A 44,816-nucleotide genomic window follows, 5' to 3' on the forward strand; every position below is an offset into this window, starting at 1 on the left:
TACCTTACATCGTTGTATTCTTGAACAAATGCGACCTTGTAGACGACGAAGAGCTTCTTGAGCTGGTTGAAATGGAAGTTCGTGAACTTCTTTCTACTTATGACTTCCCGGGCGATGACACTCCAGTGATCCGCGGTTCTGCACTTGCTGCACTTAACGGTGAAGCTGGTCAGTATGGCGAAGACGCTGTTGTTGCGCTGGTTGAAGCACTTGACTCTTACATTCCAGAGCCAGAGCGTGCAATCGACCTTCCATTCCTTATGCCAATTGAAGATGTATTCTCAATCTCTGGTCGTGGTACAGTAGTAACTGGCCGTGTAGAGACTGGTATTGTTAAAGTAGGCGAATCAGTTGAAATCGTTGGTATCCGTGATACTCAAGTAACTACAGTTACTGGTGTTGAAATGTTCCGTAAATTGCTTGACGAAGGTCGTGCAGGCGAGAACTGTGGTGTTCTTCTACGTGGTACTAAGCGTGAAGACGTACAACGTGGTCAAGTATTGACTAAACCAGGTGCGATCAAGCCACACACTAAATTCGATGCGGAAGTATACGTACTTTCTAAAGAAGAAGGTGGTCGTCACACTCCATTCCTTAACGGTTACCGTCCACAGTTCTACTTCCGTACTACGGACGTAACTGGTGCGATCGCGCTTAAAGAAGGCGTTGAAATGGTTATGCCTGGTGACAACGTTGAGATGTCAGTAGAGCTAATCCACCCAATCGCAATGGACCCAGGTCTACGTTTTGCGATCCGTGAAGGTGGTCGTACAGTGGGTGCTGGTGTAGTTGCTAAAGTAACTGCATAATCACTGATTGTGTAAAAAAAGCGCCTCTTTGAGGCGTTTTTTTTGTCTGGATTTTTGTCAGACAATCACTCATGAGTGTCCTTAACTGATAGTGCGATGACCTAAACTGCACTTATTTATACGATAAAAATCAATAAAACTAGGCTCAATAAAACGAATAATAGATTCAGGCAGCTGTGCTTGAAAGGAGCCTACAATGAACGTAAAAGTAAAAATTTCAGAGCGTGCTGGTGCAAGCTTTCCTGTTCGTCGTATGAATTTTGATTTTGATCATGTCCCGGAATACTGGATGCATGGATCAGCCGGTTTAACGCATTTTATGACCGCCTTATCTGCACTGTTTCCGGCAGGTGAAAAGTTCTTTATCGATAGCGTTCGGGCCGTGCGTCAGCATCCAGCGATCAAAGATAATGCAGAATTGCAAAAAGAAATTTCTGCCTTTATTGGTCAAGAAGCTATGCACACGCATGAACATGTCGGTTTTAATGCCTCCGCACAGCGCTATGGACATGATGTCGAGACACTGGATCATTATACCGATCAGGTGATTCAGACCACGCGTAAAGTCATGGCCAAACTGCTGAAGCCAGTTGGCATTAGCCAAGAAATGGTGGATTTGACTGCAACCACAGCACTGGAACATTTTACCGCGACCATCGCAACGCAGTTGTTAAGTAACGCTCATATCCAGGAACTGATGACTGATAAAACCATGAAAAATATGTGGATGTGGCATGCGATTGAAGAAAATGAACATAAGGCAGTGGCTTATGATGTCTTCGAAGGGGTTTTTGGCAAAGGCCTAAAAGCCTATGCGCTACGGACCTCATCTTTGGTCATTTCGATGGCAACCTTAGCTGTTGTACAAAGCTATTTTCTGGCACGTTTACTCAAGCAGGACAATCAATTGAATTTGGAATCGCTGAAATCGATATATACCTACGCGTATAGCCCATCAAAAGGGGTAATTACGGGCATGGGTCGTGAAATGTTAATGTACTTTAAACCTGGCTTTCATCCAAATGCTCATGATACACATGGCCTGTTAACAGTCTGGAAAGCCAAACTCGGACTTGAATAGGACTGAAAATTAAAGAGCGATTGAAATTGCTCTTTTTTTTACTCGATTTTTTGCATGAAGTTTCTATAATGCGGAAGTTAATTCTATATAAGATGAACGAAGATGATTCGTTTAATGCAAGCAGCGGATGTAGCAGCCGTTGCAAAGATTGAAAAATCTGTTCAATCACATCCCTGGACTTTAAAACAGTTTGAAGATGCGGTGACTGCTTATCAAAGTACCGTGATCGAGCAGCAAGGGCAGGTGCTGGGATTTTGTATTTTACAACCGGTGCTGGATGAAGCCAATTTACTGCTTATGGCAATTGATCCGGCCCAGCAAGGTCAGGGCTTGGGTTATCAATTATTGGATGCCTCAGTCGCCATGCTGAAAAATAATCCGGTGCAGATTTTCCTGGAAGTGCGCGAAACTAATATTGCTGCCATCAAGCTTTATGAGAAGTCAGGCTTTCATCAGATTGATTTACGCAAAAATTATTATCCGGGTTCAAACGGAACACGCGAACATGCCATCATTATGGTCAAGGCATGTACGGATGACTTTGCTAGCCTGTTCAAATAGAAACTGACGACCTTATTTAATAATCTGGTGATTCCATCCGCTGGGTAAGGTCGTCATCAATGAGTTTCCCAGGTGCTGAATCTCCAGCTCACTCAGCGCACGGTTTAAACGTCGCCATTGGCCATCAATCAAGAGTTCTAGCGGCAGATACTGAGATTTATAATTCATCTTGTTGGAGTGTGGCACCCAATAACCGAGGTAGATGAATTGCAAGCCAAGTTTTTGCGCATGTTCAATCTGCTTCAAGATTGCAAATGCACCGAGAGAGCGGCGATTTTCATCTGGATCGAAGAAGGTATATACAGCCGAGATGCCATCATCTAGCAAGTCGCAGGTGGAAACACTGATCAAGCGATCATCCAGCCATAATTCTAAAAAGAAGCTATCCGTACAACTTTGCAATAAAAACTTTTCGAACTGATCGCGACTCGGGGGGAACATGTCCCCATCTGCGTGGCGTTCATTGATATAGCGTTCATACAGCGCATAATGCGTATCACCGGCCTGCTCTGGACTGGTAATTTTCACCCGAAGATCCTGATTGCGTTTCCAGGCTTTTTTTTGTGAACTGTTCATGGAAAATTCAGCCACTGGCACACGTGAAGATAAGCATTGACGACACAGATGACATTCCGGACGATAAACAAAATCGCCACTGCGCCGGAAACCGGTGCGCGACAGTTCTGACAGGGTCAGTACATCAATGCGATGCGCAGGATCCAGAAAAACCATACGTGCCGACTTATTGGGCAAGTAGCTGCAATCGTGCGGCGGCGTAATATAATACTGTAAATCGTTCAGTAGGGACTTTGGCTGATAAGAGTTCATAACAAGTACCCTCTGTTATTTTCATTCACTGAGTCGCGTGTTTTGCGCTATTGTTTTACTTGAAAATACACCCTCTTGATACTTTTTCCAATCGATAGCAGGCTGTTTTACAACATCTTGTAACGAATTAAGATAGTCTTGGCGAGAAAGTGTACAGGCACCCAGGCTTAAAAGATGGTCATTGACCAACTGGCAGTCAATCCAGGGCAGCTTATTTTCCTGCCCAATCAGCATTAAAGTATAAAAAGCCATTTTAGAAACATCGGTCTGCGTACTAAACATGGACTCACCAAAACAACCCTGTCCAATCGTTACACCATAAAGCCCACCTACAATGCGATTTTCATCCCAGATCTCAATACTATAGCCATATCCGGCATCGAACATGTCGCAGTATCCTGCGATAATATCTTCACTGATCCAGGTATCTTCTGCATAAGCACGCGGCAATGAGCAGGAACGAATCACCCTTTCAAAAGCATGATTGACCGTGATTTGATAATCCCATTTTTTCATATTGCGGATCAGGGATTTACTTGGATGATAATCATGGGGCCGAATAATGCAGCGCGGTTCCGGACTCCACCAGCAAATAGGTTCTCCCTCAGAAAACCAGGGAAATAAGCCATGGGTATAGGCTTCAAAAAGTGTGGAAGGGGAGAGGTCAGCACCAATACAAATCAGTCCTTCACCTTCAGGATCAACCTCGACCGGATTGGGAAAAATGTATTCTGAGGGAGGAAGTAAAGACATGGCAGACCCGACATAAATCTATAGATAAATCATAAGCTAATTCTAGCAATAAAAAAGCCGCCCATAATGGACGGCATTTTTATTCTTGCTGCTTAGTCTAGTTTGCCCATCGCATCAAGATATTTTTCTGCATCGAGTGCAGCCATACAGCCTGAACCCGCAGAAGTAATGGCTTGACGGTAAATGCTGTCCGCAATATCACCTGCTGCAAATACACCCGCTACGGAAGTTTGGGTTGCATTACCTGCAGTACCGCTTTGCACCTGGATATAACCGTCACGAAGCTCTAACTGGCCTTCGAACATGGTGCTATTTGGCTTATGACCGATCGCCACGAACATACCCGTCACATCAACGTTTTGAGTAGAGTCATCTTGAGTTGATTTAAGACGAACCGAGGTCACGCCAGATTGCGCATCACCGAGTACTTCATCGACCTGATGGTTCCAGATAATGCTGATCTTGCCTTCTTTTTCTTTGGCAAATAAATGATCTTGCAAGATTTTTTCAGAACGTAATGAATCACGGCGATGAACCAGAGTCACATGCGAAGCGATATTGGATAAGTATAAGGCTTCTTCAACAGCGGTGTTACCACCACCCACAACCATGACTTTCTGGTTTTTGTAGAAGAAACCATCACAAGTGGCGCAAGCGCTGACGCCTTGACCCATAAAGGCAGCTTCAGATTCAAGACCTAAATATTGAGCTGTTGCACCGGTACAGATGATTAAAGCATCACAGGTAAATTCGTCCATATCGCCTTTCAATACGAAAGGGCGCTGGTTTAGATCTACTTCATTGATATGGTCATACACGATTTCAGTGCCAAAGCGCTCTGCATGCGCCTGCATACGCTCCATCAATGCTGGACCGGTTAAGCCTTCAGGATCACCGGGCCAGTTATCCACGTCCGTGGTCGTGGTCAATTGGCCGCCCAGTTGCAAACCGGCAATGAGGGTTGGTTTTAGGTTTGCACGCGCTGCATAGACTGCTGCGCTGTAGCCTGCGGGGCCAGAACCTAAAATAATCAGTCGTGAGTGACGTGCGCTCATCAGCTGTATCCTTTTTTATTTAGAAATTTATTGAATTATACGTGAAACTGTATAACAGTGGGGTGAGATTAAAGTCGATATTATTGATCATTGAAATCGATTTGGGCTATATATAATAAGTACACAGTGTGCTTGCACAATAGTGCATCTTTTTTCACAGAACAGGTGCATAATATGCCTTTTATTGCGTCGCTTTTTTCAAGCATTGAAGCAAAAGAATATTCATGAAGAATTGGTTACAGGACAGTATATGACAGCGGTGTCGAGTGCCTATGCACAGCGCTTAGTAATGACATTATTTTTAGTCTCATTTGGGATTTATCTGTTTCTTGCAACAGTGACCTATACGCCATTTGATCCGGGATGGATGCATATCTCTAGTGATACGCAGACCGTTTCGAATGCCAGTGGGGTTGCGGGTGCCTGGATTGCAGACCTTTTGTTTGGCTTTCTCGGTTGGGCAAGCCTGCTGATTCCTGTCTATCTGTTTATGGAAGCGGTTCAGGTCTGGTGGCCACGTAGCTTCCTGAACCGGCCATTCCGCTATGCTGCGCAATTCTTCCTGTTATTGACCACGTCAGCACTGCTGTTTTTATTCTGGCAAGTGCCTGCCGATACGCTGGATAACTCTTCCGGCGGTATTATTGGCTATGAATTAGGCCAGAGTTTAGAACAGTTGCTGACGGTATATGGTGCTGCATTCTTCCTGTTGGTATTTTGGGTGATGTTATTTACACTGGCCTTTGGGGTGAAGTGGAACAAGACCTGGAGCAGTCTCAAAGCAACACCGGCTTATTTACAGGATCTGTTCTATCGCAATATCCCTGAAGGTATGTCCGATTTTGACCGGACTGCGCCTGTGGTTAAAAAAGAGCCAGTGAATGCTGCGAAGAAAATGGTCGCAGTAACCCCTGCACCTGAGCATGAACTGGTAGACATCGATCCGGTAGTGCGTGATCAGGTTGCTGAACGCTTATTTGATGATTTTGCTGATAAAGAATCGCAGCAGCCACAGTTACATGACGATATTCCTGAGGCTGTACAGCAGGCTCCTGAGCCAGTCGAGACATTGAAGCAAGCACCGCAAGTGCCGCAACAGCCAGACCGCGTCGTGGCAACAGGCGAAGTATGGCGTGCCTTACATTCCAGTGAAGATCAGCGCCATAAACAGGATATTGATGCATTACTTAAAGCTGCCGAAGAAGAGCAGCATAGTGCTCCAGCCTCACACTTGGCGGTTTCTCAAGCTGTGCCGTCTCAACATGTTCAAGCCAGAACAGCGCCTGCTACGCATACTGGGCTGGACTGGGATGATGATGAAATCTTTGATGAACTTCTGGCTGCCGTTCCACAAGGGAAAACGGCGACAGATGTGCATAGTCCATTTAATGCTGCGCCTGCTGCAAACCCCCAGAGCTTTGCCGAAGAAGTTACAAGCGCGGCGCCGGTTCTGGCATCTGTCGCAACAGCACATGCAGTCAAAAATAGTGCATTGCAAGCCGATCTGGATGACTTGGGTGATTTGCTGATTGAAGAAGATGAGCCAAGACCAAGCCAACCGGTACGCAGCTCTAACTATGCGCAATCTTCTGCTTTTGTACAGGCCCCGATTCAGCATCAAGTTATAGCACAACCGGTATCTGATTCTTCTGCAACTCATGCCGCAGTACGCGAGGCTTTATCTAAAGAAGAATTTGTAGAAGCCTGGCAAGAAACGGCTGGAAAACCACAAGATGAAGACGAGTTTGATTTTGATGCACCTTTAACTGATGCTTCAGGCCGTCCGATGTCACGTGCGATGCAGGTGGCTGAGCGCCGTAAAGATTTATCGCCTCTTCCGGGTCTGGACCTGCTGGATGAAGTCGATCCGAATAAAAAAGTGAATTTCACTGAAGAACAATTGTCGCGTTTATCTGAACTGCTTGAAATCAAGCTGCAGGAATTCAATGTCAAAGCCAAGGTGGTTGAAGCACAGCCGGGCCCAGTGGTGACACGTTTTGAACTGGATCTGGCGCCGGGTGTGAAGGCCTCTAAAGTCACTAATATTTCCCGAGATTTGGCACGCTCGATGTCGATGGCATCGGTACGTGTGGTTGAAGTGATTCCCGGTAAACCGTATATCGGGATTGAAGTGCCAAATAGCAGCCGTGAAATGGTACGTTTGATCGAGCTTCTGACCATTCCAGCCTTCACTGATCCGAACAGCATTCTTTCGATGGCAATGGGTAAGGATATTTCCGGTAATCCGGTAATTGCTGACTTGGGCAAGGCACCGCATATGCTGGTGGCGGGTACCACGGGTTCAGGTAAGTCGGTGGCAGTCAACTCGATGATTCTATCGATGTTGCTCAAATACAGCCCTGAACAGTTGCGTTTGATTCTGATCGATCCAAAGCAGCTGGAACTGGCCAACTATAATGATATTCCACATTTATTGACGCCAGTCGTCACCGATATGAAAGATGCAGTCAACGCATTAAATTGGTGTGTCAATGAAATGGAACGTCGCTATAAACTGATGTCTTTCCTGAAAATTCGTAAACTCAGTGACTATAACCGCAAGGTCGAAGAAGCGATTGCCAATGGTGAAGACCTGATCGATCCAACCTGGAAGGCCAGCGATTCAGTGGTGGGTGAGCGTGCACCGCGTTTAACGCCGTTGCCTTCGATTGTGATTGTCGCGGATGAATTTGCTGACATGATCATGCAGGTCGGTAAAAAAGCTGAAGAAATGATTACGCGTCTGGCACAAAAATCCCGTGCGGCCGGTATTCACTTGCTGCTTGCCACTCAGCGTCCATCGGTGGATGTGATCACCGGTTTAATCAAAGCCAATATTCCGACCCGTGTAGCACTGCGTGTCAACTCAAAAATTGACTCACGTACTATTCTGGATGCAGGCGGTGCAGAAGACTTGCTCGGTCATGGTGATATGCTCTTCCTGGGGCCTGGTAAAATTGAGCCTGAGCGTGTGCATGGTGCCTTTATTGCCGATGATGAAGTGAACCGGATTTGTGATGCATGGCGTGAACGTGGTGCGCCCAATTATGTCGATGAAATCCTGACGCCGTATGATGAGGAATCATCAAATCGCGGTTTTGAAGAGGGTGGAGAGGGTGGCCCAGATCGAGATGCACTGTATGATCAGTGCGTAGCATTTGTACTCGAAACCCGTAAGGCTTCAACATCTTCGCTACAGCGTAAATTTAGTCTGGGGTATAACCGTGCTGCGCGGATCATTGACCAGATGGAAGAGAATGGTATTGTCAGTGGCATGGGGGCCAATGGTAAACGCGAGATTCTAGTTTAAGTTTCTTTATACTGAACCATAAAAAAGCCTGCAATTGCAGGCTTTTTTAATACGGTAGCTAAAATCAGGCAAACTTTGCCAATACCGCCAAGAACTCGGCACTTTGACGCGGGAAGGTGGCAATCACGTCATGAATGCGTTGCCCTTCAGGATTGGTTGCATTGACATCACGGCCATCAGCGACAAATTTCGTCAACAGGCGTTCATAATCAAATGGACGCATATGCTTGAAAGCATGATAAAGCACGTGAAAGTCAGCATTTACACCTGCAGGAGGAAGCTGATTCAGGTAGGCAAATACACGTTCATCTGACCATTCTTCGTTAAAGGTCGCTGGTTGAGATAATGCCATCGCAATTTCCTTGATCTAATGTAGTTTTTTCGGCATGAAAAAAGGCAAAATTTGTATGAGCAAGAGACAGTGTCTTTTGAGCTGACTCTGTCTACTAGAAACATTGTTTCTAGTCTTGTGATTGAGTAAATCCTTAAAAGCCGTGCTTTAATTTACTGATCCAGTCCACTCAAAGCTTAGCTTCTCGTCTTGCGGCTGGGCAAAGTAGTATTTTACGACCAGCCCACTCAAAGCTTAGCTTCTCGTCTTGCGGCCGGGTAAAGCAGTATTTACGACCAGCCCACTCGAAGCTTAGCTTCTCGTCTTGCGGCTGGGTAAAGCAGTATTTACGACCAGCCCACTCGAAGCCTAGCTTCTCGTCTTGCGGCCGGGTAAAGCCGTGCTTTACTAATCCGGCCTCATATTTTGCCTTGAATCAATTTGCTTGACCAATCAAAAATCAGATTATCGTTCTTCAGGTAAATTGATATTCATCTCAAGCATTTCAATATTGGCTTCAGAACGTACCGACATTTGAATATGCTGCTCATCGACACCACGTACATAGCGATTGACCACTTGCATGATTTCTGTCTTCATCTGATCAATTTTGTCCTGGCTCAAGCGACGACCCAAGCCTTGTTCGGAAGCAACGATAACCTTCAAACGGTCTTTAGCAGTCCGTGCGCTTGATGGTTTATCCTCGCCACTAAAAAGTTTACTCCAGAATCCTGCCATGTCTACGCTCCAAATAGTCGTGCTAACCAGCCCTTAGGTTTTACCTCGATATGACGGTAAGGACGTTCTTCGCCAAGGAAACGTGCTACGAGGTCATCATAAGCCTGACCTGCTGCAGCCTCAGTAAAAAGAATCACCGGCTTACCTTCGTTCGATGCCTGTAAAACACTTGGACACTCAGGAATAACGCCCAAGGTCGGTACACGTAAAATATCTTTAGAAATATCGTCAATCGTCAGCATTTCCTGTTTATCGGCACGTTCCGGGTTGAAACGGGTAATACACAGATGCTTACGAATGCGACCTTCGTTTTGTTCTACTTTTTTAGTTTTACTGTCAAGCATGCCAATGATACGGTCAGAGTCACGTACTGATGAAATCTCAGGATTGGTGACAATGATGGCTTCATCCGCATGGTACATGGCCAAAATAGCACCACGTTCAATACCGGCAGGTGAATCACAGATAATGTAATCAAATTCCTGCGAAAGTTCATCCATTACACGAGCAACACCTTCATCTGTTAAGGCATCTTTATCACGTGTTTGTGATGCAGGTAAAATATATAAATTTTCAATATCTTTATCGCGAATCAGTGCTTGCTGTAATCGTGCTTCGTTATTTAAAACATTCACAAAATCATAAACTACACGGCGTTCACAGCCCATAATCAAATCAAGGTTACGTAAACCTACATCGAAATCGATCACAACAGTTTTGTGACCGCGTAGGGCTAAACCTGTTGCAAAAGATGCACTTGTTGTAGTTTTACCTACACCACCTTTGCCTGACGTTACGACAACAATTTTCGCCACCGAATCCACTCCTGTTATGGTTCAAATCCCCTGTTTAAAATGGGGTTTTTGGTATTTATTTATACATTAAAATTGTAGAGCTTCAAATACAAGCTCTTGTTGATCATTCAAGTAAATATGCACTGATTTCTTAACGACATGCGGGGGAATATCATCCGCTACGCAATAGGTTCCCGCAATCGAGATCAGTTCTGCTTCAAGGCTGTGACAGAAAATACGAGCTGCCGTATTCCCCCCGACACCTGCAATGACACGACCACGTGCGCTGCCATACACATGGATATTGCCTGAAGCAATCAGTTCTGAACCACTGTTGATGCCGGCATTGATAATAATGTCGCCATTATGCTGCACAATACATTGGCCCGTCCGCAGAATTTCATCATGATATGAGGTCACATGCGCAACGATCGGGGCAGCAGCTGCCTGATCATCACTTGTCGCTGCTTCTGGCTTAACTTCTACCACCTGTTCTTTCGTGGCTTTCACTTCTTCTAACTGGCGATCGGGTGGCAAAACCGGGAACTGAATGGAACGCGCCTGATCACCCAGTAAACCCTCAGTCACGGCCATTGGCTGTACATCTAAGTCGATTAACAGCTGAATCAGGGCAATCAGTTCCTGTTCAACTGAACTTTCAATGACGGCCAAAGTGCCAGATGGGAATGCAGCTTGTAATTTTGGGCTAAGTTGCTGGCGGATGGCATCATGATCATTGGTATCTAAGCTAATGCGTATTGCATTGACCATTCTGCCTTTTATCCGTATATCAGCCATAATTCTTCCTTAAATACTTCTGACTTGCTGGTTTTATGTCGAAGCAATGTTGTAAATAGTGCAAATCCTAGAACAAATTGGCGTAATTCTCTAGCGATCTCAGTTATTTTTTTATGCCAACAGAACCGGATGATTTTATCTGGTTCTGCACTTTAAATGTTATCTATCTATTGAGCGCTGATTTTGCTCATGTTCTTCTAAAATCTGTTGCCACTGTTTGACTTTCACCTGTTTTTGGATCGCTTCAAGTGTTTCAAAAACAGCCGATTCGACCAATTTATCAATATGTGGATTATGTTCAATCTGAATCTGGCTGATTTTATCTGAAATTAGGGTAAAAGTCGGATTTTCTTTTTGGCCGGTATGAGTAAAGGGATCAATCAGACCTTGGGTGATATTTTCCCCTAGACGTTGGCCAATACTTTGAATTTGTTGTTCAATCCGGCTACCGACAAGTGGAATTAATCGCAATAACTGGGTCAGTTCCGGGGTGTCTTCAATGGCTTGATTGACTACTTGCCCGACATTTTTAGCAATCATGGAACGTTGTGCCTGCAACTCTTTACCCAAAGATTCCTGCAAGATGTCTGCCAAGGCAACTGCCAGTAATTTACGATGATGTTCTACCAAATCATCAATCAATTTTTTATGTGATGTACTGGTGCTGAGTTCACGCTTAATACCGTCCAGTACAGTCAGCACCACACGGCTGGAAAGTTCTTCCATGAGCATGTTGTAATAAAAATTGCCTTGACGATACCAGCGCTCGGGAATGACTTTATAACCGTGACTATGCAAGTTATAGCCAATCGCGACCGCACGTAACAGACGCAGAAAGCGCAGTTGTGGAATAATGGAGAGAATTTCATACCAATGTACGAATGGAAAAAACCACCAGCGCCGATGATGGCGCTGAACAATGGCAATGCCCCAACGTGCCAGTAATTCACAGATCAGGAAGGTGGTAAACCAGCCCTCAGTAATGACCACCCAAGGGCGTAAATCACTTTTATAAAACTGCAAGATTTCCGGTAAACGAATGAAGTCAAACAACCATTGACCAAAATCGCTCATTAAAATGGCATTGGCACTGAGACAAAATAGATTAATGATGATTAAGACCATCATAAAAATGTCGTAAATCAGTGCAACTTTCCAGCCCCAGGTGCCTTTACGAATAAACTTAAATGAGCTAGAGGTGATGTCGGGGTTGTCGTTCTTCATAGTTACTCAGGCAAAAAATCAGACAGCGCTTTGGTCAAAGTTCTGCTGCATTTGCGCTATTAGTTGATCTTTTTCAGTCCAGATTTGATCAATCCATTTCTGGAAACGTGCACGGTATTCAGCATCATCTTCATAATTGCCGCCGAGTACCCAGTCAGGAATCTCAATTTTTCTTAAATTTACCGCAATTCGTGGCACTTCACCTAACCAAAATTCACCATAACCCGGAATACCGTCCGGATAAACGATGGTCATATCGACCAGCGCATCAATTTTATCGCCGAGAATACTCAGCGCCAAAGCCAGACCACCGGCCTTAGGTTTAAGTAAGTATTTGTAAGGAGACTGCTGCTGATCATGTTTATCTTGGGTAAAACGCGTGCCTTCCAGATAATTTAACAGGGTAAAGGGCTGACTGATCAGCTGCTCACAGGATTTACGTGCTTCTTCCATATCGCGGTATTTTAGCGCAGGATTTTTAGCAATCTGTTCCTTGCTATGCCGTTTCATCATCGGAAAACCTAAGATTTTAAAGGCTTGACCGACAAAAGGAATAAAAATAAGTTCCCATTTTGTAAAAAAACGCGTCAGCGGCATACGGGTCAAGCCGAAGTACTGATTGACGGTGGTATCGACCCAGCTTTGATGATTACAGGTCATCAAATAACGGCCCTGCATATTTAAATCAAGTGATTCATCTACTGTTATTTGCCATTCGGTATTGTTGAGCACATTGTCAATCAGCCAGTTATTGACGCCTAACCAGCTGTTGGTAATCTTGATATTGGTTTCATCAACTTTTGCAGATTTTTTAAAAAACTTGGTAAAACCCAGCGCCAGAACCGGAGGGCCATGAAAAAAAGTACTGCCTGTCATCACTGAGGTGACAGCCAAGCCACGTGTAAGTTTTTTTAAAGTTGCTTGTTTATTGCTATTCGATGACATATCAAAACAGTCCCCAGAGATTAATCGCTTAAATTTTTTCATATTTTGAATAATATAATGAGAGTGAGGCAAATAAAAAAGCCTAAAGGCCTAACTATGAAGATATTGTGATGAAGTCCATTGTTTTAGTTACATATAAACATTACAAAATATTGCGAAACGATTTATTATTAACAAAAATTCAATGGTTATCCCGTTCAATTTAAATCATTATTTCGCTTATACAACAAAGCATACAATAAGGAGTCATGCGATGCGTGCACTAGTAATTTCAGCAGCTGTAGCAGGGGCCGTAGCACTTACAGGTTGTCAATCAACTGGTAATAACCTCGGTGGTGTGGAATATGATAAAGCTGCTTTAGGTACTTTAATTGGTGCTGCAGCAGGTTACGGTGTTTCTAAGAGTAATGCGAATACCAGCCGTCAAAACAACCGTGCAGCAGCGATTGGTGCTGTTGTTGGTGGTGCAGCAGGTGTTTATCTTGATAACAAAGAGAAAAAATTACGTCAAGCAACAGCCGGAACTGGCGTAGATGTTAACCGTAATGCAGATGGTTCGATTAACCTTGTAATGCCAGGTAGCATTACATTTGATACCAACAAATCGAACATCAAACCAAACTTCTATGGCACTTTGAATAAAGTGGCTCAAGTATTAACCGAAGATAACAACAGCGGTATTTTGGTCACTGGCTATACAGACAGTACCGGTAATGACTCAATCAACATCCCGTTGTCTCAAGCACGTGCTAACTCTGTAGCAACTTATTTATCAGGTCAAGGTGTTTCACGTACACGTATTAATGCTCAAGGTTTAGGTTCAGCGAACCCAATCGCAGACAACACCACTGCAGCGGGTAAAGAACAAAACCGTCGTGTAGAAATCGCGGTATATGCAGTTCAATAATTCTTGAACGCTGAAAAAACCACCTTCGGGTGGTTTTTTTGTCCCTGTAAATTGACCGGTTTAATCGTATTTTAAATTAGGCAACTGGGGCAGAGATGACTATAATCGGAGCCGAATCTAGAAGAGGAAGCCATATGTCACTCGCCAGTCAGTTAAATGACAAGCAACTTGAAGCCATGAAATATACTCAAGGGCCCTTGTTAGTACTTGCAGGAGCGGGTTCAGGCAAGACTTCAGTGATCACGCGAAAAATCGCATATCTTGTCAAGCATTGCGGGATTCCTGCGCATCGTATTACCGCGATGACCTTTACCAATAAAGCGGCACGTGAGATGAAAGAGCGTGTCAGCAAATTGTTGACCCGTGAAGAAAGCAAAGGCGTTTCAGTTTCAACCTTCCATACTTTTGGCCTGAATATGCTGCGCCTGGAGTTGAAACACACCCCCCTTAAAAATAATTTTTCGATTCTGGATGCTGACGACTGCAAACGTATTCTGATGGATTTGATGCATCGCGATAATTTATCCGGTGCAGAAAGCAAAGAACTGATTGCCAAAGCCATGAAAATGATCTCGGACTGGAAAAATGATCTGATTCCACCCGAGCAGGCGCATACCACTTGTGAAACTGCCGAAGATGTCCAGTTTGCGCATTTATATCAGCTCTATGAACGTAATCTGCGTGCCTATAATGCGGTAGATTTTGATGACCTGATTGTGATGCCGACGCGCTTGTTGCAGGAAAATGCAGAAGTCCGTGACAAATGGCAAAACCGGGTGCGTTATTTGCTGGTCGATGAATATCAGGACACCAACACTGCACAGTATATTCTGGTGAAATTGCTGGTTGGCGTGATGGGGCAGTTCACTGCTGTAGGCGACGATGACCAGTCCATCTATGCCTGGCGTGGGGCTAAACCGGAAAATATGGCCTTGCTGCAACAAGATTTCCCGAATTTAAAAGTGATTAAACTGGAACAGAACTATCGTTCGACCAGTCGTATTCTTAAAGCAGCCAACACCGTGATTGGCAATAACCCGCATATTTTTGATAAAAAACTCTGGTCAGACAAAGGCCATGGTGAAGTGATCCGGGTGATTACTTGCCGTAATGATGATGATGAAGCAGAACGCGTGGTCAAAGACCTGATCACGCATAAATTGATGAATGGGAAAAGCTGGAAAGATTATGCGGTATTATATCGCGGCAATTTTCAGGCGCGTATTTTAGAAACCCATCTCCGTCAGATGCAGATTCCGTATAAATTGTCTGGCGGTCAATCCTTCTTCGCGCGTGCCGAAATCAAGGACATGATGAGTTATTTACGCCTGATCATTAACCCTGAAGATGACAGCGCTTTCCTACGGATTATCAATACGCCAAAACGTGCCATTGGGCCGGTGACACTGGAAAAACTGGGTCTCTTTGCTCAGGAAAATAACCTGTCACTGCTGGCTGCGGCAGCGGATCAGCGTTTGACCATGGCGATTCCGAAAAAGGCCACCACACAGTTAGCAGAGTTTGCCGACTTCATTGAGGGCTTTACTCGCAATTTACTTGATGATGATGAACCCGTACCGATCATCCGTCAGATGATGATTGAAGCCGGTTATATCGATTACATCAAGGAAACTGCAGCCACGCCGGCACAGGAAAAAACCAAGCTCGACAATATTGAAGTGCTTTACAGCAGCATCCAAAGCCTGATTAACCGCGCTGAAGATGTCGATGAAAAAAATATTGAAAGCGTGATTCGTAAAATGGTGCTGCTGGATATGCTGGAGCAGCAACAGGAAGAAGAAGATACTGACAAAGTCAACTTGTTAACCTTACATGCTTCTAAAGGGCTTGAGTTCCCTTATGTCTATCTGATTGGGCTGGAAGAAGAAATTCTGCCGCATAAGAACTCGATTGCTGCGGAAACGGTTGAAGAGGAACGTCGCCTGATGTATGTCGGGATTACCCGTGCACGTCAGGGTTTGACCATTACCTTGGCCGAACAGCGTAAGGCCGGCGGACAGATGAAGCAAATGACCCCAAGCCGTTTTCTGGATGAATTACCAGAAGATGAACTGGAATGGTTAGGTCGAAAGAAAAAGCTGGCCGGTAATATCGATCCGAAATTACAGGCGCAGCATTATCTGGATAATTTGCGCAATCTTATCAAACGATAAAGTTCAACGCTTATATATATTTTAATTGCAACAACAGGAATGAACACATGAAAGTTCAGGTGAAAGTCCTTGACTCGCGTCTCGGTCAGGAATGGCCATTACCGACTTATGCCACCACAGGTTCAGCAGGATTGGACTTGCGTGCCTGCGTCCATGAAACGACAGTGATTGAACCGGGTCAAACCGTTTTAGTGAAAACAGGCTTGGCGATTTATATCGAAGATCCTGCTTTTGCAGGTCTGATTTTGCCACGTTCAGGTTTAGGTCATAAGCACGGGATTGTGCTGGGTAATCTGGTAGGTCTCATCGATTCAGATTATCAGGGTGAATTGATGGTATCGGTCTGGAACCGTAGTCAGACTGCTTTCAGTCTGGAGCCGGGTGAACGTTTGGCGCAATATGTGCTGGTGCCGGTAGTACAAGCTGAATTTGATCTGGTCAGTGAATTTGAAGCCACTGAGCGTGGTGCTGGTGGCTTTGGCCATACCGGTAAAAACTAAAGAGAAGATGACCTGCAAACAATGAATGGATGTAGGTCATTTCTTAAATACAACAAAGTAAATCCTAAACATAATATGACGCTTAAAATATAGTTAAAAATAAAAATTTATTTTCTATATAAATAGAGTTATTCAAAATTGAAATTTATATCTTTATTTTAATTTTAGCCGGGGAAATTAAAAATAAATATAATTAAATAAGGACTATTTCATCACAGAAATTTTCTGATTATTCAGTTAACGGTAATATTTTTATAATTGATTGTTACATTGAAATGGTTTAAAAGTAGCGGGTCTTAAAACAAAAACAAATGTTTAAAGTCATGATGATGAAATAAGTCATTTTATACCTCCTTATATTTAGTGAAAAGAATAGTTTTATGGGATCTATGAATCATCTATTCCCCATGCACATTTTTCGAGCCTATGACATACGCGGTAAAGTCAGTGTACTGGGTGCTGGGATTATCGATGCAATTGCTCACGGTTTAGCACAGCAATATCAGGCTGCGGGACAGACACGTATCGCAATTGGCTATGATGCACGGCTTAGCAGTCCGGCTTTTGCAGAAACCATTCGCCGTATTTTTCAAGCTTATTCGATTGAAGCCACCATTGTCGGTTGTTGTTCCAGTCCGATGCTGTATTTCACCGCGCGGCAATTTGATGGCAATGGCATCATGGTCACGGCCAGTCACAATCCCAAAGAAGATAATGGTATTAAATGGATTATCTCTGGTGAGCCGCCTTGCCCAGAGATGATCCAGCAGGTGGCTCATCTGGCCAAACCACATTATAGCAATCAGCAGCTTTGCCTAGACGAACAGACTCATCAAGTTATTCCAGAATTTTGTCTAAAATATCAGCATGGTATATTAAAAGATATCCAGTTGAAGCGCTCATTTAAAGTGGTTCTGGATGGTCTGAATGGTTCAGCCGGGCGCTGTGCCAATCTGGTGCTTCAAAAAATGGGCTGTGCGGTGATGGCTTTGCGTTGTGATGCCAATGGACATTTTCCAGACCATGCACCAGATCCTTCGCAAGACAAACATCTGGAGACTTTACGCCAAAGCGTCATGCAACAGCAGGCTGATCTGGGCATTGCCCTGGATGGCGATGGCGATCGCGTGGTCTTGATTGATGCACAGGGCCAGATTATCACGGCGGATCAGTTGCTGTGCCTGTTTGCGGAAATTTGCTTAAGCGGTTCGCCGTCACGCCAGTTTGTTTATGATGTTAAATGCTCAACCCTGGTGCGAGACACCGTACAACGTTTGGGTGGTGAACCGGTGATGATTCGTACCGGAAGCTCATTTCTGAGAACTTATCTGGCACAATCTCAGCAGCAGGCGATTTTTGGCGGAGAATATGCCGGGCATTATGTCTTTAATGATGGCCGTGGCTGGGGCTATGATGATGGACTCTATGCAGCGCTCAGAGTCATGGAATATCTGGATCAAACTGGTCAAAGTCTTGCACAAGCTTTAGCGGCTTATCCGAAACGGCATGGGACCGAAGATCTTTATATTGCCACGCATCATGTGCATCCGGTTGAACTTTTAGACTTTGTTGAACAGCAATCTGAAAGAATTCGTGCGCAAATCAGTAAAATTGATGGGATACGTCTTGATTTTGAGGATGGTTTTGGCATCATTCGAGCATCCAATACAGGTGAGTATTTCACAGTGCGCTTTGATGCCAATGATGCTCAGGGCCTGAATGAAATTCGTCAGCTGTTTGTAGCCATGTTGCGTGACCGTTATCCACAGATCGCTCAAGATATTTTAGATGCTCAATAAGGAGAGGCGAATGCCAAATCAACAAACAGGCATCGACAAAGCACAGATTTTGACAGAAGCTTTGCCGTATATTCAACGCTTTGCGGGTAAAACCCTGGTAGTAAAATACGGCGGTAATGCGATGACCGATCCTGAGCTGGAAAGTTCATTTGCACGTGATATCGTATTATTAAAAACGGTTGGTATTAATCCGATTGTGGTGCATGGTGGGGGGCCACAAGTCGATTCCATGCTGAAACAGTTGGGCCGTGAATCAGACCGTATCGACGGGATGCGCGTGACTGATCCTGCCACGATGGAAGTCGTGGAAATGGTACTTGGCGGTAGTGTCAATAAATCGATTGTGAACCTGATCAACCAGCATGGTGGTCGTGCCATTGGCTTGACCGGTAAAGACGGCAACCTGATTCGTGCACAAAAACTGCTGATGGAAAAAGTGGCTGAAGATGGTTCGGTTCAGCAAATTGATTTGGGTCTGGTCGGTGAAGTCGTTGGCGTAAAAACCGATGTGCTGGAAATGTTCACCAACAGCGATTTCATTCCCGTGATTGCACCGCTGGGTGTGGATGAAGAAGGCAATACCTATAACATCAATGCAGACTTGGTGGCAGGTAAAGTCGCAGAAGCCCTAGGTGCAGAGAAGCTGATTCTGCTGACCAATATTACAGGTGTTCTGGATGAAAATAAAAACCTGCTGACGGGTTTAAGCACTCAGGAAGTTGACCGTCTGATTGAAACAGGTGTGATCTATGGTGGCATGATTCCTAAAGTCGGCTGTGCACTGGATGCGGTCAAAGGCGGCGTAGTGAGCGCGCATATTGTAGATGGTCGTGTGCCACATGCCAGCTTATTGGAAATTTTTACCGATCATGGCGTTGGTACACTGATTACCAACCGTGCCCATCCACCTCGTCCATAAGTTGTTTTTTTGCGGAAAAGAGCCTCAATTGAGGCTCTTTTTTATCTCTATTTATAACTGATAGCTATTTGAAATGACTCGGGTAGTCATGCACAATAAGCATCTAAGAAAATAGAAAGCTGAAACCAGACCATGTGCCAACTGCTCGGAATGAATTGTGCCACCCCGACGGATATTACCTTTTCATTTCGTGGGTTTTCCCAGCGGGCCGGAATTACCTCGGATCATGCCGACGGTTTTGGAATTGCTTTTTTTGAGGATAAAGCCTGTCGCCTATTTGTCGATAACCAGTCTGCGGTTGAATCTCCGATTGCCGAGCTGGTGCGTAACTATCCGATCAAATCCCGTAATGTGATTGCGCACATCCGTAAAGCCACCCAAGGCAAAATCAATCTGGAAAATTCGCATCCATTTAGCCGCGAACTGTGGGGCCGGCAGTGGATTTTTGCCCATAATGGCGATTTGCATGAGTATTTTCCGGTGCTGAGTGGCCGTTTTACCCCAGTCGGCAATACTGATAGTGAGCGCGCTTTTTGCTATTTGCTCGATCAGCTGGTCAAACGCTTTGGTTATGATGAACCGAGTCTGGATCAGGTCTTTGAACTACTTGCTGAGGTTTCACCTGCGATTGCAGAACACGGCACTTTTAATTTCTGTCTTTCCAATGGGCAGGCGCTGTTTAGCTATGCCATTACCAAATTGCACTGGCTGGTGCGTGAATACCCGTTTAGACCGGCACAGCTGATTGATATTGATGTCGAGGTGGACTTTAGTCAGGTCACTACGCCTAAGGACAGGGTTGCGGTTATTACCACCGAGCCATTGACACAAAATGAGGAATGGACCGCTTTTCAGCCGGGTGAAATGATTCTGTTTAAAGAGGGTGCCAAGTTCCGTTCGCAACTGACTCGGGTAGATCGGTTGGAACGGGAACGTCTAGATCCGTCCTTAAAACGTGTGACCAAAGCAGATTTATATTAAAAATAGATTTTTTTATTTTAAAGATGGGATTTAATTCCTATTTTTTAATATCTTTTTTATTTAAATTAAAGAGAAACCATATTATTAGAAATAGTAGATTGATTAAAAAATATCTGATTCTTATACTCGGGTTTAAAATATATTCCTAATGAAAACAGTTAATTGCAAGGTTTCTCTTAAATTAAGCCGAAAGCCGACTAATTTACTTCATTTTTATTCAAATCAATACGTTATATGATGATTTTTATGTGATAAGTCCTTAATATTTATAGGTGGTCGTAATGAAAATGAAATGGGTTCCAGACTATAATACTGGTATCGATGTGATTGACGATCAGCACAAACGAATTCTCGATTATATCAATGAAATTGATGAGATCAATGTAAATACCGACCGTGCCCGTATTAAACAGATCCTCGAAAATATTATCGATTATACCCAGTCGCATTTTACTTTTGAAGAATCTCTTCAGGAAGAAGCGGGTTATAAATACCGAGTTCCACATAAACGTGTACATGACCTGTTTATCAAGAAAATCGAGTCTTATCGTGATCGTTTTGAACTGGGGCAGTCGATTGAATCAGAACTGCATGAAGTATTATCTAAATGGTTAATCAACCATATTCAGCACGATGACGCTGATTATGTCGGCGCAGTCAAAGAAAATATGATGGGCATTATCAAAGAAAAAGAACAGAAAAAAGGTAAAAACTGGTTCGCTCGTTTCTTCTCATAATAAAAGACGTAACGAGATAACAAGAATTACAATTTAATAATAAATTTTGCGCAGCAAATCACTGTCATGGTGGTTTGCTTTTTGTTTTTGATTTTCACCGCTTCACAAGGCAAAATAGCGCTAGATTTTTATAGGAATGCATCATGCAGGACAATGCTATGTCAAAATGGTTATCACCGCTGATGGCTTTCTGTTTATCGTTTATTATCATCGCGACGCTCGCACCGATAACGGGTATACAGATTGATCGTCAGCTGGATTTCTGGATGCTCTGGTTAGCCACTATGCTGATTCTGGCGCTTCCCATCTGCTACTTGGAAATTGCTTTGGCCAAGCGCTCTAAAACAACGGCATTACAGGCACTGTCAACGCTGACCCGTGAAGCAGATGCCTCACAAAAATGGCGTATAGTCGGCTGGCTCAGTGTGATCTTTATTCCTTTTCTGGCCGGTGCCATGCTGAACAATGCCAGCAATGTTCTGGCGCTTGCTGCTCTTGATCTTGCACCGAATCTTTTGTTTATAGGTCTGGTAATTGCCGCTCTGGTCTTGTCACTGCTGCCGCGTCAAATTTTGTTAGTCATTACGGCCATTGGCGTACTGGCATCTCTGATCTTGGCAAATGTGATGGGAACTGCGCTACCTGCATGGCAAGTCACGCCAGTTGAATTCTCGGAATGGGGCAATGCCACCGTATTGGCACTGGTTGCAAGTGGCCTAGGCATGGGCTTGTACTGGCAGTCTAGCCTGAGTGCTGTACAACAGCAGGATGTCGCCAGCAAGACGGTCTTGCCGATCTGGATCGCACAATTGCTTGCTGTGATTGTATTTGCCTTCTTTGCTGTACAAGCACAAATCCCTGCATTTACGTTGGTGGCCGCGATTGTAGCGACTGCTGCATTCATCCTGCAGATGGCACGAGAGCAGTTACAGCAACGTCAGCTTCACCCTGCGATTCAATGGGCGATTATGGCTGTCGTCACCCTGATCTGGGCCATTCCAAATGTGACACCAATGTTCAACGTAGTCTTACTGCTTTGGGGCTTATTGATTTGTTTGATTTACGCGCTCTTTGCGGGCTGGATCATGAAGATCAGCCATTTACGTAAATCAATGAATTTTAGCTCTGAAGGGTTCTATAACCTGTGGCGTATTGCTGTCCGTGTGGTATTGCCTGTTTCGATTATCGTGGCGATGGTCGCTGTTCTAGGACAACTGTTCTGATGAATAATGCACTGATCTGGGTGGCCTATGCGACTCCGGAGCAACAGTTTCATCTGGCTGTACCATTTCAGCCCGGCATGACAGCATTGGATGCCATCCAGCAAAGTGGCATAGTAGAGCAGGTTACCCTACCTGAACCTTTGTCTTTGGGTATCTTCGGTGTACGCTTGCAAGATCATCAGCAGCCACTGGCAGCAGGTGATCGAGTCGAAATTTACCGAGCACTGACTATCAATCCTAAAGATATCCGACGTAAACGTGCCGAGAAAAATCCGGTGGGTCGTTATGCCAGAGGCAATCTTTTAAGAAAGCTGAAACCATCTTCCGAATAGAAAGCGGCTTGAATGAGCATTAGTTTCAATGATCTGCTCAATCAATCGACTTAATCAAAAAAGCCCCTGATGATTCAGGGGCTTTTTCATGAGAAAGCGACTATAGTGGAGGCGCATTTAAAATTGCTTCTTTTGAACCTGGTAAGCCGGGTTGAGATTCTGGAATGGTTTCCAGACCTTCAACACGTTCCACGATACCAGACTGGTTAAAGTAAATTTTCAAATGCTGGCCTTGGGCTGCCGGGATCTTGGCTTTTTTAGCGTAGGTTCCTGGGGTATAGTTATAGATGTAGTCCCAGCGTAAAGGATTCAGCGGATCGCTTACCGTTGGACTGCCCAGTAAGAAACGCACCTGTTGATGACTCATTCCCACTTGAATTTTAGCGGCTTGAGCTTGGGTTAAAGGGGTTCCTTGTGGAATATCTACTTTATAAACACCTAATGTCGAACAGCCGACGAGCAAGGAAGTGACGAATAACGTCAACATGATTTTTTGCATTTTGCTAAACTATCCCAAATTAATTATGATGCATTTGATCCAAGGATAGATCATACTGCATCTAAAGTTTGTTGCATATTCCAACTTTGATTTTGTTGAGAGACCTTTTTACATGACTATTTCAAACCAAGATTTACGAAAAGCTGGACTGAAAGTTACCCTTCCACGAATTAAAATATTAGAATTACTAGAAAATTCAAGACAACATCATTTAAGTGCGGAAGATATTTACAAGACTTTACTCGATCAGGGTGAAGATGTAGGTTTAGCAACTGTGTATCGTGTGTTAACACAGTTTGAAGCCGCGGGTATTATTGAGCGTCATAATTTTGAAAACAATCATTCCGTTTTCGAGATCATGCAGGAGGATCACCACGATCACCTGGTCTGTTTGAATTGCAGCAAAGTCGTTGAATTCATCAATGATACGATTGAAAAAGAGCAGCATGATGTTGCTGAAAAATTTGGTTTTGAATTAACCGGTCACTCTCTGAATCTGTATGGCTACTGCGATGCGCCGGCCTGTCAGGAAGTGTTTCGTAAAAAATAATTTGCACTCCGGTTGAAACAAAAAAACAGGCTTCTTGAAGCCTGTTTTTTTATGTGCTCAATCTGATCAGGACTGGCCATCAAAGGTGATATTGGAATGTGCACGTAATAAATGACTGCCGCCTTCTTCTGCCAGTTTGATTTGCAGACGTAAGTCATTGGGTGAATCCGCATGTTTCAGCGCATCTTTATAGCTGATCTGCTTGGCCTTATACAGGTCATACAGTGCCTGATCGAAGGTTTGCATGCCCAGTTCACGGGAACGCTTCATCAGGTCCTTGATCTCATGCACATCACCTTTACGGATCAGGTCAGCAATCAGGGGGGAGTTAATCAGAATCTCAATCGCGGCACGACGACCATTGCCATCGATGGTTGGGATCAGTTGCTGTGCCACAATGGCTTTCATGTTCAGTGACAAGTCCATGAACAGCTGGTTATGCCGGTCTGCTTCAAAGAAATGAATGATCCGGTCAATGGCCTGGTTGGCGTTGTTGGCATGCAGGGTCGCAAAGACCAGATGACCAGTTTCGGCAAAGGCAATCGCATAATCCATGGTTTCACGCGAACGAATCTCACCAATCAGAATCACGTCCGGCGCCTGACGTAAGGTGTTTTTCAGGGCAATTTCAAAGGAATCGGTATCAATCCCGACTTCACGCTGGGTAATGATACAGCCTTTATGCTGGTGAATGAATTCAATCGGATCTTCAATGGTAATGATATGACCTTTGGAATTTTCATTGCGATAACCGACCAGCGAGGCCAGTGAGGTTGATTTACCGGTACCGGTTGCCCCGACAAAAATAATGATGCCGCGTTTGGTCATCGCCAGTTCTTTTAGAATCGGCGGTAATTTGAGTTCATCCATGGTCGGAATCACGGTTTCAATCCGACGCAAAACCATACCCGGTTGATCACGCTGCTGAAAAGCACTGACACGGAAGCGGGCACTTTTGTCCGGTGTGCTGATGGCGAAGTTACATTCACGCGTGTCTGCAAATTCTTTACGCTGCTTGTCGCTCATGATGGAATGGAGCAGTTGTCCTACTGCCGCGCCGGGTAATTTTATCGAACCAATCGGTAAAATCTGCCCGTTAATCTTGATTGAAGGTTCGACATCGGCTGTAATGAACAGATCCGATGCTTTTTTCTCCACCATATAATCGAGTAAGCCGTTAAAATCCATGTATAAAAACCCCAATACAATTAATTTTTCTTATAAGAATGCTTCTGGCTGTTTGGCTGCAGTACGTGCCACTTGCGGGCTGATGAGACCTTTAGATACCAGCGTTTTCAGGGTCTGATCCAGTGTGGTCATGCCATAGTTGGCACCGGTCTGAATCGCAGAATACATTTGTGCCACTTTATTTTCACGAATCAGGTTACGGATTGCAGGAATACCAATCATGATCTCATGTGCCGCAACACGTCCGCCGCCATTTTTCTTTAACAGGGCCTGTGAAACCACAGCCTGCAATGATTCCGATAACATGGCACGAACCATATCTTTTTCTTCGGCAGGGAATACGTCAATCACACGGTCAATGGTTTTGGCCGCAGAGGTGGTATGCAGGGTGCCAAACACCAGGTGACCAGTTTCTGCCGCAGTTAAGGCCAGACGGATGGTTTCAAGGTCACGCATCTCACCGACCAGAATAATATCAGGGTCTTCACGCAGTGCCGAACGCAGGGCTTCATTAAAGCCATGCGTATCACGATGTACTTCACGTTGGTTGATCAGACATTTCTTGGATTGATGCACAAATTCGATTGGATCTTCGACGGTCAGAATATGGTCATAGCGATTGTCGTTAATATAATCCAGCATCGCCGCCAAGGTGGTTGATTTACCCGAACCGGTTGGCCCTGTGACCAGTACCAGACCACGCGGATATTCACAGATATCTTTAAAAATCTGTCCCATGCCCAGATCTTCCAGGGTCAGAACTTTGGATGGAATGGTACGGAATACTGCACCGGCACCACGGTTCTGGTTAAATGCGTTGACACGGAAACGGGCCACACCGGGTACTTCAAAAGAAAAGTCAGTTTCCAGATTTTCTTCAAAATCACGGCGCTGTTTATCGTTCATGATGTCATAAACAAGTTTATGTACTTCTTTATGTTCTAATGCTGGCAGGTTGATACGACGAACTTCCCCATCGACACGAATCATTGGCGGTAAGCCTGCAGACAAGTGTAAATCCGACGCACCATTTTTAGCAGAAAATGCCAACAATTCTGTGATATCCATAAGGTCCCCGAGTTCATTAAAATGTTAATTATTTTGATAGAATAATAAGGCTTTCCCACAGCTTAACCAACCCTTAGTTTATGGGCAAGGGAAAAAAAGATGAATGAAATGAGAACCCCATCAATGAATATGTTGCAACAGTCACGAAATCAGGTTTTAGCGCAAATTGAAACAGCCTGTGCTCAGGTCGGTCGTGAGCCAGATTCGGTGCAACTGCTGGCCGTTTCCAAGACCCAGCCGAGTGCAGTACTGGCTGATATGTATCAGGCGGGACAACGTGCCTTTGGCGAAAACTATTTGCAGGAAGCGCTAGAGAAAATTACGGCTCTAAAAGACTTGGAAATTGAATGGCATTTTATTGGCCATGTACAGCGTAACAAGACCAAGCATCTGGCAGAAAATTTTGCCTGGGTGCATGGGGTGGATCGTCTGATTATTGCCGAGCGTTTATCCAATCAGCGTAGAGAAGATCAGCTCGCGCTGAATATCTGTCTTCAGGTCAATATTGATGCTCAGGATACGAAAGATGGTTGCCAACCGGAAGAAGTTACTGATTTAGTTAGACAAATCAGCCAACTGCCAAATGTGCGCTTACGTGGCTTGATGGTGATTCCAGCGCCGGGGAATCCTCAAGCTTTCATCGAGGCTAAAGCTTTATTTGATAGGGTGAAAGCTCAGCATGCGCATCCTGAAGATTGGGATACTTTAAGTATGGGCATGTCGGCCGATATGCAGGCTGCAATTGCTGCCGGTTCCAGCATGGTGCGTGTCGGCACGGCATTATTTGGTGCACGTCCTCAAAAGGATTAACAGGCGTTGTCGGGTTATTTTGAAAAAGTATGATTAAGCGTTATTCGATAACGCTTTTTTTCTTTGTGGCTCCAGCCATTTTGCCATGAGCCAGGCAAAGACAATCAGGCTGCCCATACTGCCGAGCAAGGCTAAAACAGCGCCGCCCAGACCATAAGCCAAGGTTGCCGGAACACAGCCCAGAATAAACAGCAGCAAAGGGAAATGGGTTACATACAAGGTATAGGAAAAATCAGCGGATTGTACCCAGACCGGATTGTAGTGACTGCGCTGCTGCTGGAGTTGTACCAGCCAGCAGCTAAATGCTAGGCCGATACAGAAATTAAAGAGAGTAAAATTTGCAGCGCGATATTGTCGGGCTTGATCGACGATATGAAACTGGTAAGCATCAATGCAGGCGATTAGAAATGCCAAGCCAAATAACCCCAGTTTAAGCACTTGTAACCGGTTTAGAAAATGTCGCTGGATATGACGAAATGAACAGGCAAAGGCCATCAGCCAGACCAGAAAATAAATAAAAAACTGAATATTCAGGATGGATAAAACGATTAAAACACTAAAAAAGCCGATTTTGGCTATTTCTGAATCTTTGAAAAAAGGTAGAAATCCGGCCAAGACATAGAACCAGACTTCATAACTCAGGCTCCAGAGCGGGGCATTGGCTGAAACTGTAGGCGTGATGAAGCCATTCAAAAACAGCAGAGCGCCAATAAAATCACCTGAATCGAGACCATAGTCAGTCCGGATCATCATGCCAAAACTGTTTTGAAAGGCATGGCTTTGAGTGGCAAAGAGTAGTGGTGCCAACAGATACAACAACAGGCTCAGAGCCATGGCAAACAGAAAGGGTGGCAAAATCCTGCGATAACGCTGTTGGGTATAACGGCGCAGATTGAACTGACCATGCTGATGAATATTGTGCTGGATCGAATAGCCAATCAGATAACCACTCAGAACAAAGAAAATCATGACCGCGGCCTGACCAAGCAGGCGCATCCATGAATACAGGCTGAGGTCAAAAGGGGCGATAAAGGCCTGAAAGCAATGCGTGAACAGTACAACAATGGCACTGATGCCCCGTAGGCTCTCGAGCTGTAAGCTGAAATAGGGCGAGAGCTTGTCTGGGGCAGGGTGCATCATTGTCAACCTATAATCTGAATGGTACTGGCGCCAGCACCGACTGGCTTGACCTGAATCTGTACTGGAATCCGTTCATGCATTTCCTGCACATGCGAGATTAAGACCACTTTACGACCCTGACTTTGTAAATGATCCAGTGCATTCATCACCATATGTAATGAGGCTGGATCTAAAGTACCAAAGCCTTCATCAATAAATAGCGATTCCAGTTTCATCGAACCGGAAGCCATATTGGCAATCGCCAGTGCCAAGGCCAGAGAAACCAGAAAGGTTTCTCCGCCAGATAAAGACAAGACCGGACGTACTTCGCTGTTCATGTCCAGATCAATAATCGCCAGACTCAGGCTGTCTGGAATACGGTGCAACTGATAGCGCGGTGCCAGCGGTTGCAGTTGTTGGTTGGCGTATTCCACCAAGATATCCAGATGATGTTCCTGAGCAATTTTCTGGAACTTGGTACCTTCCTTATGTCCGATTAAATCGTAGATACGGCCCCAGCGATATTCTTCGGCTTTGACCTGTTCAATCTGTTGCTGATATTTGGCATAGGTATTTTGATTATTGGCATTCATACGCAGTTTGGTATCAATCTCATTGAAGCTGTTTTGTTGCTCGGTTTTTTCCTGTGCCAAACTATTTAAATGTGCTTCCACTTCCTCAAAAGCAAGTTCAGGCTGTTGCTGGAGATGCTTCTGGTATTGATCTTCCAGCGTTTGCCAGGCAATTTTGGCATTTTCCAGTGCTTGATGTTGTGCCTGTAATTGCTGCCGGATTTGCTGATGTTCACTCAGACCAATGGTCAGACATTGTTGGATCAGTTCCGCATTAAAATGTCGATGCAGATTTTGCCATGTACGGATGGCCTGATCAGATTGTGCCTGCTGTTGAGTTAGCTGTTGCATTTGGGTCAGCAAAGCCTGTTGTTTAAGTAAAGCCTGATGCAAAGCTTGCTCATGCTGTTCATATACCTGGCGTTGTGCTTGAAGCTGGCTATTAAGCGCTTTTAACTGGGTATCCAGTTGCTGTCGCCATTCTGCTGCCAGCTTATAGGTCTGACCGGCATGTTGTTCGGTCAGCTGATTGAGTTGCTGACGTAAGTCTTTGCCTTGTTCAAGCAAATAATGGGTCTCGGCCTGTATTTGCGTATGCCGCTGCTCATGTAGCTGAAGTTGCTGTTGAGCCTGATTCAGTTGCTGCTTGAAACCTTGTAGCTCCTGTTCTGCAGTTTTGACTTGATTGACAAGATGTAATCGCTGCTGCAAATGTTGTTGCAGCTGGGTACAGGCAGCAGGCGCATTCTTGTGCCAAGCAAGTTGCTGTGCTTCGGGCAGTACTGTAAGAGCTGGCTCAATCAGTTGATCCAGTTGCAGCATTTTTTGCAGACTCAGTTGCAAGCTGTCGAGTTGCTGTTGCTGTTGTCGCCAGTTTTGCCAAGTCTGTTGCAGGATTTTGAACTGTTCGTTTGCCTGAATTTGTTGCTGTTGCCATTGGCCAAGCTGTGTTTGCAGGGGATGGAGCAACTGAGCTGAATGATCAGGATTGGCTTGCTCAAGTCCTAACTCTTTTAAGTTTTGTTTTAATGTCTGGTGCTGTTCATTCAGTATCCGTTCAATGTGGATTAAACGCTGTTGTTTTTGCTCAAAAAGCATATTGATTTTGGACTGTTGAATCTGGGTTGATTTTAAATCATCTTTAAGCTGATTCAGTTGTTGCTGTGCCTGTTGCAGCTGTTGATCTTGCAGCTGGTTTAGCGCTGTGTCTAATAATGCTTGATGTTGGACAAACGGATGCTGTTGGCTGCCACAGACCATACAGGCTTCATCAGGTTTGAGCTGCGCGCGCAGTTCCTGCACGCTTTGGGTTTGCAGCAGGCGCTGTTGCTGCAGCATATTTTGTAGTTGTTCAAATTCCTGTTCGGTGTTGCTGACTATTTGCTGCAGTTGAATTTCCGTATGTTCAAGCTGGGTTAATTCTGTCTGTGCATGCGCTACGTCTTGTTTGAGTTGCTGTTGTTCGGCTTCCTGTTCTGCTAGACGTGCCACGTGCTGGATCAAGCCTTCCAGTTTAAGCAGCCGGGTCGAGCTCTGTTGCTGTACAGTCTGCTGCTGCTGAAGTTGTTGTTCCAACTGAGCTTGATTGCCAAATTGTTGCTGCAAACTTTCGATTTGTTGAGCCAGCTGCTGCCGGGAATGTTCCAGTTCAGTACGCGATTGAGAGAGTACTGCCGGCGCCTGTTGCTGCATCTGTTGATACAGCTTTTGATAGTCTTGCAGTCGTTGCAGTGTACTTTGTGGTTCCAGATCAAACATGGCAAGATCAGCCTGCTGTTCAAGTTGCGTCAGGCGTTGCTGTTGCTGCTCGGCAGCAGATGCGAGTTGCTGTTTCGATGATTCAATCTGTTGTTGCAAGGGTTGGATATACTGCTGTGCATAGTCCAATAAATCTGCTGATTTTTTCTTATAGTCATTGCCGACCAGATGCATCTCATGATCCAGTTTTAGACCTTGTTCCAGATGCGGCTGCATGGCATGCATATGTTGAACATGGGCTTGTTGCTGTTGCTGGATCTGAGCAAGTTGCGCAAATTCAGCATCACGTTGCTGTTGCACCTGTTGTAGCTGCTGTTCGAATGATTGTTGTTGTATCGCAAGCTGTTTTTGCTGCGTGAGCATTTGATTCTGCTGGATAAACTGTTCTCGAATGCCCTGAAACTCATCCAAATGAACCAGCAACTGCTTTTGTGCGGTCAGCTTCTGATCGGCATCCAGCTGTACATCGTAAATTTCTTTTTTGGCCTGAATTTCAGTATATAAAGCATGTTTCTGCCGATACCATTTCAGGTCATTTTCTAGTAATTTTTCACTCTGGTTAAAATGCTCAAGTATCTGGTTGAAGGCAGTATGTTGCTGTTGAAGCTGAGTAATATCGTCTTCGGATAATAATTCCAGATGACCGAGCCAGTTTTCCAGTTCATGGCGCTTTTGTCGAACCTGACTATGCTTTTCCGCTGCTTTTTTACTGACCTCACTGAAAATCTGCGAATTGGTCAGATATTCCAGCAAGTCTGCACGTTCATGATCTTTGGCTTTTAAAAATGCGCCAACTTCCGACTGCGCCAGCAGTACCGCGCGGGTAAACTGTTCAAAGCTCAGGCCCAGCAGTTTTTCAATTAAGGGGGTAACTTCAGATATTTTTTGCGTTAGCGTCGTATCATCATCGATGCACTTGATATAACGATCTACTTTTAGATTGCCATCGACTTTCTGACGTGCCCGGCGAATCTCCCAGCGTGCTGTATAGCGTTTGCTATCCAGTGCAATAAACTCCAGCTCGGCAAAACCATGCACGCAGCCACGGCGTAGAATATTCTTGGAGTCTTTAATCGAAACATCCTGACCGCCGGCATCTTTCAGGCTGCCAGTCGCACCTTTTAGACGTGGAATTTCGTTATAGAGCGCCAGACACATGGCATCGAGCAGGGTCGATTTTCCAGCCCCGGTTTTTCCAGTGATCGCAATCAGGCCGGCATGTGTTAAAGGACTGGATTCAAAATCAATATGATGGGTGCCGGTGAGGGAGGCCAGATTGTTGAGACTCAAACGTAAAATTTTCATGGCCGATCCTAGGCTTGTTGTTTTTGTGCAAGTTCGTGTTGGGCTTCAACCAGAAGTTGCTGAAAATCCTGTTGTACAGAATGATCATGTTCATAGCCCATTTTTTTCCAGATATTCAAAAACAGCGATTCCGGCGTCGGTGGTGCCAGATCAATTTTCGAATCTCCTTGCGTATGTTCGGCCTGTTGCTGATAAATCCGGCTGATGCGCAGCAAGCGGTAACGGTTGGCGGGTAAAGCCAGTTCAATTTGCTGGCGTAAATCGACTGGTGGCGGCGCATCGGTGGTGTATTCTATTTCCAGAAAATGTCGTGCCGACAGTTGTTCGATTTCTCCGGCAGGCAAGGCCTGAAGTTTAGCAATTAAATCTTCCAGCTTTTCCCGAATCCGGCACAGCTCGACGGTGCGTGGCACTTTTAGAACATCGTATTGAAAGCGCTGTTCCGGGCTTTGCTCAGGATCAATTCTGACCTCAACCACCTGATGTTGATAGTTGATTTCACTAAATGACAGCGGAATCGGTGAGCCACTATAACGGATATGCGGCTGACCAACTTTTTGTGGTTTATGCAGATGACCGAGTGCGACATAATCAATCACTTCATCAAACAGCGCCGTCGAGAGCGCTTCTTCATTACCGACAATAATTGGCCGTTCCGAGTCGGAAGTTTCGCCACCTTGCATATGTGCATGCGACATTAAAATCAGGGCTTGATGCGGCTGTTTACGGGCCTTGGCTTCGGCAATCAGTTGTTGATGCAGATAGCTAATCGCATTCTGGCTATTGCTGGTATGTTCATTCAGCCCCGTAATTTCGGCACTGCGTAAATAGGGCAGGGTCAGACACCAGGCGATAATATTTTTATCCTGATCATAAATCGGAATCAGCAAGCGATCCAGATTCAGGGTGTTTTCTGCGGTTCGGCCCACAATTCCCACAGCTTTGGCATTGAATTTAGACAGAAAAGGTTCAACCTGCTCAATCCGGTAACCGGAATCATGGTTGCCGGCAATCATCAAAGTCTGCATGTGCGGGGCCAGATTATGTGCATCGGCCAGAAACTGATACAGTTGCTTTTGCGCACTTGAGGCTGGATTGATCACATCAAAAATATCACCGGCAATCAACAAGGCATGCGGCTGTTTTGTTTTAATTTGATCGAGCAACCAAGTCAAAAACTGGGCATGTTCAAATTCACGGTCATGGTTATGGAAAAATTGCCCCAGATGCCAATCGGAAGTGTGAAGAAAATGAACTGCCATGTAGATGAACCCTGAAATGTCTGCCTTGCTACTATAGGAAAAAGCTGAGGGAAAAATCTACTTAAAAAAGATATTTCAGCGAATTGTTGCTGATGTCAGGCTGAATTTATTTTAATCAGTAGGCAAAATGGCAGGATAGTCATGTCTAAATCACCCAGTCTTGAACAGTCATGCAATTCATCAGGCTGAAAAATCGGAATTTTAAAAAATAAAAACCGACGATTCGAGTGATGTGAAATCGTCGGTCAAATTTGTGTTACATGAAGATTTTGGCTGCTATTCAAAATTTCCCTGTACACTGGACTTATTGCTTTAGCTCTAAGGTCAGCAAAAATTCGTGGATGCCAGTCCAAATTTTTGTACCTTGTACCCTATATAACGTCACCTTCTGGCCGATGGTTGACAATAAAATGAAAAAAAACCTGTTTTTTTTTATACTAGCTTGATGAATGTCACTGAGTGATTCTTATGTTGCCTTTAACCCGTTATTTTATCTGGTTTTTTATTATCTGCTTTATTTTTACCTGCATTTGCGGGGTGCTGGCAGCACTGATGCCAACGGGGATGGGCGCCGTACTGACGATTGTTCCTTATCTGGTGGCCATGATCTGGATCTTATTTAAGTTTTTAAAACAGCAAAAACGTGCCCCAACGCAGTCGGAACGTAAAAAATTCACCTTGGGGTTTAGCCTGATCTATTGGGGCTATAACCTGCTATTTCTGTTACTTGGTATTCTGATTGCCACGCGCTCTAATCCAAATGCCTGGCAGGACTTTTTGCTATATCTACAGCAGCCACAATTTATAAGTATTGTGCTGATCATGTTCTTGCTGATCGCGATTCCGTTGTATCTATTGACTTACTGGTTCTATGGCAAGCAGGCACAGCGTATGGCAGATCAAATGTTTGGCAATTCGCCGCAGGCCTGATAGGTAGGTGGCTTTATGACGATTGATCTTGATAGATTGATCGCATCAGGCTGGATACAAATTCACCACGACAAAGAGGGCATTGATTGAAAAATCCCAGAATAAGTTGCGTATAATTTAAATAGAAAAAATAACAGGGCTAAGAATGACTTATGGATAAACCTGTAGTGCTGGTGACCGGAGCGAGGGGTTTTATTGGCAGTCATCTGGTGCGTTTTTTATTGGAACGTGATTATCGGGTGATTGGGCTGACCCGCCGCAAGAATCAATCTGAACCGCATCCAGATTTTCACTGGATTAACCAGCTGGATGAATTAAAACAGCCTCAGATTGATTATGTGATTAATCTGGCTGGCGAAAGCATCGGTCAGGGACGCTGGACGGCAGCGCGTAAAAAGAAATTGCTGGATAGCCGTTTAGACACCACCAAACAGTTATTTGACTATTTAGAAAAATACCAGATCAAACCGAAACGGATTATTTCAACCTCAGCCGTTGGTTATTATGGTATTGACCCGAGCGAGCGCTGGGAGCAGGTCTGTACGGAACAAAGCCCGCCACAAGATATTTTTATGTCTGAGCTCTGTGCGAAGTGGGAACAACTGGCTTTGTCCTATAGCAGTCAGGACACCAAAATTGTTCGCTTTGCTGTGGTCTTCGGCAAAGGTGGTGGAATTCTGCCGCAGATGTTATTGCCGATTAAACTGAATCTGTTCGGGCGGATTGGTCATGGGCGTCAGCCAGTCACTTGGGTGCATTTAGAAGATGTATTGCGTGCGATTGAATTCTTGATGCTTGAAACGACGACCGGGCAGATTTTTAATGTGGTTGCTCCGGAAAAAGTCAGTCAGGCACAGTTTGCCCGGACTGCTGCACAGCTACTGAAACGCAAACCTTTACTGCCACTGCCAGCATGCAGTTTGAAAATGATGCTGGGAGAACAATCGCAACTGGTTTTAAACGGTCAGTATGTACAGCCTCAAGCTTTACAGGATGCGGGCTTTCAGTTTGATTATCCAACCTTGAAAGAAGCGCTGCATAATATCCTAAAGCACTAAGCGACCTGGCTCCAATAGATGGGCCGGAGCATAGGGCTGTGGATCTACAATGGTCGGTGTTTGTGCAAGCATCAATTGAGCCAGTAATTTGCCTGAGGCTGGGGCCATGCATAAGCCATTGCGGAAATGGCCAAAATTGGCCCAGGCATTTTGAAATTCGGGGATTTTGCCAATATAGGGAATACCATCGGGTGAGCTAGGTCTTAATCCGGCCCATTGCTTGACCAGCGGAAAATCCGCCAGTTCCGGTACCATCCCCAGACAAGCCTGTAGAATATCTTGCCGGATTTCAGCAGAAGGCGAGGTGTCAAAACCGACCTGACGCATACTGGAACCACATACAACATGTCCGTCGCGCCGTGGAATCAGATACATGACCTTGTTCATGCACATGCTCGGTAGCCAGTTTTCTGGGGTTTTAAACAGCAGCATTTGTCCTTGCACCGGTTGTACCGGAATTTCACAGCCAAGCTGTTCTGACCAGCCTGCAGACCATGCGCCTGTGGCGATTACAAACTGATCTGCCTGAAAGTGTTGGCCGCTTTCACTGGACACACTCGTTACCCAGCCTTGCTGAATATTGAGCTGAGTGATTTTACAATGTTCTTGCCAGGTGACATGCGGATGCTGTTTTAAATAGCTGATGACCGACTGTAATAGCCGGGGGTTGCGGATATTGGCCAGTTCCGGAAAGTAAATCGCCTGTTGGAACTTGTGTTGATCAATTCGAGGATTGATTTGTTGTAGCTGAGTCTGATCAAGCAATTCGGCCTGTTGCTGAGGGTCCTGATATTTTTCCGCATAGCGCAAGCCAAGCTCAAAATCATCTTCATCAAAAATCAGCATACCACTTTCATGAATCTGGAAATCGATACCGGTCACTGGCTGCAGTTTTTGATTCCAGTCCTGATAGAGCGGTTTGGCATGTCGGGCCAACGTATTGACTGCAGCGGGGTAGCGCCAGGGATACATCGGAGAAAGAATCCCGCCTCCGGCCCAGGACGCAGCCTGCCCGGCAACTTGCTGATCAAAAATCGTGACAGAACATCCCTGTTCAAGCAGTTCCAGCGCCGACATCAACCCGGTGATGCCAGCGCCGATAATGGCGATATGCATTGCGCCGAAATCCTTTTACTTCATGTCTTTCAGTTTAAGCGCAGCTTCTTCGGCAAAGTAAGTCCAGATGCCATCGGCACCGGCGCGGCGGCAGCTCATCAGTGATTCAATAATTACGCTGTCAGATAACCAGCCATTTTGAATGGCAGCGGCCAGCATCGCATATTCACCACTGACCTGATAGACAAAGGTTGGTACACCAAAAGTGTCTTTAACTTCACGGACGATATCCAGATAAGGCATGCCCGGTTTGACAATCACCATGTCTGCGCCTTCCTGAATATCCAGCGCAATTTCATGCAGTGCTTCGGCACGGTTACCGACATCCATCTGGTAATTGTATTTATTGCCGCCTTTTAAATTGCTGGCAGAACCGACTGCATCACGGAATGGGCCATAGAAGCTGGATGCATATTTGGCTGAATAAGCCATGATTGAGGTATAAATATGCCCATTTTGTTCAAAGGCCTGACGAATTGCACCGATCCGGCCATCCATCATGTCACTTGGGGCAAATACATCTGCGCCTGCTTCGGCATGGCTTAAGCCCTGTTTAATCAGACATTCGACCGTTTCATCATTTAAGACATAACCGGTCTCATCAATAATGCCATCCTGACCATGCGTGGTATAGGGGTCGAGTGCACCATCAGTAATCAGCACCATTTCTGGCAGTTCTTTTTTTAATAAACGCAAAGTGCGTTGGACCAGACCATCTTCGCGCCAAGCCGCTTCGGCGGTCAGGCTTTTATCTTCTTGTGGTGTGACTGGAAACAGTGCCAGTTTGTTGACGCCCAGTTCCAGCAGACGCTCTGATTTTTTTAACAGCAAGTCTGCTGACAGGCGCTGGATATTCGGCATACTGGGAATATCTTGGCTCTGGTTTTGTCCCGGCAGTACAAATACTGGATAAATCAGGTGATCTGCACTGAGATGCGTTTCACGTACCATAGAACGTAAATGCTCATTTTTACGAATACGACGCATGCGAGTTGCAGGAAACGCGGGACGATTGAACGTATAGGTCATAAAAATCTCAGCAATCAGTATTAAACTAGGCACCTATTGTAGCCCTAACTGAAATTTTTGGGCATAAATTAGCGGTTTTTTATTGCGGTGGATTTGAGCAGAGTGATGACTAAGACAGAGAAAAGCTGGACAGGTAATATACACTTGGGGGCAAAGGTGGATATTGATGTGGTCTTAAATCAGTTGGTACATGCTTTTAATAGCTCTCCTTTTTTTAAGCATAATGGTATGAGCATGCGGGTGGTGGAAGGCCAGATCGAAGCCTATGTCGAAATGCAGGATTTTATGATTGGTAATGTCGCGTTTCAAATTTTGCATGGCGGTCTTGCGGCCACGGTACTCGATAGTGTCGGTGGAATTGTAGCGATGGGGGAGTTATATAAAAAAGCCGAACCTGAAACCATTGCCGACACCATTAAAAAAGTCTCGCGTTTGGCGACAGTGGATATGCGGGTGGATTATCTGGCACCCGGGCGCGGTAAATATTTTATCGCGCGGGCAGAAACCTTACGTTTGGGGCGTAAGGGCTGCACCATGCGTATGACCATGGTCAATGATGAAGATAAGCCAATTGCTACAGCGATTGCATCTTATGCTTATTGAGGGTAAGAGATAGAAAATAAAAAGCACTGTTTAACAGTGCTTTTTTAGCTTTCGACCTTCAGATTGATACAGGTTATAGATCTGATTTGGCCCGATTTAAGGCCTTCTGCCATTTGGCTAAATGAGCTTCACGCTCATCATTTTGCATTTTTGGTTCAAAGGCACGTTCAAGTTGCCAAGACTGCGAAATTTCCTCCAGACTGGAAAATATTCCGGATTTTAATCCGGCCATGGCAGCTGCCCCCCAAGCGGTAGACTCCAGCATTTTCGGACGCAGCACCGGCACATTGAGAATATCTGCCTGAAACTGCATCAGCATGTCATTGCTACTGGCACCGCCATCGACCCGTAATTCTTTTAAAGGGTGGGCAATATCGGATTGCATTGCACTGAGGACATCCGATACCTGAAAAGCGATTGATTCTAAGGCTGCTCGGGCGATATGCGCTTGAGTCGTACCACGAGACATGCCACAGAGCAGGGCACGCGCTTCACTGTCCCAATGCGGTGCGCCAAGTCCGGTAAAGGCCGGAACCAAAACCACGCCGTCGGTATCCTCAACTTTACAGGCCAGTTTTTCGATATCATTGCTTTTTTGAATAATCCCGAGACCATCACGTAGCCATTGCACTACCGCACCTGCCATAAAGACGCTGCCTTCCAGTGCATAGGTAGTTTGACCCTGCGCTTGCCAGGCAAGGGTAGAAAGCAGTTTATTCTGACTGAGCTGGATGTCTTGACCGGTATTGAACAGCATAAAACAGCCGGTGCCATAGGTATTTTTTGCGCTCCCCACGTCAAAACAGGATTGACCAAACAGTGCAGATTGCTGATCACCTAGAATCCCAGTAATGGGGATATTGGCACCGAGTAAACCTGAAGCGGTGTCAGCGATATAACTATCCGAGGAAATAATTTTTGGTAAGACCAAAGCAGGAATATGAAACAGCTCCAGTAGTTCTTCGTCCCAAGTTTGTTGATGTAGATTCATCAGCATGGTACGGGAAGCATTGCTGGCTTCAATCACATGTTCTGCGCCTTGAGTCAGGTTCCAGATCAGCCAGCTATCGATAGTACCAAAAGCGACATGACCGTGTTCAGCCAGTTCACGTATGCCTTCTACATGCTCCAGAAACCAGACCAATTTTCCTGCACTAAAATAAGGATCAATCCGTAGACCGGTTTTTTGCTGAATTTTGCACATCAAGCCCTGTTCAATCAGCTGGTTACACCAGTCTGAAGTTCGGCGGTCTTGCCAGACGATGGCCGGCGCGAGCGGTTTACCATTTCTTCGATCCCAAACCACCGCGGTTTCGCGCTGATTGGTCAGACCAATGGCTTTAATATCTTTGGCGAGAATACGCGCCGTAGCAAGCGCTTGCTGTACCACCGCAATCTGCGTGCTCCAGATTTCCTGAGCATCCTGTTCGACCCAACCTGAATGTGGCGTCTGAATATGGGTTTCACGTTGAGCCGTTGCCTGAATTTGTCCATGTTCATTAAAAATAATAGCCCGACTCGAGGTGGTTCCTTGATCTAGGGCCAGTAAATAGCTCATAATTTTTCTGTTATTCGGCTTGAAAAGTAAAATATTAGCGCAATAATGTAATTAAGCGCATCAAGTTGTGTAAATGTTTAGAAAATGCATCGTAATTTTTGACATCTATGCTATGATTGCCTTGTACTTTGGGGGTGTTTCTGGCTTCGACGCTGGTGATGAAACTCATAGATGCATGCCGAGAGCGCATTTTCTCTCGTAAATCAAATTTGCATTTTTTAGTCGCAAACGACGAATCATACGCTCTAGCTGCCTAAGGGCAGCTTGTCCGCCTCTCCGAATACTTGTGGTTAGAGAGTCCGACTGAAGCGCACGCACACAAGTCCGTATAAAGCCAAGCCTTGGGGCTTTGTACTAAACTAAGAGGATCGCGATTTGTATCCTGTTCGTCGGGTCACAAAGAGTTAAAACAATAGACGATATCTAAGCATGTAGTATTCTCGAGCGTAATGCTGGCGGACGCGGGTTCAACTCCCGCCACCTCCACCAAAATTCTTTCCGAAGTAATCCGTCGGAATCTAAAAAAGCCTTTAAACTCAATGTTTAAAGGCTTTTTTTTATGCCTGTTTGTCCGATAACGTCTGATCCCATTTGACCCCATATTTGCTCTTTATGGGTAAATATTGGGAAAATTTACCCAGAAATTAATACATCAATTATGGGTAATCGACATGCCACTTACAGATACTGAATGCAGAAAAGCACAGCCGAAAGACAAACAGTATCGTCTTTCGGATTCACATGGTTTATCCCTAATCATTACTACCAAAGGTCAAAAATATTGGAATGTACGCGTCACTGTCCATGGTGAACGTAAGTCTGAATCGCTTGGTCCATATCCAGATTTAAGCTTAAAAAAGGCAAGGGAACTTGCATATGAGCTTAAGCATCGATTCTCACGTTCAGTGCTGCATGAAGAATTAAAGCCATATTTCAAAGAAGTTGCAGAAGATTGGTTCAATAATCAAAAAGAAACCTGGTCATCCAAACATATTAGTAATGTTAGAGCTTCATTGGATGAGCTTTATATTGCTCTTGCTAATAAGCGTATTAACCAGATTCAGGCTCCTGAGATTCTGCAGATCATTAAGAAGATTGAAGCTAGAGGCTCGCTTGAAATTGCAAAACGTACCTTATCTCGTTGCGGCATGGTCATGAAGTATGCCATTGCGCATGGTTATCGTTATGATAATCCGGCAGGTGATCTGGTTTATGCTCTCAAGAACAAAAGAGTCAAAAACTTGGCTTCACTTACTGCCTCTGAAATGCCTGAATTTTTAAGGAAGATAGGAGCCTACCCAAGTGATGCTCAAACACATCATGCCATTATTCTGATTATGCTGACAGGCGTTCGGGTTAGTGAGTTGCTACAAGCACGCTGGGAGGAGTTTGATCTGGAAGGGCGTAAATGGGATATCCCTGAAGAGCGTATGAAGAACCGACTTCCACATCGTGTACCGTTGACAGACATGATGATTGCTGAGCTTCAGGCATTAAGACTTACTCATAATCAGGAACTGCTATTTCCACATCGTTTGAATAACAAAGAATCAATGCGTAGCGAGTCTATTTTGGCTGTGATCAAACGTTCAGGTTATGCGGGTCGAATGACCACACATGGTTTTAGGTCGCTATTCAGTACAGTCTTAAACGAATCGAATCTATTTAATCCAGATGCCATTGAACGCCAGCTTGCTCACGTACCCCAGAATAGAATTCGCTCGGCATATAACCGAGCACAGTATTGGGATGAGCGTGTAAAAATCATGGAGTGGTATGGGGAGAAAGTATCTAGCTGGATGCGCTGATTATCAAACTGTAAATCAATTATAAAATTTAAAACCTAAAGTCCAAAAGGATTTTAGGTTTTTTTTCATCTGAAGAAAGGGAAAGGGGGGGAGTGGGAGTGAGGAGCTAAGAAAGAATTCATTTTTAGTGAATTTTATTTCGCTTAATCTAATCAAAATATTAAAGAATAATAAAAATAATTTTTATGAATATTGGTCTTATCTTGTAGAATAATGATAATTAAACAACTGAATAACATTTCTTTAAAATTAAAGAAGGTGTTGTAAATAGAGGGTTTTAATGGCTATAAATATATATTTGCCTAAAATTTTAAAAGAAGAGATGTTTGATTTACTAACAAGAAGATATAACGCCAGTTATGATGAGATTAGGCAGGAGGATCGGCACCAAAAAATTCTTATTTATCGGGATTCGATAAATCTCATTCAGAACTATGATGAGTGGCTTCTAAGGATCAAGCAGGATGTTAGATCTGCTGAGATAGTTTATGAGAAAATGAACTTGATTGAGAAGGAGAAGTTCTTAGAGGGAATAAGTACTTTGCAATACACCTCTGAATTATTGCCAAATTGGCAAGGGTTGGAGATTCCTACTTGTAGAAAATTTATGAAATATATGTTGGAGTCTGAATTTGGCAGCAGCAGGGATAACCCAAAAAATAGTGTCATGCTATTTAATGGCACTTTTAAGCTAAATAAATTTTGTACAGACAACTCTAAGGATTTTTATTGTTTTCCTAAGGAGGACTTAGCACGGACATATATCCAAATATCTGAAATTATAAAAACAAAAGTAAAAGCTGATGCAACCGTTGGAGATACCTTTAACTTGTCAGATGAAGAGGAGAGCTATTTTCAGTATTTTAACTGTACATTAGATCAATTTGGGCAGTTGTATGTGATGTGCTTGGATATAAAGCTGTATGCAACTTTGCATGATGCTTCAATGAGTTACGACACTTTATTTAAAGTGCTCAAAGATAAAATAAGTACTGTACGTCAGTTGATTGGTCAAATTGAAAATTTACAAAGTTGCTTATTGAGACTAGAACCGATGCAAGAATTAGGCATAAATTTGCATTGCGTATTAATGTTCAATTGTAAGGGCTCTAATTTTTCAGAAGATGGGATTATTGCTCAATTGGATAAAAAGCTGAAAAGCATTCCCGGATTTTCTTCAGCAAATTACGATATTGGAAATTGGGGGAAAATTCTGCGTAAATATCATGATACTAAGGTTGGAGGTCTTATTAAAAAGAATAATGAAGAATCTCGTTATAGTTGTTGGTATTGGATCTACAGTTATTTTTTTACGGTCAATCAAGTTATTGGGTTAAATCTTGAAGAGGGTAAAAGTACTTATGAGATTAAACCACTTTCCAGCCATTCGTTATTACCTCCAAATACTTTGCAGAAAACATTAGGACCTGTTGAAAAAGAACCAATTTCATTTGCTGAAATGCAAGTTAGTACCAAGACTAAAAAAATATTAGATCCCAAGCATCTTACTGAAGCTACACAAGAATATCTTGAGAAAGTTAAATTGATGGATCTCCCGTTAGCTGTTTTCCCAATTAGCCATAATGATAGAATGACATATGATAGTTTGCTTTATTCAATAGAATTTCTTTGTGAAACATTGAAAACCGTTTCCCCCAAATTATTCAATTTTGTTGATATAGCTAGTCTTTCTAATAAGAATCATTCACTCAAGTTTTATAGAGATAATTTGACTCGTTTAGGACGTATTTGGTTTGCACTTTTGGAGAAAATAAAAATTAACAACAATTCTTTTGTGCTTCTAACGAGTGATTATATTTCAGAAAATATGAATGCATTTAGTAGTTTAATTCAAAATTATGAACAGCTAATCTTTGGAATATATGAGCAACCAATAATAGCTAAAACAATCCGAGAACAAGAAGATTTTTTGAAATTCTTTAAATCAATTTTAAGTGAAGATTTTTATAAAAAGCGTCTTAAATCTTTAGATAAAACATTTAATAAATTGTCAAATTATGCTGACTTTCTGCTTGAAGAGGATGTACTTGTTCATCGAGTTCATACTCAATTTTATGGTATGGATATGGATGCTCTAAGTAAAAAGGAGCAATCAGCAATTTTGACAGAATTTCTCCGTGTTGGTCGTTCTACGCAACCATTACGTTGGTTAAAAGGGTATATACTCCGTTGGGATGAAAAAGCATTCGAAATCGGAAAAAACAAAACATTGTATGCAGATCTTACCTTGGTGTTTAATTATAATTCAAAATTACAAGAACTTAATATTCAAGAAGAGCTAACTAATTTTTTGGAAAGATTCGTCCAAAAATATTATCAGAAGGACTGTGATCGTGATAGCTCGTTAGATAGTGTTGATGTCAGTGCTGGAAAGATTACCCATGCAATAGAGCATAGGCAGATTTTCGATGGAATCAGAGAACTTTCCGCAACATCTTTAAAGATAGAAACTACTGATAAATTGACTAGAAAAGCTTTTACCGAAAGCTATTTACCATACATATGTTATAAAAGCCTATTTAGTTCATTAAGTGAGCGGAACATAAACGAGAAAAGATTCACCACAGGACAAAAGCCCAAATCTAAGTACAGAGCTGTTATGAAAAATTAGGATAAGTAGTTATGGCTCAATTAATTTTTTTGTACGTCTTTTCTCTAAAAATTTGATAAAAGCATTGCATAACTTTAGCTTCATCAAAAATGACACATCACCTAGGATTTATTGGGGTTAAATGTTCCCACATCTCTATAAATCCTAAGGGAAGATATTTGTTTATAAAGGTGTAGTAAATAATATATATATGAATTAAATAACTAAATATTAAAAAATACTCACACAGCAATCTGATGAGCATATTAAGGAAATACTCATCATGAACATCAATCAATATAAACTCAATGAACCAAAGCGACTGATTAAAATTGAATCTTTTACTAAAAGGGTCATTGATAATGGCTTGAAAAGAGAAGATCTGCCGGAACTCATTAGTATGCTTGAGCACTTTGAACACATTTATTCCTTTAAGCATGTGTATGCGGATTACGTTGCGTTATTTGATTTTTTATTTGTAAATCAATTTCATAGTTTTAGACAGATGCAAAATGGTTGTTACACTTATGAAAGCCTTCTGAAAATAAATGATTGTTTATTGGAGCACTTTAGTTGGTTATTTAGAGTCAATAGGAAAAAAGTCGATAATGATATCTATCAGTATAAGTATCGCGTTAATAGAAGATTGGAAAAAATGCAAACCGCGGTAGAGAAATTATTCAATCGTTATAGCTGCAATCTCGTAGTCAGAGTAGATTTAAAGTATGACGTACATAAGCAGCATTTGGTTGATATTGAATTGTTTCATGAGCATGTTCGTAAATTATGCAGACGTATGGCAGACAAGGATAAGTGCTTCAAATACCTTAGATTTAACGCATGGTGTTTAGAACAGGCACCCCAAGGTAGTTATCATGTTCACTTGTTCTTGATCTATAATACCTCTAGACGGAAGCACGACTTAAAGCTTGCGAAATGGGTGTGCAATGAGTGGAATGATGAAATCACTGATGGGTTGGGCAGCTCATGGAATTGTAATATCAAGAAGAACCCTAACAAAGATCGTTCTGAAAATTTCAATGAAAAGAGGTGGTCCCACTTGTTTGAACAACTAAAAGCGTATTTATAAGTGATATTCCGCTCTAGTTAAGCCACCTTGTTTTGTTGGGGTAGCTGATCATAGTAAAACTCATTTGGTGTCATTTTGTCTAG

Annotated in this window: 39 protein-coding genes and 1 other RNA gene; 22 read left to right on the top strand and 18 right to left on the bottom strand. The window is 43.9% G+C overall.

Going from position 1 to position 44,816, the window contains the following annotated elements:
• The 3 genes from FTU44_RS13500 to rimI all read left to right on the top strand — a co-directional run.
• The coding region (locus FTU44_RS13500; protein WP_180000122.1) for an elongation factor Tu at window positions 1-809 on the top strand (809 nt) is incomplete at its 5' end.
• 196 nt (window positions 810-1,005) lie between these two features.
• Complete coding sequence (locus FTU44_RS13505; RefSeq protein ID WP_180051113.1) at window positions 1,006-1,890, top strand: metal-dependent hydrolase; 885 nt, start codon at window positions 1,006-1,008, stop codon at window positions 1,888-1,890.
• A gap of 102 nt (window positions 1,891-1,992) precedes the next feature.
• The gene (gene rimI / locus FTU44_RS13510; protein WP_005096020.1) at window positions 1,993-2,451 is read left to right on the top strand and encodes a ribosomal protein S18-alanine N-acetyltransferase; all 459 of its coding nucleotides are present in this window, start codon (window positions 1,993-1,995) and stop codon (window positions 2,449-2,451) included.
• Between the two features lie 12 nt (window positions 2,452-2,463).
• Here the strand turns inward: rimI and FTU44_RS13515 are convergent, their stop codons facing one another.
• The 3 genes from FTU44_RS13515 to trxB all read right to left on the bottom strand — a co-directional run bounded on the left by FTU44_RS13515 (window position 2,464) and on the right by trxB (window position 5,087).
• Window positions 2,464-3,279, bottom strand: a complete 816-nt coding sequence (locus tag FTU44_RS13515; protein ID WP_005096022.1) for an arginyltransferase — start codon at window positions 3,277-3,279, stop codon at window positions 2,464-2,466.
• A 21-nt stretch (window positions 3,280-3,300) separates the two neighbouring features.
• On the bottom strand, window positions 3,301-4,032 hold the full coding sequence (gene aat / locus FTU44_RS13520) for a leucyl/phenylalanyl-tRNA--protein transferase (RefSeq protein ID WP_180051116.1): 732 nt from the start codon (window positions 4,030-4,032) through the stop codon (window positions 3,301-3,303).
• 92 nt (window positions 4,033-4,124) lie between these two features.
• Complete coding sequence (gene trxB / locus FTU44_RS13525; protein WP_180051119.1) at window positions 4,125-5,087, bottom strand: thioredoxin-disulfide reductase; 963 nt, start codon at window positions 5,085-5,087, stop codon at window positions 4,125-4,127.
• Window positions 5,088-5,337: 250 nt separating this feature from the next.
• On the opposite strand from trxB, the gene FTU44_RS13530 reads away from it, so the two are divergent.
• Entirely contained in the window at window positions 5,338-8,397 is a 3,060-nt protein-coding gene (locus FTU44_RS13530; protein ID WP_180051122.1) for a DNA translocase FtsK, read from the top strand.
• 64 nt (window positions 8,398-8,461) lie between these two features.
• On the opposite strand, the gene FTU44_RS13535 is transcribed toward FTU44_RS13530, so the two are convergent.
• The 6 genes from FTU44_RS13535 to FTU44_RS13560 form a co-directional block, all read right to left on the bottom strand.
• Complete coding sequence (locus tag FTU44_RS13535; protein WP_005096030.1) at window positions 8,462-8,749, bottom strand: PA4642 family protein; 288 nt, start codon at window positions 8,747-8,749, stop codon at window positions 8,462-8,464.
• A 444-nt stretch (window positions 8,750-9,193) separates the two neighbouring features.
• Window positions 9,194-9,466: a cell division topological specificity factor MinE gene (gene minE, locus FTU44_RS13540; RefSeq protein ID WP_005096032.1), complete on the bottom strand. Its 273-nt coding sequence runs from the start codon at window positions 9,464-9,466 to the stop codon at window positions 9,194-9,196.
• Between the two features lie 2 nt (window positions 9,467-9,468).
• Entirely contained in the window at window positions 9,469-10,281 is an 813-nt protein-coding gene (gene minD, locus FTU44_RS13545; RefSeq protein WP_005096033.1) for a septum site-determining protein MinD, read from the bottom strand.
• Window positions 10,282-10,347: 66 nt separating this feature from the next.
• Window positions 10,348-11,058, bottom strand: coding sequence for a septum site-determining protein MinC (gene minC / locus FTU44_RS13550; protein ID WP_005096035.1), 711 nt, complete (start codon window positions 11,056-11,058; stop codon window positions 10,348-10,350).
• Window positions 11,059-11,217: 159 nt separating this feature from the next.
• Window positions 11,218-12,282 carry a hypothetical protein gene (locus FTU44_RS13555; RefSeq protein WP_005172337.1) on the bottom strand — a complete coding sequence of 355 codons (1,065 nt, stop codon included), beginning with the start codon at window positions 12,280-12,282 and terminating at the stop codon, window positions 11,218-11,220.
• Window positions 12,283-12,300: 18 nt separating this feature from the next.
• Window positions 12,301-13,227: an acyltransferase gene (locus tag FTU44_RS13560; RefSeq protein WP_005172334.1), complete on the bottom strand. Its 927-nt coding sequence runs from the start codon at window positions 13,225-13,227 to the stop codon at window positions 12,301-12,303.
• 253 nt (window positions 13,228-13,480) lie between these two features.
• On the opposite strand from FTU44_RS13560, the gene FTU44_RS13565 reads away from it, so the two are divergent.
• The 9 genes from FTU44_RS13565 (at window position 13,481) to FTU44_RS13605 (ending at window position 22,799) form a co-directional block, all read left to right on the top strand.
• Window positions 13,481-14,134 carry an OmpA family protein gene (locus FTU44_RS13565; protein ID WP_005096041.1) on the top strand — a complete coding sequence of 218 codons (654 nt, stop codon included), beginning with the start codon at window positions 13,481-13,483 and terminating at the stop codon, window positions 14,132-14,134.
• A 134-nt stretch (window positions 14,135-14,268) separates the two neighbouring features.
• A complete protein-coding gene (locus FTU44_RS13570; RefSeq protein WP_005096042.1) occupies window positions 14,269-16,308 on the top strand; it encodes a UvrD-helicase domain-containing protein in 2,040 nt (679 codons plus the stop codon).
• Window positions 16,309-16,355: 47 nt separating this feature from the next.
• Window positions 16,356-16,808: a dUTP diphosphatase gene (gene dut / locus FTU44_RS13575; RefSeq protein ID WP_005172331.1), complete on the top strand. Its 453-nt coding sequence runs from the start codon at window positions 16,356-16,358 to the stop codon at window positions 16,806-16,808.
• 380 nt (window positions 16,809-17,188) lie between these two features.
• Complete coding sequence (locus FTU44_RS13580; RefSeq protein WP_180051125.1) at window positions 17,189-18,607, top strand: phosphomannomutase/phosphoglucomutase; 1,419 nt, start codon at window positions 17,189-17,191, stop codon at window positions 18,605-18,607.
• 10 nt (window positions 18,608-18,617) lie between these two features.
• A complete protein-coding gene (argB, locus tag FTU44_RS13585) occupies window positions 18,618-19,526 on the top strand; it encodes an acetylglutamate kinase (RefSeq protein ID WP_005096046.1) in 909 nt (302 codons plus the stop codon).
• A gap of 132 nt (window positions 19,527-19,658) precedes the next feature.
• A complete protein-coding gene (locus FTU44_RS13590; protein ID WP_005096047.1) occupies window positions 19,659-20,507 on the top strand; it encodes a class II glutamine amidotransferase in 849 nt (282 codons plus the stop codon).
• A gap of 281 nt (window positions 20,508-20,788) precedes the next feature.
• Entirely contained in the window at window positions 20,789-21,244 is a 456-nt protein-coding gene (locus FTU44_RS13595; RefSeq protein ID WP_005096048.1) for a bacteriohemerythrin, read from the top strand.
• 143 nt (window positions 21,245-21,387) lie between these two features.
• Entirely contained in the window at window positions 21,388-22,467 is a 1,080-nt protein-coding gene (locus FTU44_RS13600; RefSeq protein ID WP_005096049.1) for a hypothetical protein, read from the top strand.
• Window positions 22,467-22,799: an RnfH family protein gene (locus tag FTU44_RS13605; protein ID WP_005096050.1), complete on the top strand. Its 333-nt coding sequence runs from the start codon at window positions 22,467-22,469 to the stop codon at window positions 22,797-22,799. The genes FTU44_RS13600 and FTU44_RS13605 overlap by 1 nt, the downstream gene beginning before the upstream one ends.
• A gap of 100 nt (window positions 22,800-22,899) precedes the next feature.
• Here FTU44_RS13605 and FTU44_RS13610 read toward each other — a convergent pair whose 3' ends face one another.
• Window positions 22,900-23,298: an outer membrane protein assembly factor BamE gene (locus FTU44_RS13610; protein ID WP_004279275.1), complete on the bottom strand. Its 399-nt coding sequence runs from the start codon at window positions 23,296-23,298 to the stop codon at window positions 22,900-22,902.
• Between the two features lie 112 nt (window positions 23,299-23,410).
• Here FTU44_RS13610 and fur point away from each other — a divergent pair, with 112 nt between their 5' ends.
• Complete coding sequence (fur, locus tag FTU44_RS13615) at window positions 23,411-23,848, top strand: ferric iron uptake transcriptional regulator (RefSeq protein WP_005096051.1); 438 nt, start codon at window positions 23,411-23,413, stop codon at window positions 23,846-23,848.
• 66 nt (window positions 23,849-23,914) lie between these two features.
• Here the strand turns inward: fur and FTU44_RS13620 are convergent, their stop codons facing one another.
• Complete coding sequence (locus FTU44_RS13620; protein ID WP_005096052.1) at window positions 23,915-25,036, bottom strand: PilT/PilU family type 4a pilus ATPase; 1,122 nt, start codon at window positions 25,034-25,036, stop codon at window positions 23,915-23,917.
• 30 nt (window positions 25,037-25,066) lie between these two features.
• Window positions 25,067-26,104, bottom strand: coding sequence for a type IV pilus twitching motility protein PilT (locus FTU44_RS13625; protein ID WP_004279279.1), 1,038 nt, complete (start codon window positions 26,102-26,104; stop codon window positions 25,067-25,069).
• A gap of 123 nt (window positions 26,105-26,227) precedes the next feature.
• Here FTU44_RS13625 and FTU44_RS13630 point away from each other — a divergent pair, with 123 nt between their 5' ends.
• Window positions 26,228-26,914: a YggS family pyridoxal phosphate-dependent enzyme gene (locus FTU44_RS13630; protein ID WP_180051147.1), complete on the top strand. Its 687-nt coding sequence runs from the start codon at window positions 26,228-26,230 to the stop codon at window positions 26,912-26,914.
• A gap of 33 nt (window positions 26,915-26,947) precedes the next feature.
• Here the strand turns inward: FTU44_RS13630 and FTU44_RS13635 are convergent, their stop codons facing one another.
• The 3 genes from FTU44_RS13635 to FTU44_RS13645 are packed head-to-tail and all read right to left on the bottom strand — an operon-like array spanning window position 26,948 to window position 32,930.
• Window positions 26,948-28,051 (bottom strand): acyltransferase, encoded by a 1,104-nt coding sequence (locus tag FTU44_RS13635; RefSeq protein WP_180051127.1) that lies wholly within the window; start codon window positions 28,049-28,051, stop codon window positions 26,948-26,950.
• Window positions 28,052-28,056: 5 nt separating this feature from the next.
• On the bottom strand, window positions 28,057-31,668 hold the full coding sequence (locus FTU44_RS13640; RefSeq protein ID WP_180051130.1) for an AAA family ATPase: 3,612 nt from the start codon (window positions 31,666-31,668) through the stop codon (window positions 28,057-28,059).
• Between the two features lie 8 nt (window positions 31,669-31,676).
• On the bottom strand, window positions 31,677-32,930 hold the full coding sequence (locus FTU44_RS13645; protein WP_180051133.1) for an exonuclease SbcCD subunit D C-terminal domain-containing protein: 1,254 nt from the start codon (window positions 32,928-32,930) through the stop codon (window positions 31,677-31,679).
• Between the two features lie 468 nt (window positions 32,931-33,398).
• On the opposite strand from FTU44_RS13645, the gene FTU44_RS13650 reads away from it, so the two are divergent.
• Both FTU44_RS13650 and FTU44_RS13655 read left to right on the top strand, forming a co-directional pair.
• The gene (locus tag FTU44_RS13650; protein ID WP_100357320.1) at window positions 33,399-33,860 is read left to right on the top strand and encodes an ABZJ_00895 family protein; all 462 of its coding nucleotides are present in this window, start codon (window positions 33,399-33,401) and stop codon (window positions 33,858-33,860) included.
• 152 nt (window positions 33,861-34,012) lie between these two features.
• Window positions 34,013-34,918, top strand: coding sequence for a TIGR01777 family oxidoreductase (locus FTU44_RS13655; protein ID WP_100354873.1), 906 nt, complete (start codon window positions 34,013-34,015; stop codon window positions 34,916-34,918).
• Here the strand turns inward: FTU44_RS13655 and thiO are convergent.
• Window positions 34,907-36,034: a glycine oxidase ThiO gene (gene thiO, locus FTU44_RS13660; RefSeq protein WP_074384142.1), complete on the bottom strand. Its 1,128-nt coding sequence runs from the start codon at window positions 36,032-36,034 to the stop codon at window positions 34,907-34,909. The genes FTU44_RS13655 and thiO overlap by 12 nt on opposite strands.
• Before the next feature lie 15 nt (window positions 36,035-36,049).
• Entirely contained in the window at window positions 36,050-37,063 is a 1,014-nt protein-coding gene (gene hemB, locus FTU44_RS13665) for a porphobilinogen synthase (RefSeq protein ID WP_005172298.1), read from the bottom strand.
• A gap of 105 nt (window positions 37,064-37,168) precedes the next feature.
• Here hemB and FTU44_RS13670 point away from each other — a divergent pair, with 105 nt between their 5' ends.
• Window positions 37,169-37,666 (top strand): thioesterase family protein, encoded by a 498-nt coding sequence (locus FTU44_RS13670; protein ID WP_100328911.1) that lies wholly within the window; start codon window positions 37,169-37,171, stop codon window positions 37,664-37,666.
• A 73-nt stretch (window positions 37,667-37,739) separates the two neighbouring features.
• On the opposite strand, the gene glpK is transcribed toward FTU44_RS13670, so the two are convergent.
• The gene (gene glpK / locus FTU44_RS13675) at window positions 37,740-39,224 is read right to left on the bottom strand and encodes a glycerol kinase GlpK (RefSeq protein ID WP_180051136.1); all 1,485 of its coding nucleotides are present in this window, start codon (window positions 39,222-39,224) and stop codon (window positions 37,740-37,742) included.
• A 130-nt stretch (window positions 39,225-39,354) separates the two neighbouring features.
• Between glpK and ssrA the strand changes: the two genes are divergently transcribed.
• The 4 genes from ssrA to FTU44_RS13695 all read left to right on the top strand — a co-directional run bounded on the left by ssrA (window position 39,355) and on the right by FTU44_RS13695 (window position 44,733).
• Window positions 39,355-39,713: a transfer-messenger RNA gene (gene ssrA / locus FTU44_RS13680) on the top strand.
• A 182-nt stretch (window positions 39,714-39,895) separates the two neighbouring features.
• The gene (locus FTU44_RS13685) at window positions 39,896-41,032 is read left to right on the top strand and encodes a tyrosine-type recombinase/integrase (RefSeq protein WP_180051139.1); all 1,137 of its coding nucleotides are present in this window, start codon (window positions 39,896-39,898) and stop codon (window positions 41,030-41,032) included.
• A 280-nt stretch (window positions 41,033-41,312) separates the two neighbouring features.
• Window positions 41,313-43,664: a hypothetical protein gene (locus FTU44_RS13690; protein WP_180051142.1), complete on the top strand. Its 2,352-nt coding sequence runs from the start codon at window positions 41,313-41,315 to the stop codon at window positions 43,662-43,664.
• Between the two features lie 262 nt (window positions 43,665-43,926).
• Window positions 43,927-44,733 (top strand): inovirus-type Gp2 protein, encoded by an 807-nt coding sequence (locus FTU44_RS13695; protein ID WP_180051145.1) that lies wholly within the window; start codon window positions 43,927-43,929, stop codon window positions 44,731-44,733.
• The last annotated feature ends 83 nt before the right edge of the window (window positions 44,734-44,816 follow it).

The organism is Acinetobacter sp. YH12105, from assembly GCF_013419095.1.
Lineage (GTDB): Bacteria > Pseudomonadota > Gammaproteobacteria > Pseudomonadales > Moraxellaceae > Acinetobacter > Acinetobacter pseudolwoffii.

Bases quoted from the DNA above. Each gene is read 5' to 3' on its own strand.
- FTU44_RS13505 (WP_180051113.1), top strand. From the start codon at position 1,006: ATGAACGTAAAAGTAAAAATTTCAGAGCGTGCTGGTGCAAGCTTTCCT.
- rimI (WP_005096020.1), top strand. From the start codon at position 1,993: ATGATTCGTTTAATGCAAGCAGCGGATGTAGCAGCCGTTGCAAAGATT.
- FTU44_RS13515 (WP_005096022.1), bottom strand. From the start codon at position 3,279: ATGAACTCTTATCAGCCAAAGTCCCTACTGAACGATTTACAGTATTAT.
- aat (WP_180051116.1), bottom strand. From the start codon at position 4,032: ATGTCTTTACTTCCTCCCTCAGAATACATTTTTCCCAATCCGGTCGAG.
- trxB (WP_180051119.1), bottom strand. From the start codon at position 5,087: ATGAGCGCACGTCACTCACGACTGATTATTTTAGGTTCTGGCCCCGCA.
- FTU44_RS13530 (WP_180051122.1), top strand. From the start codon at position 5,338: ATGACAGCGGTGTCGAGTGCCTATGCACAGCGCTTAGTAATGACATTA.
- FTU44_RS13535 (WP_005096030.1), bottom strand. From the start codon at position 8,749: ATGGCATTATCTCAACCAGCGACCTTTAACGAAGAATGGTCAGATGAA.
- minE (WP_005096032.1), bottom strand. From the start codon at position 9,466: ATGGCAGGATTCTGGAGTAAACTTTTTAGTGGCGAGGATAAACCATCA.
- minC (WP_005096035.1), bottom strand. From the start codon at position 11,058: ATGGCTGATATACGGATAAAAGGCAGAATGGTCAATGCAATACGCATT.
- FTU44_RS13555 (WP_005172337.1), bottom strand. From the start codon at position 12,282: ATGAAGAACGACAACCCCGACATCACCTCTAGCTCATTTAAGTTTATT.
- FTU44_RS13560 (WP_005172334.1), bottom strand. From the start codon at position 13,227: ATGTCATCGAATAGCAATAAACAAGCAACTTTAAAAAAACTTACACGT.
- FTU44_RS13565 (WP_005096041.1), top strand. From the start codon at position 13,481: ATGCGTGCACTAGTAATTTCAGCAGCTGTAGCAGGGGCCGTAGCACTT.
- FTU44_RS13570 (WP_005096042.1), top strand. From the start codon at position 14,269: ATGTCACTCGCCAGTCAGTTAAATGACAAGCAACTTGAAGCCATGAAA.
- dut (WP_005172331.1), top strand. From the start codon at position 16,356: ATGAAAGTTCAGGTGAAAGTCCTTGACTCGCGTCTCGGTCAGGAATGG.
- FTU44_RS13580 (WP_180051125.1), top strand. From the start codon at position 17,189: ATGGGATCTATGAATCATCTATTCCCCATGCACATTTTTCGAGCCTAT.
- argB (WP_005096046.1), top strand. From the start codon at position 18,618: ATGCCAAATCAACAAACAGGCATCGACAAAGCACAGATTTTGACAGAA.
- FTU44_RS13590 (WP_005096047.1), top strand. From the start codon at position 19,659: ATGTGCCAACTGCTCGGAATGAATTGTGCCACCCCGACGGATATTACC.
- FTU44_RS13595 (WP_005096048.1), top strand. From the start codon at position 20,789: ATGAAAATGAAATGGGTTCCAGACTATAATACTGGTATCGATGTGATT.
- FTU44_RS13600 (WP_005096049.1), top strand. From the start codon at position 21,388: ATGCAGGACAATGCTATGTCAAAATGGTTATCACCGCTGATGGCTTTC.
- FTU44_RS13605 (WP_005096050.1), top strand. From the start codon at position 22,467: ATGAATAATGCACTGATCTGGGTGGCCTATGCGACTCCGGAGCAACAG.
- FTU44_RS13610 (WP_004279275.1), bottom strand. From the start codon at position 23,298: ATGCAAAAAATCATGTTGACGTTATTCGTCACTTCCTTGCTCGTCGGC.
- fur (WP_005096051.1), top strand. From the start codon at position 23,411: ATGACTATTTCAAACCAAGATTTACGAAAAGCTGGACTGAAAGTTACC.
- FTU44_RS13620 (WP_005096052.1), bottom strand. From the start codon at position 25,036: ATGGATTTTAACGGCTTACTCGATTATATGGTGGAGAAAAAAGCATCG.
- FTU44_RS13625 (WP_004279279.1), bottom strand. From the start codon at position 26,104: ATGGATATCACAGAATTGTTGGCATTTTCTGCTAAAAATGGTGCGTCG.
- FTU44_RS13630 (WP_180051147.1), top strand. From the start codon at position 26,228: ATGAATATGTTGCAACAGTCACGAAATCAGGTTTTAGCGCAAATTGAA.
- FTU44_RS13635 (WP_180051127.1), bottom strand. From the start codon at position 28,051: ATGCACCCTGCCCCAGACAAGCTCTCGCCCTATTTCAGCTTACAGCTC.
- FTU44_RS13640 (WP_180051130.1), bottom strand. From the start codon at position 31,668: ATGAAAATTTTACGTTTGAGTCTCAACAATCTGGCCTCCCTCACCGGC.
- FTU44_RS13645 (WP_180051133.1), bottom strand. From the start codon at position 32,930: ATGGCAGTTCATTTTCTTCACACTTCCGATTGGCATCTGGGGCAATTT.
- FTU44_RS13650 (WP_100357320.1), top strand. From the start codon at position 33,399: ATGTTGCCTTTAACCCGTTATTTTATCTGGTTTTTTATTATCTGCTTT.
- FTU44_RS13655 (WP_100354873.1), top strand. From the start codon at position 34,013: ATGGATAAACCTGTAGTGCTGGTGACCGGAGCGAGGGGTTTTATTGGC.
- thiO (WP_074384142.1), bottom strand. From the start codon at position 36,034: ATGCATATCGCCATTATCGGCGCTGGCATCACCGGGTTGATGTCGGCG.
- hemB (WP_005172298.1), bottom strand. From the start codon at position 37,063: ATGACCTATACGTTCAATCGTCCCGCGTTTCCTGCAACTCGCATGCGT.
- FTU44_RS13670 (WP_100328911.1), top strand. From the start codon at position 37,169: ATGACTAAGACAGAGAAAAGCTGGACAGGTAATATACACTTGGGGGCA.
- glpK (WP_180051136.1), bottom strand. From the start codon at position 39,224: ATGAGCTATTTACTGGCCCTAGATCAAGGAACCACCTCGAGTCGGGCT.
- FTU44_RS13685 (WP_180051139.1), top strand. From the start codon at position 39,896: ATGCCACTTACAGATACTGAATGCAGAAAAGCACAGCCGAAAGACAAA.
- FTU44_RS13690 (WP_180051142.1), top strand. From the start codon at position 41,313: ATGGCTATAAATATATATTTGCCTAAAATTTTAAAAGAAGAGATGTTT.
- FTU44_RS13695 (WP_180051145.1), top strand. From the start codon at position 43,927: ATGAACATCAATCAATATAAACTCAATGAACCAAAGCGACTGATTAAA.